A 57671-nucleotide genomic window follows, 5' to 3' on the forward strand; every position below is an offset into this window, starting at 1 on the left:
AACCTTATTTACCGCAAGTACAATTGGTTTTTTAGAACGGTATAAAATTTTAGCAACTTCTTCGTCTGCTGCAGTTACACCATCGCGACCATTCGTCATAAAAATGATAACATCTGCTTCATCAATCGCTACTTCTGCCTGTTGACGAATTTGTGTCAAAAACGGCTCGTCTCCAATATCAATTCCACCTGTATCAATAATGTTAAACTCATGATTTAACCATTCTCCCGCACTATAAATACGGTCTCGCGTTATACCTGGTATATCTTCTACAATTGAAACTCTTTCTCCAACAATTCTATTGAAAATAGTAGATTTCCCTACGTTCGGGCGGCCTACTATTGCTATTACTGGTTTCGGCATATACTTTCATCCTTTCAACTTGCTTCTGTTTATTATGTAAAAAACCCTTCTTTGTGCAAGAAGGGATTTGCATTCCAGAATAATTCTCAACGTATCAAAACACCTCACATTATACCACACGTTGCTAATGTTTCACAATAATATATACATTCTCTTGTAAGCGATGCGCAATACCATCTAAAATGGCTTCTAAATTATTTGCAACAAATTCTAGTTCCTCTGTCGTCTCACAAGTAAACAAAGGAGCACCACCTGCAAATTTCTCCGGTTTCGTTGTAATAACCGCAAGAATAACACTTTCTAACATCATCTCTTATCTCCCCTTCCTTTCGGAGCCTCTGATGACATATGAACCGCGCTTTCTAACGTCGGCACATTCCCTATAACACCTATCGCTTTCTCTGCATCTTGATCTTGTGGCAAGACAAAGATTCCAACCCTGCCATCCTCTAAATCACGCTTTGCTAACGGTACAAGCGCTGGTGTACCCGAATCTCTATATATCCCTAAAGCAACAGAAACATCGTGCAAAATAGCTTGCCTTTGTCCTAAGTTTGCAATTGTAACCATCGCATCAATTGATTTCGGCTTTAAAATAAAACCCATTCCATATTTCATAATTTCTTCTTGCCTTGCTGGCAATCCAATATTCATAATGTAAATATTATCAATATAAAGTCCCGCTCCTTCAAAATGAAGTGGAACATGCTCAATTTCTACAAGATCATGAAGTCTTTTACCTGACATTAATTTTTTCGCAATAAAAAAACTTACCATACCAGTAATTACCCCGGCAATCCATGAATGGAATCCTATATATGCAAACGTCGTTGCAAACGACGTTAACATCGCCAAATAGTTGCGACTTTCAAAAACTAATGCAATCCCTTCAATGTATGTATTCCCACGTGGCACGAGCTCATATCCATCTAATTGTTGAAGTGTATTTCTTTCCATATTACGCACATCACGAAATTGCGTCGCTGCTAACGTAAGAAATGTAATTGCAGAAAAATCTTTTTTCAAAATAGACGGGATAGCAATCGCTCCTAAAGCAGCTGCAATTAACCCCATCGCAACATGGATAATTTTCCCGTGAAGCCTCGTCGGATATTGCCGCGTATCTGTCCGAAGCATTAACACTCTCGTTACTGTCCCCGCTATTACGCCACATAAAATGGCCGGTGTATATTCAGTCATGTATTACCCTCGCCTTTCTTTTACGTGTTTTTTTCTTAACCTGTTCCATGTATACTGATGCTTTTGCAATCCAAAACAAAATTGCCATGAAAAATGTAGAAACGGCGACGATATCAAAAAATGCTAAACTACCGTAATCATAAGGAAAATGTAGTTTCCGAAAAATAAGTGTCACTAGTAATTCACCTTGTAACATTCCAATATAAAGGGAACATAATCTCAATATGCGATCCCCGTTTAATAAAACCGAAGCATATACAAGAACACTACTTAACAAAAACAATCTGTCCACCACAATCCAAATTGGATCATATACTTCTAACAAATAAAAACTTGTATATAACATTGCAATAATAAGTGCCGAAAGTAAGCCATATAATTTTTGCCAAATAGAATATAGCGTGATTCCTATAAAAGAAATAATACAAAGCAAAAGAGCATTTACTGATACAGTGAATGAAACAATCGTCACATGTAACGGAGAGAAAATGATAAAAATCAGTATACAAGCACCTAACTTCCATCGAATAGAATCCTTTTTCATAAAGAAAGTTACGATAATCCACCCTATCCAAGCTACAAAATAAAACGTACTCCCATCCATCATTTCACCTCCTATGTTTTCCATTATGGGAACTTTTTATGAAAGTTAATCCCTTTTTCTTTACGCATAGTTTTTTCATATAACAGCAACACTTTTAATAAGGAGGTGCTATTCACAATGGGTAAAGATCGCCAAGAACGAAAACTGAGAGAATCACGCCGCGTTGAATCTGATCGCGACCAATCACTTCAATATCCTGGTGCAACTAGTCTTGATACACCGGAGCAAGCTCGAAAGCAAAATCAGCACTAAAAATACAAAAGACGGTTTCGATATTGTACGAAACCGTCTTTCACATAAATTATTTTAATAATTTCTACTCATAATATAATTCTTTTGTTTTCGCATTATAAATTCGATCACTTGACGAGGCATCAATCGTAACTACACCTGTTGGTTTTTTTGAATATGTAACAACATAATACGTATGAAGAGAAGGATCTTTACTATTTACTTCTACACGTACATAATTCGTCTCCCCTAATTCTTTTAACTTTCGCTCAACCTCTTTTTTCACATCTGCAGTATCTTCTCGTTCCTCTTTAACTTTTCTACTTCCGATGATGTTTCCTTGATCGGAAAGTAATACTACTTCAGCTGCACTTAAATCCACCTCATTCGGTATATTGAAATAATAATTTATATATGAATCTTCCGATGGATTATTTTTGTCTTCTCCTAATTCCCTTGGCAAAATTAGTGCTTCCATTCCACTTCCTGCATTCACCGTTGGATTCCTATACAATGTATTCCCGACTGCAATTGCAATATTCTCCGTTTTAATTGTCGATTGTGCTGTTGTTGAACTAGAACCCCCTTCTCTCACATTTGAAGTTAGTGAAATTTCAACTTTTTGATTATATCCAGAAAGCGCTGTATCTTCTCTTATATTCCGTGCATGGATATTAACATCATCGCTATTATACGTAATACGTCCTATTGTATTTTTACCATTTGAAGATATATTCTCTCCTTTTTTATTAACCTCCTCATTCACTAAATTATCGTAAGTTTTTTCTTGCTTCTTTTGGCTCTTAAATTGTAATCTATTATCTTGTTTTATCATCAACCATTTAAATTGAAAAGTTTGCACACGTTCTGCTTTCCCATTCGTATAATTCGTTTTATATGTCATTGAATACGTTAATTCATATTGTTTATCTTTCCGCTCTTTAATATCATCTATCTTCACGTCTAGTGCTACCGATTTAAAATCCTTTCTCTCATTACACAACTTTATATAAGCGATTACATCTTTGTAAGCTTCATCTTGATTCGCATCTACAAAATATGCTCTTAATTCCTCGGCAACACTTTTCCTTTCATTTGCACCACTTTCAATAAGTTCAGCATATGCGATTAAATCTTTCTTTACCTCATCCTCAGAGATAGTACTATTTTCATTTTTAATCTCTTCATTTTTTGGTTTTACATCTCTTTTTTCATCAACTGTAACTTTCTTATTAGAATGACCATTATAATACAAATAAGCACCCATGCTCATTGTTCCAATAGTAATGATACTTATAATAGAGATCCACACTTTCTTATTTTTGCCATGTTTCTCCCCACAAACATGGCAAAAATTAGCCCCCTCCAATAATTCAGCAGCACACTTTCTACACTTCTTCATTTTCATAACCCCTTTTTTATTACAACTTCCATAAACGATATTCATATATTTTAATTATAATATATTATCTCTCTTTTTTCCATTTATAGAATTATATAGGGCAGTGCTTCACTTTATAAAAAGAAAAAAACCAACCGAACGGTTGATTTTTTTATCTCCTACTATAATGCGCAGTATCAATACCACGCTGCATTAACCAATGATACGTTTCGCCTTTTAGAACAAGAGGTACCGATTGCAACTCTTCTATCGTCTTTGCCCCAAGAGCTGTCATAATAAATTTTAAATCTGTATGTAATAGATCGATTTCATCCACTAACTTCTCGATACCATCTTGCATTAAAATCCGTAAAAAATATCCAGCAAACGCAGTTGTATTCGCCCCTAATGCAATCGCCTTCGCTACGTCAATCGCTGTTTGTATGCCCCCAGATGCAATAAAAGAGAGGTTATTATTTGTAGAGGTTGCTTCAATAATCGAGGTAGTTGTTTGTATGCCCCAGTTATTAAAATAAGAAAGCATACGCTGTCTTCGTTCATTTTCAACAGCAGCAAAATTCGTACCACCTTGTCCACCAATATCAATTGCCGTTACACCTATACTCGCTAACTGTTGCACTGTTTCCTTACTCATCCCAAATCCTACTTCTTTTACAATAACAGGAACTTTACTCTTTAAAACAATTTGCTCAATCCGCTGAAGTACCCCCGTGAAATCACGATCTCCTTCAGGCATCGTTAACTCTTGTATGACATTTAAATGAATTTGTAATGCATTCGCTTCAATCATAGCAACGGCACGCTCTGCCTGGTCGACAGTTGCCTCACTACCCAAATTAGCAAAGAAAACCCCATTTGGATTTACCTTTCTAACGACTTTATAAGAAGCCGCCTCACTTTCATCTTTTAACGCTGCCATTTGCGAACCTACAGCCATAGCAAGATTATGATGTTTCGCTACATATGCTAATTGCTCATTAATATGTAACGTTTGCTCTCCTCCACCGCCAGTCATCGCATTGATAAAAATCGGCGAACTTAGTGAAAGTTCGCCGATTTTTGTTTCACATGTTATAGTATCATAACTTGAATTTGGCAAGCTTTGATGCACAAATTCAATATCATGAAAGCCATGCGTACGAGACTGACCAGTAGAAAGAGCGTATTCAATATGATCTAATTTACGTTTTGCCCTTACCACTTGTACCCCTCTTTATTTCTTTAATTTTTTCAGTTGTTCACCAATAATATCACTTAATTGGAAAGTAGCAGAATCAGCATTTGGTTCATACTGACTGTAATCTTCAGTTACATTATTTTCCTCAAGCGCTTCTTTTATACTTAAAGAAATACGTTTCTCTGCTATATGAACTTCAAGTACTTTCACTGTTACTTCTTGTCCCATTTCCAATACTTCATTTGGATTTTTCACGTGACGATTTGCAATTTGAGATACGTGCACAAGCCCTTCAACACCAGGTAAAATTTCAACGAATGCACCAAATGTAACAAGGCGTTTTACTACTCCCTCACGAATATCCCCAGCTTTTATTTCACCAGTAACATTTTCCCAAGGTCCCGGCTGAGCTGCTTTAATTGATAAAGAAATACGTTGTGTATCAGCATCAACCGATAGCACCTTTACTTTTACCTTTTGACCTTGCTCTAATACTTCAGAAGGCTGCTCCACACGTTCGTGTGAAATTTGTGAAATATGAACTAATCCGTCCACGCCACCAACGTTAACGAAAGCACCAAAATCCGTTAATCGTTGTACTGTTCCTTCAACAACGTCCCCTTCTTTTAACGAAGAGATTGCTTCTTTTTTCTTAGAATCTAGTTCTAGTTCTACTACAGCTTTATGCGAAAGGATTACACGATTTTTTTCACGGTCTAATTCAACAATTTTCACCGCTAGTGTTTTACCTTTATAGTCAGTAAAGTCTTCTACATAATGTACTTCTACAAGTGAAGCTGGGATAAAACCACGAACACCAAGGTCCACAACTAATCCACCATTCACAATATCTTTTACAGTAACATCAAATACATGACCAGAAGTAAATTTCTCTTGTAATTCTATCCATGCTTTTTCTGCATCAACAGCACGTTTAGATAAGACAAGATCATCTTCTTCTAATTTAATAATTTTTAATTCTAGTGTTTGATTTAATTCTACAACATCGCTTGCTTTTTCAATATGAACGTTAGCTAATTCACTAATTGGAATTACGCCATCTGTTTTGTATCCAACATTTACAAGCACTTGTTTCTCTTCAACTTTCGTTACAGAACCTGTAACAACGTCACCAACTTGTAATTCTTTTGAATCCATAACTTCTTCATTCATTTTCTCTACCATGGAAATACCTCCCTACAGAATTGACAAAGCATTTTTATGTATATACGAAATGAAAACAAAAGTTTTCATTTGCATGTTTAAGAATTTATCATCACATACTCTGTTTCAATACCATTCACAAGAAAATATATTAATCCTATATAAATAGTATACAGCAAAATCATCTTGAAGAAAGTATGTTTTGAAATATAATAGCGAATATATTCTGAAAGTTTTACTCCTCTTTTACTAACTTCTTACAAATCCGATCATTTGTCAAGGAAAGAGACTCACAATTCACGTATCCTTTACATTTCTATACAAACAAAAAAGAAAGAGGTTATCCCCTTTCTTTACTTTGCAAACACCCCTGAAACAATACTCATAATTTTTTGGACAACTTCTTCAATTGATAAAGAAGTTGTATCTAATTCCAATGCATCATCAGCTTTTTTTAGAGGAGAAACTTCTCGTTCTGAATCTAATTTATCACGCTGAGCAATTTCTTCTTTTAACTGCTCTAAATTAGAATCGAAACCTTTATTCATATTTTCTAAATGTCTTCTTTCTGCTCTTTCTTCTACAGAAGCAAGCATAAAGATCTTCACTTCAGCATCTGGTAACACATGTGTACCAATATCACGGCCATCCATGACAACGCCGCCTTTTTCCGCTAATTCTTGTTGACGACGTACCATTTCTTCACGAACAAGGCGATGTTTCGCCACAATGGATACTCGATTCGTCACCTCAGGTGTACGAATGACTTCAGAAACATCTTGTCCATTTAAAAATACAAGTTGTGTATTTTCACCTTGCTGAAATTCAATATTTACATTCTTTACAACTTCCATTAACTTCTCTTCATTTTCAATGTCCACTTTTTGTTCAAGGGCTGCATACGTAAGTGTACGGTACATTGCGCCTGTATCGATGTAAACGTAAGAAAGTTTTTTTGCAACAACTTTTGCAACTGTACTTTTCCCAGCAGCTGCTGGACCATCTATAGCAATTGAAATTCGTTTATCCATTGTAACACCTCATTTTTTCACTTATAAAACAAAACGAAAAGCAGGTATTCATCCCTGCTTCTTCTCATTTGCTTCACGTCATTAAATCCTCAATTATTGTAGCATAATCCTCTATAGAAGAAAATGAAAACTACCTATTCACCGGCAAGATTTCCACTTTATTTTTCGTGACGACACCTTCATAATAAACAATTTTAGATAAATATTTCACCGAAGACTTATGTATAAATAACAATTGTACAACACAAAGACAAATGAATTGTATTACTAAAATACGAATGAAAATTTTCTCTACTTTTTTCAAAGTATCGCTCCTTTCCACCTTCTATTTACACTTTTCATTCTTGATTTTATAAAACATGCAAAGAATCCCTATATTTATTGTCATTTTCTAAGCATGCTTTTATACATTTTCATTGTCGAATTTACTCAAAACATGTTATGTTCTAAATGTATTTTTTAACTTGAAAGGGGTATACGCATTGAAAAGAATCCTAGTTTTACACACTGGCGGAACAATTGCAATGGAGGAAGATAAAGAAACTGGGGTTGTACAACCAGGCGAAAAGAATCCTCTTTTAAAATTCATTCCTGATTTAGAAGGCGATGTTGATTTAATTGTTGAAGATGTGTTCCATCTTCCATCTCCTCATATGACTCCTAGCGAAATGCTACAATTACAAGTCATCATTGACGAAAGAGTAAAACAAGACGATATTCATGGCGTAGTCATTACGCATGGTACCGATACATTAGAAGAGACAGCTTATTTTCTTGATTTAACAGTTCAAGCAACTATCCCAATCGTTGTAACAGGAGCAATGCGTTCTAGTAATGAACTGGGAGCTGATGGCCTATATAACTTCTTATCCGCTGTAAAAGTTGCTAGCAGTAATGAAGCTGCAAAAAAAGGTGTTCTAGTCGTATTAAACGACGAGATTCATTGCGCTACAAATGTAACGAAAACACATACAAGTAATGTCGCGACATTCCAAAGCCCACAATATGGACCCATTGGTATGGTAACAAAACGCGGTGTCGTCTTCCATCATGCTTTAGTACATCACGAAACATATTCAGTAAACAAAGTCTCTAAAAATGTGGTTGTTCTAAAAGCATACGCTGGCATGGATGATACATTGCTAGCAGCAATTGAAAATCTTCCCGTAGACGGGATTGTTATTGAAGCACTTGGACAAGGTAATTTACCTCCAAGAACACTTCCTAGCCTAGAACGATTAATAAATAAAGGGATTCCTGTCGTATTAGTTTCTCGCTGTTTCAACGGTATCGTTCAAGACGTATATTCGTATGAAGGTGGCGGCAAACAATTAAAAGATATGGGCATTGTATTCACATACGGTTTAAATGCTCAAAAAGCGCGTATTAAATTATTAGTCGCATTAGAGAATACAAATTCTCATGAAACAATTCAAAATATGTTTATGCACGAATAAAAAAAGCTGTCGAAGTTTTCTCGACAGCTTTTTTTTATTCTTCTCTTGATGCAATGGTTTGCGCAATCGCATCTCCATGAAATCGACCGTTCTCAATAAATATTTCATTTGCATTGTTTCCAGCAGCAATTACACCTGCAATGAAAATATTTTCAGCGTTCGTTTCCATTCTATCCTCATTATAAATCGGACGTCCTGTTTCTGCATCAATCCGAACACCCATCTTCGTTAAGAAGCTATGATCAGGATGGTAACCAATCATCGCAAATACAAAATCATTTTGGATTGTATATGCCTCGTCATCAACTGTAAACGTTAATGTATGTTCAGTAATTTCTTTCACATGAGCCTGGAAATGCATTTGAATTGTACCATTTCGTACTAATGCCTCAAACTCCGGCAAAATCCACGGCTTTATGCTTGGTGAATACTCACTTCCGCGATATAAAACCGTTACGCGCGCACCTGCTTTAACAAGTTCCAACGCAGCATCTACACTTGAATTTTTCCCACCTATAACTACTACATCTCGATCAAAATAAGGATGTCCTTCTTTAAAATAGTGAGCAACTTTCTTCAGCTCCTCACCTGGAACATTCATATAATTTGGATTGTCATAATATCCAGTTGCTACAACAATGTATTTCGCTATATATATTTCTTTACTTCCGTCACGTTTTGTCGTCTCAACTTTAAATATTTCTCCATCTCTTTGAACTCTCTCCACTCGTTCAAAAGCATTCACTCGTACAGATTTACGCTTTACTACTTCACGATAATACGCAAGTGCTTGATTTCGAACTGGCTTACGATTTTCTGTAATAAAAGCAACTTCACCAATTTCTAATTTTTCACTAGAGGAGAAAAATGTTTGATGAGTTGGATAATTATAAATCGCATTTACGATGTTTCCTTTTTCAATTACTAACGGATTTATCCCTACTTTTTGCAACGAAATTGCTGCCGCTAATCCGCACGGACCGCCTCCAATTATGATAGCTGTTTCTTTCTGCATACTCGGTTCACTCCTAGTCTTCTACCTGTGCACTATTTATATAAACAAGAAAAAACCTACTTACAGCAGTAGGCACCTATCTTTATTGTATTCATTTTTCATATATTTGTCATCTAAACGAAACGTACATCCGATAGACATCTGCTAAAAACTGCTGAAATTTAATACCTTGTTTCCCTAATACATTTTCAGGATCAATCTTTCTAGCTGGGTCAAGTGTTTTATGTGATACGATATCTTTTTTCGGATTCAAGCCGAAATTTTGACATAAATACGCATGATACCACGTAAAACGATTATATGCTTCCCAAAAGTTAACATCACCGCCATAACAGAGTTCCACCCCAATGGCAGCCTTATTCGCATCATAACCATATAAGTCATTATCCGTCGGCACACCATATCGAACATGATAGGCAACTTCATTTATAGGGATGATTTCCAATATTGTTTTATCATCTACAAATGTATGTGCCGAAGCTTTCGGTTGTATTTCATTAAAATAATCCCGATTCCCTATCGCATTGCTACCAGGGTTTCCCGTATCATGACTTACAATAAACCTTACTTTAGAAAGAGGAATTCCCGGTCGTGAACTTCCATATCCAATATAGTTACGCTCTATAGGAAACATCGCCATTATTACCAACTCCCGCTTCAGAAGATTACCTTACTTCCTTATATATGTATTCGGTAGCAATGTCCTTATAGCATATTTCTTACGCGAAGAGAAAATCGAAAATATTTGATGTGAACACCATAAATAACACAATACTTACAGCGACTCCATAAAAACCGTAAAACCAAACACAATCTTCTTTCGTATCTAAACCGAAAAATTTATTTACTGATTGTAATAATGTGCCGCGCTTACTTTTCTTGTTTCGTAATACTTCCACTCGTTCCACAACATCTGCTGGCATCATAAATCTTTGGTCTACTGTCATTTTCATCATTTATCTCTCCTTAAAATCATTTCCGTTTTGTTTATCTAAGGAGAGTATAGCACGTTTGTTCGTGTAGAACAAGCGTTCTTTTTATTTTTTATTTTATTTTTCAGCAAGCCAAGTAAGAATCGAGATTACAAAAGCAATCATTGGTCCTACTATAACCATGCCAAATATTAAAAACAATAATCCTTCTCCGAACACCCGAACAATACTTGTTTTTTGAGCGCTTTTAGCTCTTGCAAGTTCCCTCTCTAACACCTTAACTTTCTCTTCTAATTGTTCTACTCGCTCCATCATTTCATTGCCCATATGCACTACCTCATTTAATACTTCAACAAAAAAACGTGATTCCCTCGAAAGGAAATCACGTTTTCTCAAGATATAATATTTTATACCCAACCTCTGAAGCGACTTGCTTCAGCCATTTTACGAACACCGACCATATACGCCGCTAAGCGCATGTTCACCTTACGAACTTGTGCTGTTTCATAAATAGAATCAAATGATTTTACCATTACTTTTTCTAAGCGCTGTTCTACTTCTTCTTCAGTCCAGTAGAAACCTTGGTTATTTTGTACCCACTCAAAGTATGATACTGTTACACCACCAGCACTTGCTAATACGTCTGGAACAAGTAAAATTCCGCGATCTGTTAAAATTTTAGTTGCTTCTAATGTTGTTGGACCATTTGCAGCTTCAACAACAATTTTCGCTTTAATATTATTAGCATTTTCTTCTGTAATTTGGTTCTCAATTGCAGCTGGAACTAAAATGTCGCAATCAATTTCTAACAATTCTTTGTTTGAAATTGTATTATTAAATAGTTTTGTTACTGTACCGAAGCTATCGCGACGGTCTAATAAATAATCAATATCTAATCCATTTGGATCATGTAATGCACCGTAAGCATCTGAAATTGCAATTACTTTCGCACCTGCATCATGCATAAATTTAGCTAAGAAGCTACCAGCATTACCAAATCCTTGAACAACAACGCGTGCACCTTTAATATCAATGTCGCGTTTTTTTGCAGCTTCGCGAATACAAATTGTTACACCTTTCGCTGTTGCTGTTTCACGTCCATGTGATCCACCTAATACAAGCGGTTTACCTGTAATAAATCCTGGTGAATTAAATTCATCAATACGGCTATACTCATCCATCATCCATGCCATAATTTGAGAGTTTGTGAATACATCTGGAGCTGGAATATCTTTCGTCGGACCTACGATTTGGCTAATTGCTCGTACATAACCACGGCTTAATCTTTCTAACTCACGGAATGACATTTCACGTGGGTCACAGATGATTCCACCTTTACCTCCGCCATATGGTAAATCAACAATACCACATTTTAAACTCATCCAGATTGAAAGTGCTTTCACTTCATTTTCTGTTACATTCGGATGGAAGCGAATTCCACCTTTCGTTGGACCAACAGCATCATTATGTTGCGCACGATATCCTGTAAATATTTTAACAGTCCCGTCATCCATACGAACTGGTATTTTTACTGTCATCATACGAATTGGTTCTTTTAATAATTCATATACTTCGTTTGGATAACCCAATTTTTCTAATGCTTCACTAATAACAATTTGTGTCGAATTCAATAGTTCAAAATGTTGTTCCCTTTGTTCTTGTGTTTTTGTTTGAGTTCCCTTTTCGGCTACCATAGTAAGTAAACCCCCTGTAATTTCACTTGTTTAGTAAACCTTCATTGCCTAGTATACACCCTTAAATTTGGAATGCAATAGAAAACGCTAACAAATATATACAAACTATTTTCTGTTGCAAGCGTTTTCACTATTATTATAGTCCTTTTATTACTTTTAGAAAAGTAAAATACTTAAATATTTAAATGTTTTTTAATGTTATCAAATACAGTATTAAAAAAACGAATATATTCGCCAAAGAAAAACATAACCAAACAGCTACAATCAACTTTATTTCATCGCTCTGTTTTCAAAATTTCAAATTCACTATCCTTGGCCAAATAAAAAGAAAACCTCAAGCTATTCGACATTAGCTGAGGTTTTCTTTCTTCACAAAATAGTTGTGTATTTGTTCGATTGCTTGAGAAGCCATTAATTCCTTACCATACTCCATTATACGATAAATGGTCGCTGTAGACGGATTACCATATTCCGCTAAAATAGCTATAAAATCCGCTTTCAGTAATTGAATTTGCTCCTCTTCTTCCATCCAAAGATAGAAGCGCCCATCCCACGTATACAGCTTTCCGCCAGTTACACCAAGGTTATATAAGCGATTCGACAGGTTAATTATGTCGTCTAGTGCAGCAAACTCATACAGTATATGCTCGCTTTCATCTAGAGTCACTTGCATTTCAATAAACTCGTCACGGAACTCATCATCTGTATCCATTTCTTGATGTTCTTTCGTTACAATTACAACCATGCCTTGTGCTTGTAGAGAAAATACTTCAACTGCAATCGGACCATCTGCTTCAAATCCTAATTCCTTATTTGCTTCTTGCATCATATCACGAAATAATTGCTGTACTTTCGGTGCATTTCTCCACAAATCTTCTTTCGTTAATCCTCGTTCAGATAAATCGTCAAATGTTAGGAAAATTTTTATCTTATTGTAATTTAATCGTTCCAGCCTCATCTCATACCCTCCCTACGTAACCAATGAATCTAATTTTTATTATATGAAATAGAAAATAGATGGTTCTTTTCGAACAACTATTCTGACATTTTTAACCATTCATCCCATTCTTCTTTCTTATCACCGATTAGGATCGTTTGCCTGTTCAACTGATCTCGAGCTCCTATTTCCCCTATAAGTCCAACAGAAAGGTTCTTATTTTTTTCTTGTAACAAATTAACAAAATTCATCGCCTCTTTAAGTTCTCGTCCTTCTTCAAAAGATACAAATAAATATTTGGGGCGTATTTGTTCAAGAGCTACCAGAGTACCATCTTCCTCTAAACTTGTCCTAATATATATTGCCTCATATCCTTTTAAGCGTAAATACGTTGAGAAAACAAACCCTTTCAACATATTATTTTCCAAAACAATAACTTTGTGTAAGGAAGAAAATGATGACGCATTATGGTACACCATTCCTAGACGAGTTTGTAAAAATGATACTACATATTGGAATTGCACCATTGTAATCTCATTATTATGTTTTAACATTAATAATTTGTTAGTAACTTGAAGAATAATACTTGTAACAATCTTTTCTGTTGAATATATACTAAAAGCCTCGTTTAATAATACAGAAGTTGTAATTTCATCAAATTTTAACAAAGCTTGTAGTAAATCGTCCACTAAAACAACTTCTTTATCATAAAGTAATTCTTTTTGAATGTTGTTCTGCGAACGATTCCCTTCCAATAACTGAACTGCTTGTCCAATCATCATACCGGAAGAAACCTTCTCCATTAACCATTCCAAAATTTGAATATGCTCTTCTGTATATAAACGATGCCCCGCTTGATTTCGCTTTGGGGCAATAACTTGATATCGTCTTTCCCATGCCCGAAGCGTACTCGGCTGAATTCCAATTATATTCGAAACAGCTTTTATATTATATTTTCCATTTAGAGTTGGCATCATTTCCCTCCGCATAGTGTAATGATATGTGTTTGAGCAGGTGCTCGAAAGCGAAGTGGAATCAATGTTGTTCCATACCCATTACTAACAAAGAGAGTCATACTTGAATAATTATACACGCCACCCTTTAAATGTTTTTTAGACGGAAATAATCGAATCTGCCCTCCATGTGTATGTCCACTTAACACGAGTGAAATTTGTTCTTTTCCAGACATTTTCTTTACTATATCAGGGTTGTGGCTAATTAAAATGCGAAAACCATATTCTTTACAATCGGCCAACGCTAAATCTAAACGATCACGTTTCAATCCAACATCGTCTACACCAAGTAAGCAAATTTTCTCTCCTAATTCAGATTCAAATACGACTCTTGTATTATCTAAAACTTTCACATTATTTTCTAATAACAAAGCATCTAATTCATGGTATTCAATCTCATAATCATTATTTCCCCATACAAAATATACAGGAGCTATCGCTCTTAACTTTTGTATATTTGCAGAAATTTTCGATAAGGGCACGCCTTTTTCTGCTAAATCACCACCAATAATGACGAGATCTACTTTTCCTTTTACTTGTTCAATTAACGAACTTGAAACAGTCCTTCTATGAATATCAGAAATAAAAAACACATTCACTTTTTGAAAACTTTCCGGAAATTCTTTAAATACTAAAGTATGTTCCAATACAGTATTACGCATCGCTTCTTTATACATTACAAGAAGGAATATAATACCGATGCATATGAGAGTACTCAATAATATTATCCATATCATATATTTTTACTCCCCTCCTCATAAAGACAATCCTCCATTTTTAGAACAAGTTGTGAATCGCTTATTTTACTAACTCTCTTGCTTTGTGGATTTATCTTTTATCGGAATTTTCAATTCTTGACCAACACTCACTTCATCTTCTTGTAAATTATTATACTTTTTAATTACTTCAATCCCATTTTCATCTGAAAAATATTGCTGCGCTATACTTTCTAAAGTTTCTCCCTCTTTCACCGTATGCGTCGCCACTTTCTCAGACTGTTTCTGAGATTCAGATTTAGCTGTATCAAAGAAAATTACTTCAAACGCACTTTTTCCAGCATTATTACTATCACTTTTCACCTGAATATATTTGTCCGTATACCATAAAATACTAATCGGTAGCAATATAAATAAAAATGTTAAAACCCGGACGAAAATGTGATTCATTTTAAACTTTTGTTTTTTCTCTTTATTTCTATGAATTTCACTACGCGGCGGTAAACCTTCATTTTCTTCCACTCGCTCAACTTCTAATTCCTCTTCAAAATCAGGAATTCGTTTCCTCATGTTGTTCACCACCACCTTCCATTTATTTTCTTAATTGGAGTCCCATTATAAAATCAACAAGAAAGTGTGCAAAGATTGTTATAAACAAATTTCCTGTCCATTCAAATACATAACCAAAGACAAAACTAATGAAACAGACGAAACAAAACAAAAATGGCTTTGTGATATACCGAATATGTAACACTGCAAATACTAAACTCGCTATTACAATTCCGAAGTGAGTCTGCACGACACCTCTAAATAAAAATTCTTCTGCAAAGCCGATAATGAATGTAATAACGAGTAAATGCATTACCGACATTCCTTGAAACATCTTATCGTTAATACCACCATCATCAAACCAAGACTCTGGAAATACTCGCATCGCAACATAATCTAATAACACAATACCAATCGCTAACAAGCCACCTATTATAAGGATGGACACAGGTTCCCATTTCCACAGACTATACACTGCTTTTGTATCTTGAAATAATATATACGCTAGTAAACAGCCAATACCAATAATAATCAACTGTGTTATATATAGATTCAGCCTTATTTCCTTCGGGCTCATATCTTCAATATTATGCCTTTGAATGTTCATCATTCCTCCATCTTTTCTAGGCCAAAAAGCTTTTGTAACTCTGTTTCCCAATTATAGTCGAAATCCGATTGTTGCGCTTGTCTTTTTTTATAATCTGTTTTTGTAATACTACAATAGTCGCAGCAATTTTTTAACTCGTTCTCTTTTCTATAACCGAACTGTTGCAGCAAAAATTCACGTCTACATCCTTTAACCTGTATCCATGACTTCATATTTTCTAGTTCACTATATTTATTACGTAGCCTTATTTCTACTTCGGCTATTAATCTGTTCATTATTTCATCTGACAAGCTCTCTAATATTAATTTTTGCTGTTGTATGATTCCAAACTGTTCGAGATGATAGCGGATGAAACGCCAATATTGTTCATTAAATCTTGCTGCATTATAACAAATTTCCTCTACATCTTCTATTCGTAATTCTTTCGTTTGAAACATTCTTTCTTGTAGTAACGAAAATAAAAATTGTATTTGTGACTTACTTGGCAATTCATCCTCAATTATTAAAATTGGCAAATCGTGATCTAGCGGACTACATAGTAAAATGGCTATACTTGATTCACCATCTCTTCCTGCTCTTCCGATTTCTTGTAAATAGGAGGCTATATTAGTCGGGTAATGGAAATGAATAATATATCTCGTATTCGACTTATTTACCCCCATACCGAAAGCACTTGTACATATTACAAGCTGCAACTGATTATTCATAAACTGCTGTTGAATTAACATACGCTCTTCATGTTCCATGCCACCATGATAAAAAGCTACACCAGTAACACCTTTTCCTCGTAAGTATTCCGTTAAACGTTCTGTCCACGCTCTACTTGAACAATATACAATCCCTGGTCCTTGTAAATACATTACCTGGTCCAAAAGCGCCTCTTTCTTCTCTTCTATCGTCTCTACAAATTGCACTTCCATTGCAATATTTGGACGATCAATAGAGTACACATGCTGCTCGACGTTCTTTAAATTTAAACTCTCTGCTATATCTCTCAGTACATCTTTTGTCGCTGTGGCCGTTAATGCTAGTACCGTAGGAGATCCTATGCTGTCAATTACTTGATCTAACTTTTTATAATCCGGACGAAAATCATAGCCCCATTGCGAAATACAATGAGCTTCATCAACAACAAATAATGAAATATGAACTTTCTTCAATTCTCTTATTAATAATTCCGATTGCAACATTTCTGGTGAAACGAAAATAAATTTATAAGAAGCTAATTTTTTCATTGCTTCTCTTTTTTCATTTAATGTCCGAAAACTATTAAATGCAATTACTCGGTTTTTCACAACATACTTTAATTGTGTAACCTGATCTTCCATCAAAGATAGTAATGGTGATACAACAAGTACTGTTCCTTCTTGTATTAAGCCCGGAAGTTGATAGCACATAGATTTTCCTCTTCCAGTCGGAAGCATTGCTATCACATCTTTTCCTTCCAATATGTCTGTAATAACCCCTTTTTGTCCTGGACGAAATTCAGAATATCCAAACCACTTATATAAATATTCCTCAAGTTTCATTTATACCCTCCATCCGCGCCAATACAAGACGGACTTCAAAATAAGAGATATCTTCTCCGACCGCTTGTTTCAATACACGCAACTTACGTGTTTGTAATGTCTCAATTACTTTTTTCACTTTATCTATTTTGTATTTTTCCATAAACATCTCAATGGAAAATTCATTTTCCCGCAAAGCAATTTCAACAAAATGATCTTCTATAGTTGCAACCTTTAAATTTCTAATTGTCGCTATTTCTTCTAAAGAACGCCCTTGTCTCCAGAAATTATATGTTTTTTTCGTTGATAAACTAAATAATTCAGCTCTTTCATTTGGATAAGATATAATTTCAGCTAATAGTGGAAATTCATTTTCTTTATCGCGAACTACTTGTATAAAGAAGTGAATTGTCCCCCAAAATAAAAAATACACCCTAAATATATCTTGTTTCGTAATTTCCGCTAATTGTTGCAATGTACAGCCGATGCGTTCATATCCTGTTAGTCGATATGTTACAATCGTCGCTTCTACCACACTACTTCTTTCTAGAATAGTATATATTTCTTTCCATAACCTTTTCGCCAATTCATTTCTCTTATATGGTGTTCCCGTTAGAAAATACTTCACCCATACCATTATTTCTGTGTCTTGTTGAATCGGGATAAATTTCGTATTATTCTGTTGTAAATTTGATATAGTTTGAATAATTAGTGACAATCTTTTCCAAAACGTTTCACCTAATTCACCATAATCCAAACCATGTAAATGAGTTGGAAACGCATAAGCATCTTCCCATTTATGTAACTGCGCTTTACCTGTAGCCGTTAACACATATGTATTTTCATGTACTTCTTGAATAAAATTTGCTTGCAACAACTTTGCAACTTCCTGATCATAGCTAGATCTATTTAAAGATTTGTATATCCCAAACAAAAAAGATATCCGGAACATATTTCCATCTTGTAACGTTTGCGAAGAACGTTTTCCTTTTAACAAATAATAAATAGAAGAAACGGTTCTTTCACCATTCAATTGTTTTAAACAATACAATAAAGTATATTGTAGTTGCATTACCGCTTCCACCTTCCTATCTAAACTAATTCTTTTTTACTATGATTGGCACCGTCTACTGTTACTCATTAAACTTATCATATTGGCACCATATACTTGTATATATTCTATTGTATCAAACGAAATAACATTTACGTATTTTGAAAATCTTATGACATAATTCAAAAACAAGTTGACACCCCAATTGATAAGCATTATCATTATAATTTTATGTTGAAAAGTTTTAAAAACCGTTTTACAATAAGATTATAATTTTTATGGCGAGCTTTTCACATACATATTATCAGGAGGGAAAAAAGATGGCAAAATATACAATCGTTGATAAAGATACTTGTATTGCATGTGGTGCTTGTGGCGCTGCTGCACCAGACATTTATGACTATGATGATGAAGGTATTGCATTTGTAACTTTAGACGATAACCAAGGTATCGTTGAAATTCCAGATGTATTAATTGAAGATATGATGGATGCATTCGAAGGTTGTCCAACTGACTCAATTAAAGTTGCTGACGAATCATTTGACGGCGACTCTTTAAAATTCGAATAGTCTTTTATTAACTTCAAAAAATACCCCTCATATTGATGAGGGGTATTTTTTGTTTTCTGTTTTTATTCTACTTAATAAAAAACCATTAGTAGTTCCATACTACTAATGGTTTTATTTTATATTTTATGCATTTTTCATTTTTGCAAACACCCATACTTTCAGGCGTGGGAATAACGCTACAAATACAATTGTCACAACAATACCTTTAATCAAATTGAACGGTAAGATTGCCGTTACAACTGTTGTTCTTATTGCCTCACTAGACATAGCTGGTGAATTTAAAAACCAAGTGTAAGCTGGGAATATGATGATGTAATTCAATACACTCATAATTAGTGCCATCGTAATTGTCCCTAGCATTAATCCTGTCGTTAAACTTTTGACAGTACGATACTTTCTAAATAAGAAAGCTGCTGGTCCAATAAATAAACATCCTGCAATAAAGTTAGCAATTTCTCCAACTGGCACTCCCGTTAAACTTCCTTGAATCCCGTAATGTAAAATATTCTTTATCGCCTCTACAATTACCCCCGCAATTGGTCCGAAGATAATTGCTGCAATTAGAGCTGGTACATCACTAAAATCAATTTTTAAAAATGGCGGAAGCCCTGGAAACGGGAAATCCAACATCATCAGTAAATATGCAATACTACTTAGCATCGCTACACTCACCATCTGTACTACACTGTTTTTTTGTTTCATCTTTCTCTCTCCTTTTCCATCGATCATCTCATGGAAAGTGGAAAGGTTCTGCTATGCCTATTTTTTCATAAAATGAAAAAACCCTTTGTGTTTTACACAAAGGGAGAATTTAAGGCACATCAAACAGACGTTCAAATACATATCTTTTTTGAACGCTTGAACCTCCATCTTCTCCCATCCAGACTATACTGTCGGCTTTGGAATCACACCAAATCCTGCCTTAACGGCTCGCGGGCTTAGAACGAAATTATAACTAGTTCATCACCGCCGGTCGGGATTTTCACCCTGCCCCGAAGATAGACCGATATTCTATTTTCCATTTCATTATACAACAACCTCATAACATTGTGAACTAAAAAATAAATAACTTATTTAAAATTAGTTATTTATTTTTTACAATCAAAAAACGCAAAATATTTTACAATACAATCCATATTTTTTATTATTCGGTATTTCTCTTATGAATCCCCTAGTCATATATAATGAAAAGTGATAAGATGTTGAATTGTTAAGATAAGAACATTTTCTGAATTATGGAGGAAATGTCATGAAGAAAGAAAAGAGACATTCTATTCGAGAAGCAATGAAAAAAAACTTAAGAAAAGAATACTTTTACTTAAAAAAAGAATTACTTTTCTACTGTCCAATTGATTTAGGCACATTCTCAAACGGGACATACTATGCTACTTTCGATGAAGATGGCATCAGTATTTATCAGTATGATAAAAAAACAGAAAGTAAATTAAAATTGTGTGAGCGTCATCCATGGAAGAGTTGGAATAAAGTGAAGGTTGATCACTATTTGACAACTTCTCAATTTATTTTTCAAGGCGAGCGAAACTGGATTTTATCCCTTTTCCAAAAAGGAAAAGAAGCTCAAAAAATTATCGAAAAGCATACATCTTTACAAACAGAAGTTGTTTCCCGCTCTTTCTTAAAAAAACTTCCTGGTTTTCGTTCTAATACACCATTGAATAAATACATCGGCAGCATTTGCTACACTGCACTTATTGCATTTTTATTAAAATGGATGATTCCATTTCAAGCACCTCAAATCGCCCTGTACTCTATTTCAATCGGTTGTATGCTTCTTGGCCTACTTTGTCTGACAATCGGTTTAATTGAACCGACGATTGTACTGTTCCGGACAAAAGAGAAAACAAGAACAAAAGTCTTTTACTTATATAGCTACTTAGCTATTTCTGGATTTATATGTGTCTTTATTTTTTGGTAAAAGAAACCGTCCCAAAATATCTTTTGGGACGGTTTTCTATTTGGAATAGGTTACTCTTACTGTATATTTTGTTGTTACATCGATATAATTTCATTTACTATTGTAATCTTGCCAAAAAAGAAAATAAATCAATTCAAAAGTTATACTGTTTTGACGGTTCCTCCTTTACTTCACGTATAATTGTTGATTTGGATAAATTCGCTCTTGCTGCAATCCATTTTTTTCTTTAATTTCCTTAACCGTCATACTAAATTTCCGTGCAATACCGACTAAAGTATCTCCTTTTTGCACGACATATAATAATGAAGAGACAACTTCATTCCTTTGTTCATTTAAAACAAGCAATGGATTCATTGCATTCTTTTTCGCCATCGTCCATCTTCCTTGATGAACTTCTAAATGTAAGTGCGCACCTCGTGATTCTCCTGTATTTCCTACTTCTCCGATTATTTCTCCTTTTGAAATATAATCGCCGTGACCTACATATCTCTTATTTAAATGTGCATACACAGCCTCATATTCTCCATGTTTAATAAATACAACGTTTCCATAACTACTTGAATAATAAGACTTTGTCACCCTACCATCTTGAATAGCTGTCACAGGTGCTCCGATCGGTGCTGCTATATCAATACCATAGTGTTTCCCATGCCTTGTCCCAAAATAATCACTTATCTGACCTTCAACAGGCCATGTCCATCGATTTCCTTCTGCGTAAACATGTAATTGAGATAAATACAATACAACCAATAACATGACGCCATATTTTAACACTTTCATATACATCCTCCGTTTTCTAATTACCGCCATACCTTCTCTATTTTGGTATATTACAGAAAAAAGTATACGAAAAAAGAAAGTGAATCACTCCACTTCCTTCTCTTTTCTATCACGAAAAACTAATGCACTGCGGTTATACTCCACATCTTTTACTTGTAATCGAGCATTTATCACTCTAGCTATCGCAAACAAATAATCAGATAATCTATTTACATACTTTAGGACGACTTCATTTATTCTCCCTTCTTTTTGCAACGATACTATAGAGCGCTCTGCTCTTCTTATAACAGTACGCGCAATATGAATAGCAGCTGCCGCCCCGCTACCACCGGGCAAAATAAAGCGCTCTAATGGTGGTGCTTCTTCTATATACAAATCAATCCTTCTTTCTAGGCTTTCAACCATTTCGATTGTCACTTTATAAGGAATTTTTTGTTCTACTATCGCCAAGTCTCCTCCGCAATCAAATAGTTCATGTTGAATATTTTCAAGTTCTTTGTAAATATCTCCAAAAGATTGATCTTGGAGCATAGTCATTGCATATCCAATATGAGAATTCGCCTCGTCTATTGTGCCATATGCTTCTACACGAATATCATCTTTATCCACCCTACCACCTATTACACTTGTTGTTCCTTTATCTCCTGTCTTTGTGTATAATTTCATTTCTTCACAGCACCTCTCTTATTATTCTTATTTCGACTAAGATAGAAAAAAAGTCCTACTATTATTTATTTAATTGAGTTTACAAAAAAATAAACAACAGTAGAACTTTATTCATTATCAACTTTAAAAACACATATCTAAATTATACGATTCGGTAAATATACAGAGAATGTAGTTCCCTCTCCAACAACACTTGTGACAGAAATTTTCCCATCATGACCTTGAACAATATTTTTAGCAATCGCAAGTCCGAGTCCCGTTCCACCTTTTTTCCCTCGTGTTCTTGCTTTATCAGCTTTGTAAAAACGATCAAATAAAAATGGAATATCTTCTTCTGGAATGCCTGCGCCTGAATCTTGCACTTCGAAAGTAAGGCCATTACTTTTCGTATCAATTACAAGTGTCACATGCCCACCTGCATTCGTATGACGGATTGCATTATCAATTAAATTCGTCAACACTTGTTCCATACGGTCTGCATCAAACGGATATTGTTCAATTGGACTTTGGAAATCAACTGTTAGTTCAACTTCTTTATCCTTTGCAATCCCTTGGAATTTACGACCAATTTTTTCGACAAATGGATGAATATCTACTTCACCTATATGTAACTCTACATTACCACTTTCCATACGTGCTAAATCTAATAACTCATTTACAAGTTTACCTAAACGAACAGATTCATCATAAATGATTTGAACAAATTCATTAATTTCTTCTTTCGTTTGCACAATATCATCTAAAATCGCTTCACTATACCCTTGAAGCATTACCATCGGTGTACGAAGTTCATGTGATACATTCGCAATAAAGTCTTGACGCATCTTCTCAAGACGACGTTCTTCCGTCATATCACGCAACACTGCTACAGCCCCACGAATTTTCGTTTGATTGTAAAGCGGCGTCATAAGAACTACGTAGTTCCCTTTTTGCAAATTAATTTCAACAACTTGTTGTTGCTCACTTTCTACAACAAGATGGAATAGTTCAACAAGTTCAGAAGGTAGTTTTTTACTTAGCTCTATCTCTTTCTCTTCTTGCCAAACTTGTAAGAAATGTTCAGCCGGTGGATTAATAACAACGACTTCACCTTCTTGATTTAACGTAATAACTCCATCTGCCATACTACTCAAAATGCTAGCTAACTGCTCTTTTTCTTGCTGCAAAGCATTCATATTAAACTTCAACTGCTTACCCATTTGATTTAAGGCCGTTGCAAGCTCACCAATTTCGTCCTGAGATACCATAGGAGCTTTCGCATCAAACTTTCCACGCGCCACTTCAAAAGCAACCTCACGCATCTTTCGGAGTGGTGCTGTAATTCGCGTAGATAAGAAGAATGCGAAGAACGTTGTTAAAATAATCGCAATACCTGCTGATAAGAAAATGAAGTCAGTCGTTCTCTCCATACCTTGTATCGGAACTTGTAAAGATTCATATACGAACACAGCACTTTGATTTTTTGACTGCACCGGTTTCCCGACGATCATAATGTCATTTTCAGTATTTTTAATCTTTCTACTATTAGAGGCTTTTCTAATGTTATTCTTAATTTCTTTTTTGTCTGTAAAAACAGCCGCTAATTCTTTATCTTCTTTCAAATCATCCATTGTAAGAGTGACTAACCCTTCTTGTTTCGGCGAAGAAGATATTTCCTTACCATCTTCTACAATAATGATCCTTGAAAGTGGATCAGAGAATTTGTACGCGATATTTTCAATCGTTTTTACATCGGCACCTTCTTCAATTAACTCTGAAACACTTGTCGCGACTTTCTGAAGTCTAGCTTCGCTCATATCAACATAATACGTTCTAAAAAACTGTGAAAGTAAAATCGCAACAAATCCAAGAACAAACGAAACGAGAAGTAATATGGTCATCCATAACTTCCCTACTACACTTCTCCAAAGCATCAGTCGTTCACAACCTCAAACTTGTAACCTACGCCCCAAACGGTAACAATCATCTTCGCTGCATCTGGTGATTTTTTGCTTAACTTCTCACGTAAACGCTTTACATGCGTATCAACTGTACGTAAATCTCCGAAGAATTCATATTGCCATACTTCTTTTAACAATTGCTCACGATCAAATACCTTATCAGGAGCTTTCGCTAAGAATAACAGTAATTCATATTCTTTTGGCGTTAAGTTCACTTCATTTCCATCTGCTGTTACACGGTGTGCATCATTATCAATTGTTAAATGAGGGAAAACAGTAACATCTTTTGTCGTTGTATCTTGTGTAAAGAATGTTGTCGGTACAGAACGGCGTAAGACCGCTTTCACTCGAAGCACTACTTCACGTGGGCTAAATGGTTTCACAATATAATCATCAGTTCCTACCTCAAACCCTTGTACTCGATTTACTTCTTCACCCTTTGCTGTCAACATAATAATTGGCGTCGCTTTCTTCTCACGAACCCCTTTACACACTTCAATACCATCTTTACCAGGCATCATAAGATCTAATAGGATTAAATCATAATCATTTTGTAACGCCATTTCTAAAGCTGTATCACCATTATCTGCCTCTTCAATTGTGTATTGTTCTCTTTCTAAATACATTTTTAATAAACGGCGGATACGATCCTCATCATCTACAATTAAAATTCTTGATTCATTTTCCATTTCTACCCGCTGCGTATTTTTACAACAACGGTTCACACCTACCCTTCTACACTATTATGTTGCGCTATTCTCGTTTATTTAAGCAATCTTCTAAATGTTTCACTTCCCATACTATGCTTCACAAGAATAATAAATTTTGTTCAATTTTTTTCCAAAACTATGTATTTTTTTTGAACAGTATATAATGTCCTCGACATCATTTTACAAAATCAACCGCTACTTTGTCATGTTTTTCTCAAAAAAGAAGAAAAGTTGACAAAAATAAAATAGGAAAGTGACATACACTCTCCTATTTTATTTCTCTATGCATATGAATGTAAACCGGCAATAATTAAGTTTACTACAATAAAGTTAAACATAATAATTGCAAAACCAATTACTGCTAACCACGCTGATTTCTCTCCATGCCATCCTTTTGATAAGCGTAAATGTAGTACCGCAGCATAAAAGAGCCAAGTAATAAGCGCCCAAACCTCTTTTGGATCCCAGCCCCAAAAACGTGTCCAAGCGATTTGAGCCCAAATCATCGCAAAGATTAACGCCCCTAATGTAAATATCGGGAATCCAATTGCTATAGAACGATATCCAATTTCATCTAATAAATCACTATTTGTATTTTTTACTAACGGCTGAAGTGCCGCTGATACTCGTTTGCGTAAAACAAGTCTTAATACAATATAAAGTAATGTTCCAACTATCACTGACCAAATAACAGTATTTAATTTTTTTGCATTTACAATCGCCGGAACTTCAACTGTCGGCTCTAATTTATTTTCTGTCAATAGCTTTCCTTCATGCGGTCCAACTAAAGCCGGAAGATTATACTTCATTTCAACTTGTTGTTCATTTTTATCAACCCATTGAAAATTAGCTTCATATTTCATACTAGAGAATACCGTTGTTACCGCAATAAATCCTACTGTACAAACAAGTGTAAATACTACCGTTTCTAGCCAAAATGTACGCTTACTTTTCGTTGATTGATCTACATTTTTCAATAAATACATCACGCCCGTAATAAAACTAATTGCTAAAATCGCTTGTCCTGCTGCTGCAGTCGTCACGTGAATATGTAACCAATTACTTTTTAAAGATGGAATAAGCGGAGATATTTCCCTTGGGAACATACTTGCATAGGCAATTAATAAAAGCGCAACTGGTAATGCAAATAATCCAATTATACTTACGCGGTACATAAAATACATCACAATAAATGCCCCAACAAGCATCATGCCAAAAAACGTACCAAATTCAAAAAAGTTACTAACTGGCGCATGCCCTGATGCAATCCATCTTGTAACAAAATATACTGTTTGTGCAACAAACCCTAAAATTGTTATCGTTATTCCTATATTTGCCCATTTATGACCCTTTTCTTTAATTGCTCCCCCAAAAAATAGAGTTGCAATTAAATATAAAATAAATGCGGTAAAGAGAAAGTTACTACTTATTTGCACCATATCGTTTCCCCACCTTAACTAATTTTTTTATCAATTACTTTATCATTTGGTTGCGGAATTGCTGTACCTTCTAGTACTCTTTCAATATCTTTCTTTAAACCGAACCAATTTTTATTCGTATGCCCTGCAACCCACCATTCATCATTAACACGTTGTATCCAAATACGTCGATGATTCCAATACATACCTTGAATTACACCAACCATAAATATAAATCCTCCAATACCGAGAATCCAAAGCGTTAAGTCTTTCCTTACAGTAAGTGCTGTTGCATTTTGCATTTCCACACCTGCGAATGACATTTTATATTTATTGTTCCCATCAGGTTCTATATTTTGCTGAATACCAACAAAACTCACTTCACCATCTGGCGTCTCAGGCGTAAACATTTTAAATACGAATGCAGGATTGTTTGGTAATTTCGTTTTTGTATTAGGTTTTCCATTCTCATCAAAATAAAAATCTGGGAAATAACTTAATAGTTCTAGAGAATAACCATTTCCTAAATCGTATTTTTCTGTTGGATTCGCTAAATTTACTTTAATCGGTCCCCACTTTTGATTAGTTTCTTTATTTTGTAAATTAAAAGACATGCTTTTAAATTCACTTTCTTTATAATCCACTTGATAAACAGCAAATCGATCAAATTTCAGTGGCTCATTCACTCGAATTTCCGCGTCTTTTACTTTTTCCAGTTTCGGTTTTTCTCCTGCTATATTTTCTCCTACCGCTTTATATAATACAGCATTCGTTTGGAAGTTTTTCGCAATCACTTTATCACCAACACGATCAATTGCCTCATCATAAACTTCTTTATCCTTACTCTTATCATAAACTTCCTTTATAAATTTTTCGTTTTTCAAATAGTATTGTCCATCAGTTCCTGGTATTTCTTTCGTTTCACCATCACGTAACCAAAGTGCTTCGTCTACGTACATACTCGGTAAAAAACGTAGCATTGCACCGAATAAAAAAATAATAAGACCGATATGATTTACATATGGACCCCAGCGTGAAAAACGTCCTTTTTCCGCTAAAACGTTTCCGTCTTCCACTTTTACATTATAGTTTCTTTTCTTTAAATTCATTTGTAATCTTTCCAAGTCACCATCTTGCGGAGTGCCAGTCCCGTATAATCTTTGTCTCTGTAAAAAGCTTGGGTGTCTTTTTACACCTTGCTTTTTTAAAGCTTTATAAAGCGGAATGACACGATCTAAACTACAAATCACTAGTGAAATCCCTATAGAAGCAATTAACATCATGTACCACCATGAACCGTATAAATTATTAAATCCTAATTGATAGTATAATTGCCCCAAAAATCCGTATTCCTGTTTATAATATTCAGCTGGTGCAATCCCTGGAGTTATGTACATTTCTTGCGGAAAAATAGTTCCTATCGCTGAAGCAGCTAAAGTGATTACGATTAGCCATACGCCCACTTTTACAGAAGAGAAAAAGCTCCAAATTTTATCGACTATCGTTTTTGTTTGCGTGAGAGATCTCCGAGCACTCCCCTCATAGCGCATATCCAATAGTTTTACATTTTCATTGCTTTCAAATGGTTTCCCACAAGCTTCACAAAAAACGGTTCCTATCGGATTAACATGTCCACATTCACACTTAATTTCTTTCAACACTCTCACCGCCCCTGTATCTATATGTACTATTGTATATTCTAACCTCAAGTTACCACAATACTCAGAATTTTTAAACCAGAGGCGCTATAGGTATGCACCTCGTATGTAAAGGCTTTCTTTCTTACGGAGTAATTTTCTTTAAATATCCTTCTAACTGTTCTTTCGTTTGTTCACCTATAATTTGCTCTACTACTTTTCCATCTTTATCAATCAAAAAGCTTGTCGGTAATGGACCCACTCCATATGCCCCTATAATCTTTTGTCCTTTATCAATTGCAACTGGGAATTTCAATCCATATTGGTTCACAAAATTCTTTACTGCAATATCTGTTTCATCTGCATCTAACGCAATAATTTCAACGCCTTTTTCTTTATACTTTGGATATAATTCATTCATATAAGGCATTTCTTTTTCACAAGGTTTACACCAAGTTCCCCAAAAGTTTAAAAATACCCCTTTTCCCTTTAAGTCCTTTAACTCAATTTTCTTTCCTTCTAAATCCGTCACAACAAAATTTGGTGCTTCTTTTCCGATTTTCATTTTCTCTTTATCAGCGAAAAATCCTTGATAGAGTGTAAATCCTACAGCACCACATAAAATGAGCATAATGATTACACGAAATAATAAGCGATTTTTTTTCATATTGCCTCTCCTTTCTTCGACAAATGTATGTATTATTTTCTGTAAATGTTGTATTGAATAAATCACCAGCAGAGCACTCCACTGGTGAAATTTTAACTCTATAGCTTATCTTGGCTTTGTAGAAGCAAGCGCACGTAATTGTTTCACCTCATGTGGTGTCAATTCTCTTGCATCACCAGGTCGCAGGCTCCCTACTTCTAAGAAAGCATAACGTTCACGTTTTAATTTCACTACTTTACAATCTAACGCTTCAAACATACGACGTACTTGACGATTACGTCCTTCATGAATCGTTAATTGTACAATTGCCATCTCTTTACGCTTGTCCCAAGAAATAATTTTCACATTTGCTGGTGCTGTTTTTCCATCTTCTAATGCAACACCTCGTTCTAACATGCGAATTTTTTCACCTGTTAATGGCCCTTTAATTTTCGCAACATATGTTTTTTCAACTTTATATCTCGGATGCATTAATACATTCGCGAAATCTCCATCGTTTGTCATCAATAATACGCCAGACGTATCATAATCTAAACGTCCGATTGGGAATAAACGTTGTCTAATTTCAGGGAAAAAGTCTGTTACAACATTTCTTCCTTTATCATCTGATACACTTGAAATTACGCCAGTTGGTTTATATAGTAAAAAATAAACAGGTTCTTCTTTTTCAAGAGGGATGCTATTTACTTCTACTTTATCTTGAGGAGTTACTTTTGTTCCTAACTCTTTCACTATTTTCCCATTAACTTTCACTTTTCCTTGCTGAATTAATTCCTCAGCCTTTCTTCTCGATGCAATACCTGCTTGTGCAATCACTTTTTGTAATCGTTCCATTTCTTTTTTTCACCTCGAATTTATCTTACCTTACATTAGAAAGACTTGGCAACCGCATACGCTTTGCGGCTATTCACTCCATCTCACTTAAACAACATAGCGATGATAATAAACATATAAAGGTCACATCATGTTTTTATCCTTTATTATTGTCCACATTTTTCATATTTCTCACAATAAAAGTTCATCATTTTGTCAAAAATACCACATAAAAAAACCACTATTAAACTACACGTTAATAGTGGTCGTATACGTATTATAAGCGAAATAGCACAAAAAATGAATAGTATTACCGAAACAATAGAGAAACAAACACAATCGAGCAAATAATTCCGATTAAATCTGCAAACAATCCTACTTTTAATGCATCTCCCATTTTCCTAATCCCAACAGCTCCAAAGTATACTGTTAAAATATAAAAAGTCGTATCTGTGCTCCCTTGCATCGTGGAAGCCAATCTCCCAATAAACGAATCTGGCCCATATGTCGCAATTAAATCAGTCGTAATACTTAAACCAGCAGATCCCGAAATTGGACGTATAAGTGCTAGTGGAACAATTTCCGCTGGGACGTGAATTAAGTCTAACATCGGCTTCATTACAGATATCATCGCATCTAACGCTCCAGACGCTCGAAAAATCGAAATGGATACAAGCATTCCAACCATAAACGGTAAAATTGAAACTGCAATTTGAATCCCTTCTTTTCCTCCCTCAACGAACGATTCATACGTCGGAACTTTTTTTATCGTGCCATATAAAAGGATAAAACCGATTACACAAGGGATTACCCATAATGAAATTGTATTTACAATACTCATTTTTTCCGCCCCTTTCTACTCCTTCTTCGGTAAAAATAGCGGTCAATCCAAATTGCTCCAATCATAGAGAGTACTTGTGCAATGAATGTTACCCCAACAATTTCAGTAGGATTCGCTGATTCATAAGTCATTCGAATCGAAATGACGGTAGTAGGAATTAATGTAATAGCAGATGTATTTAGTGCTAGAAACGTCACCATAGAACGGCTCGCTGAATCCTTTCCTCCATTTAATTCTTTCAGTTGTTCCATCGCTTTAATACCAAGGGGGGTTGCTGCATTACCTAGTCCAAAAAAGTTCGCCATCATATTGGATAAAATAAATCCCATTGACGGATGATCCTTTGGTATTTCTGGAAACAATCTTTTTACTATCGGCATAAAAAGTGTAACTAACTTCTTTAACAACCCTGCTTCCTCTGCAATTTTCATTAAACCGAGCCAAAATACTAAAACACTAATCAGCCCTATACAAATTGTTACCGCATCTTTTGCCCCGTCAAATACAGCTTTCGTTACTTCTTCCATCGTTCCGTTTATCATGGCATATACAATCCCTATGACCGCCATCGCTGCCCATACGAGATTAACCATCGATACCAACACCTATCATATAAGAAAAAATTTCTTTCACGTTACTCCAGTACATGCCCGTTGTAGCTACTAACTTCCGTTTACTATAAAATAAATTCCGTTCTCCAACTTTCTCATTACCAACATAAACATCTGTCTTTCCAACCTTTACTCCGTCCATAAGTTTTACACTTTTATCCAGTTCAACTTTTAATACCACGCTCTTTTTTTCCTCTTCTGTTAAAGGTACAGAAAAACTATTTTTCGTATAAACATGATTGGCATATTTCTTTTCATTTATTTCAGCGAGTGCTCCTTGTCCTAAAACTTTTGTTTGCTTGAAACGTTCAAACCCTTTGTCAAATAAATTCATATGATCATCCCAATCACTAGAAGCACTCAAAGTTACGACTATTAAATCTAGTCCATCTTTTGATGCCGTTGTAACAAGCGTTCTTCCCGCTTTCTTCGTAAAGCCCGTTTTTCCTCCTGTTGCAAATTCATAATAAGACGTCACCAGCTTATGTTTATTCTTCCATGGATAATCCCAAGAATCTGATTTATACGTTTTTGTCCCAAAAATTTTCTTAAATGTCTCGTTCCCCATTGCGTATTTCGTTAAAAGTGCCATATCATAAGCCGACGAATAATGTGATCCATCTCCATCCAGGCCATGAGGGTTTGAAAAGTGAGTATCTTTCATTCCAATTTCTTTTGCCTTTTCATTCATTAAATATACGAACCCGTCTATACTTCCACCCACATTTTCAGCAATTACTTGCGCTGCGTCATTACCAGACCTAAGCATAAGTCCGTAGACTAAATCTTCTAACTTCACTTTTTGTCCAGGTTTCAAATAAATTGCCGATCCTTCTACTCGTACTGCTTCATTACTAACCGATACTAGTTCTTTCATCTTTCCTGATTCAGCAGCTAACAATGCTGTCATAATTTTTGTTATACTAGCAATTTTTTGTGGTTCATGCTCTGCTTTTCCGTATAATACACGACCAGAATGTTGTTCCATTAATACTGCATTTCGAGCACTCACATTGCTATTCATCTTTGCATATGTAGGAATCGGCATAACGCTTGCGTACATAATAAAAAGCGTGATTATTACACAAATTCGTCTCATATTTCCCCCCACGTCCTTTTGGCACTTTTTGTACAAGTGTATGCTTGGCCTTTTAAAATATGAACGAAATCTTCCTTCTCCTTCTAATAAAAAAGACGCATAAAATATGCGTCTAATACGGTGTCCATTCAATTTGTTTCGCACTTTCAAATCTTTTTTCTACGTCAGGCCAATTTATAACATTCCACCAGTTTTTAATATATTCATCTTTTCGGTTTTGGTATTGTAAATAATACGCATGTTCCCATACATCTAGTACAAGGAGTGGTATCGTATCCCATTGTGTAAATAATTGATGAAGTGTACTCTGCAAAATTTCTAACCTTCCAGATCGGGGTACCCAAACGAGAATCGCCCAGCCTGAACCTTCTACTTTTGAGGCTGCTTCTGTAAAATGTTTTTGAAAACGTAAAAAACTCCCAAAATCTTGTTCGATTTGTTGTGAAAAAGCACCTCTTGGACTTCCGCCACCATCTTTTTTCATATTACCCCAAAATATTGTGTGTAAATAATGACCTGATCCATGAAAAGCAGCTTCTCTTTCCCAATGCTTAATCAAATCAAATTGATTGGTTTTTCTCGCTTCTTCCATCATTTTCTCTGCCTTATTTAATCCTTCCACGTAACTGCGATGGTGTTTATCATGGTGTAACATCATAATCTCTCTAGAAATATACGGTTCTAACGCATTATACGGATAAGGTAATGGGGGAAGTGTATGTCCTCCAATCGGAACAGCCCGTTCACTATCCCCTCTTTCATGCAGTTCATATTCGCCCTCGTCCTGCATAAATACTTCCTGCAGGTGATGCTGAATATGTTCTACATCATCACTTATTTCATACATAAACTCCGCATCTGTATCGTATTCATGCTCTTTCATGCGCTCTAATAACGTTTGAATTTTATAAGCAAGCATATGGACATCATACACTTCCATTGCACGGCTATCTAATACGTGAAGAACACTTTCACACCAGCTTTCTACTTCATGAAAGTAATCTGTAAATACACCTTGCTGACTCATGTTACACCTCCTTAATGCTATCCACTTAAATATATTCAAAGAAAATCCCTTATATAACTGTACAAAAAGAAAAGAAACTAAGTACTCTTAGCTTCTTTTCCTTAATTAGTATTTGTGTAACATCTTTGTTTGGTAATCCGTCTCATAATATTCTAGTTCTTCACGCATCAATTGAAATTTACCTTCTAAACTCTTCATCACTTGCCCTATAGATGCAGGTGGTGTTTGTTGAAAAACGATAGAGTTTTTCCCTGTATATGCAGAACGACTATTTTCATACCAGTGATCGCTCTTTGGTGAAAAAAACTCTGCAATTACTTGATGATAAATCTTATACAAAGTTTTTTCAGCTGCTGTTTTTCGAAATGGCTGGCTATTCAATAAAACAAAACACGCATCATGTCCCTCTTCACAAAAAACGAGAAGACGTCTTATTGATGCTAATAACCCTTTATAATATTGCTCGTTCCCTGCTGGTGTCTCTTCTAATAAAGAAGGCAACGTATGATAATTTACATAATTGGTTATTAAAGTAATAACATCTTCTAAAAACATAGAAACTTGTTCTGTTTGATTTTCAACCATCAAATTAGACATTTCTTCTCTCTCCTTTGCCATTTCACGCAATTTCTACTCTTTTATTTTTATGTAATTCAGCCAATATTTCTTGTACTTTCACCACTGTACCGGCATCAAAATATTGTTGGAATTCTTCTATATTATTGAGATACAAACGTTTTTGTGTACGAAGCTCCTTATCTTTTACTAAACAAGATATCGCTACAATATCCCGCAAATATATGTCTTGTTCTTCTACTTTACATACTGGATTTCCTTCAAAAGGCGTAATTTCTTGTAAAACTTCTTCAAAATACCGAACGTATAAAACTGAAAAAGTTTTCTCCTTACCATTTAATATATATGTCACTTCAGACCTATTAAAAAAATCTTCTGATGTATTAGGTTTTGCTTTCTCTAATTCATACCCTGCATAACCTATTATTATCATCTGTTTCCCCTCTCTTCCTTCTTTCACTTTATTTTAACCTAATTTTCTGACAAACGAAATATTCTTTTAAATATACCTATATAAAAAATAGCTTCCCTATACAGGAATTTACCTTTTTATTTTTATTGAAGTTTGTCATAATAATATTATTGTCTCAGTTTTCTTATACAAGGAGAGTTGTATTTATGTCGTTTTCATGGAAACGTTTCTTACAAATCGGGAAAATAATCTTCCCATTTGTTGTATTAACAATTGTATTTTTTCAAGCAAAAAAAGAATTAGCAGGCATTTCTTTCTTAGAAGCGATTGATTCCATTAAAAACATTCCAACTGGAGGGGTCTTTTTAGCAATTACACTTGGTGCATTTGCTGTATCAACAATGTTCTTTTATGACTATGTGATGCTTCGTTACTTAAAGGCTGATATACCCGTCCAAAAGATTTTCCGTATCTCATGGATTGCTAATACTTTAAATGGATTTATCGGATTTGGCGGTCTCGTTGGAGCTGGTGTGCGCACAATGCTGTACCGTCCATACATAAAGGAAAATGGCAAACTTATTAAAAGTATCGCCTGGATGACAACTGCTTTTATTAACGGGTTGGCCATTCTTTCATTCCTCGGCCTTATCGGAATATTAGATACAAGTTTTATTTTGCATGAAAAGCCATGGCTATGGCCTGTTCTTATTTTCTTTGCTCTTTTCGTCCCTATATACATTGGCTTTTCTAAACTTAAAAATAGAAAAACAAAGCAAACCGAAGGACTAGAAGAAGAAGAAGAAGAGAAAAATCCAACTGTTTTATACTCATTAGTTTCATTAGTCGAATGGGTATCTGCTGGTATTGTTATGTACGTGATTTTAATATTATTTGGAATTGATATCGAATTTCAAAAGTTTTTAGGTGTGTATGTCATCGCTGCTTTAGCTGGTGTCGTAAGTCTTGTTCCTGGTGGTCTTGGATCATTTGACCTTGTCTTCATAACTGGACTAGGACAATACGGCATTGATACAGGTGTATTACTGCCTGCTATGTTATTATATCGCCTTGTCTATTACATCTTACCTTTCTGCCTCGGTCTCATTTTTGCAGCTTTTGAAATGACTGGAGCAGCCATTAAAAAGTTTGAAGATAAGCCTTTTATTGCGCCTGCATTAGAAACAACTGGTGTTATATGGACTTTGCAGCGTGACTTTTTAGGAAAACTAGGTTCATGGGCATCTGCTGCTTTAACAGTATTTGCTGGCTTAATGGTTATTTTGTCGACCATTCTACCAACAAGTATAAACAGGGCGCACGCCTTACATATTCTAGCTCCAAAATATCTCATTCAATTTTCTTTTAGCTTATCGCTAACATTCGGTATTCTCCTCCTAATCCTTTCACGTGGGATATATTACGGAACAAAACGTTCTTATTACATGACGATTGTTTCTTTAATCGGAGCGGCTATCTTTAATACACTAAAAGGAATTGATATTGAAGAAACATTTATTTTATTAATCGTACTCGCTGTATTATATATGCTTCGAAAAAGGTTTGTACGCGAGAAAATAGAAGTCTCCCTTTCTGATATCGTAAAAGTTTTTATATTCTTACTTGTAACGTTATATTTATATAAAAACTTAGGTATTTTATTTGCAGGTGCAAAAGAAGCTTTTAAACCTGATTTTGTCGTTCGTAATATTACACAAGTGAAACGAAGCGCATTAGCCGCTGCCTTTTTCGTTCCTACTTTTTTACTGATTGGCTCACTCATTGCCAATCGTTATCGAACTGAATTTCCCGGGCAACCAGCTAACGATAAAAGATTGCAAAACTTTTTAGATGAACATGGCGGAAATGTACTTAGTCATTTAGGCTTCTTAGGAGATAAACAATGCTTCTTCAGTAGTGATGGGAAAGCACTCCTTCTCTTCTCCATAACTGGGAAACGTCTTGTTGTACTAGGTGATCCAATTGGTGATTCATCATCCTACCGTACTGTGTTGCAAGAGTTTTTAGCTGAGGCTGATCGATTTGGATACATTTGCGTATTCTATCAAATCGAAAGTAAATGGATGAGTTTATACCATGATTTTGGTTATAACTTCTTTAAGCTTGGTGAAGAAGCTGTCGTTGATTTAAATACATTTACAATAACAGGAAAGAAACGCGCTGGTATGCGGGCTACTTTCAATCGTTTTGAAAGAGAAGGCTATACATTCGCTATTCATGAGCCGCCATTCTCAGACGAATTATATGAAGAGTTAAGGAAAGTTTCAGATGCATGGCTTGGTGGAAAAAAAGAGAAAGGTTTTTCACTCGGATACTTCGATCGTGAATATATTAGCCGTGCTCCTATCGCTACATTATCTGATGCAGATGGCAAAATTATCGCATTCACAACCTTTATGCCCGTATATCAAAACGGATTATTGTCTGTTGATTTAATGCGTTATTATCCAGATGCGCCTAGCGGAATTATGGATGCAATTTTCATCCACTTATTCCACTGGGCAAAAGAAAATAACTACCACTCCTTTAATATTGGTATGGCACCACTTTCAAATGTTGGTTTATCAACACAATCTTTTTGGTCTGAACGAGTTGCAGCTGCAATCTTTAATAATGTTCGTTATACGTATAGTTTTAGCGGACTACGACATTTTAAAGAAAAATACAAACCCGCATGGAGCGGTAAATATTTAGCATTTAGGAAGAATCATTCTTTACCACTTACAATGCTCTCTGTAACAAAATTAATAGGAAAAAGAAAAAACAGCTAAACATTTAGCTGTTTTTTCTTTTTTGAACTTGTACAATAAACTCCTTTTCATATTTCTTACCATTTATATAAAAAGTTCCCCACATTTTATACGTGCCCTGGGCAGGAAATGTAATACGATATTGTAATTGCTCATCCGTATCAACAGGCATGGCGTATAAAAAGTTTTCCCTCGCTTCATCCACGATATAGAGGGTCTCCACTTCTCCTCTCTCTGAATGTAATTTCAATTTTTCACCCTTTTTCGCTTGAAACTGAAATGTTAACGTCGCAGGCTCATTTGGATGCAATGCACCAAATAAAAGAGAAACTTCATACTCTCCTATTTTTTTTGTAAGTACACTATCGATTGGAAATTTCGCTTTTTTCTTATTTCCCCCCTCCCTTTCTTCCCCGAAATCTTTCTTAGCAAATGATTTCACTGACTTATTTTTGTCTTCATATAAAAATATTGTATACCCTTCATCTTTTGCTATTTTGGAAGATAACTTATATGATCCATTCCCAGCAAATGTAGGTTTCATTTGTTGCACCTGTTTTAATTGTCCATCTACAATAACTGCCCGAATCTCATCATTCACACCGCGAACTTCACTATTCTTTTTATTTAGTAATTGAAACAGAATATCTACTTTCTCATTTCCCTTTGTCAGATCCCATTTCACTTCCTCAACATCTCCTACCGTCTCTACGGTTTCTTGATATTTTTTTATGTAAAATCCTCCTGCTACAATAAGTAACAACGCAACAAGTCCAATGACAAGGTTTTTCAAAACATCACCTACCATTTTTATTGTCTCTATTTATACAAAACTTCTTACATATATATTCTAGATTATGATTTATGAAATCCTCCTATTTTGAACATATTACAAATAATTAAAAAGATTTTAATTGAAAGGATTGATAGTGTATAATGCAAATGATATTGATTTCTATCAATACATTATAAGGAGGACTTTTCATGAGTGTACATATTGAAGCAAAACAAGGTGAAATCGCTGAATCTATTCTATTACCTGGTGATCCATTACGTGCAAAATATATCGCTGAAACATTTCTAGAGGACGTTACTTGCTATAATAACGTGCGTGGTATGTTAGGGTTCACTGGAACTTATAAAGGAAAACGTGTATCTGTTCAAGGTACAGGTATGGGTGTTCCTTCTATTTCTATTTATGTAAACGAATTAATCCAAAGCTACGGAGTTAAAAATTTAATTCGCGTTGGAACTTGCGGCGCAATTCAAAAAGACGTAAAAGTACGTGACGTTATTATTGCAATGACAGCTTGTACTGATTCTAATATGAACCGTTTAACATTCCCAGGTTTTGATTTTGCACCAGCTGCAAACTTTGACCTTTTAAAGAAAGCTTACGATGCAGGAACTGAAAAAGGATTACACGTTCGTGTTGGTAATGTTTTAACTGCAGATGTATTTTACCGCGAAAGCATGGACATGGTTAAAAAACTTGGGGATTACGGTGTATTAGCAGTAGAGATGGAAACAACTGCTCTTTACACATTAGCAGCGAAATATGGTGTCAATGCATTATCTGTATTAACAGTAAGCGATCATATCTTCACTGGCGAAGAAACAACATCTGAAGAGCGTCAAACTACATTTAACGAAATGATTGAAATCGCTTTAGATGCAGCAATTCAACAGTAACACACTAAAGAACTTGTCATACGTCTGGCGAGTTCTTTTTATATGACTTTATATAAAAAACTACTTTCAGAAGAGACAGATTTTCTCCTCTACTTTCTTGTAACGTTTGTTATAATAAAGTAATCATTTACAGTATTTCTCATAAGAGGTGACGCAGTGAAAAACAGAAGTATCGTCTTTAAACTATTCTTATTAACGTCAACATTATTCACAATCATATTCCTCCTATTTTTCCTAGGACAATCTCTATTTTTAGAGAAATTTTATATTAATAAAAAAGTAAAAACCGTTCAAACTGCTTTTGAAAAATTCGTAGATAATTATGAAAAAAGTGGTAAAACTTATGAAGAGATTAGAAAACTAAAACAAGAATTTCATGATAAAACAAATGCTGAAATGCAATTTTTAAATTCTAACGGCATTATTAAAAGTGACAACAATTTCTATATTGATGTTATTAATCCTAAAAATAATAAAACATATTCCATTCCACTCAATAATCTTTTAACACCAGAAGAATATAATAAATTCGAAAACTTAGGATTGAAAAAAGATGGAGTGATAAACGTCGTCGGTTTTGTACAAGATAATATAATAACGCCACTAGAATTGACAACGAATTATAATCGATGGCAAAACGAAAATGTCAACTCAGATTTTCAATCCATTAATGGCAACCCTTCTAAAAATAGACTTACAAACCGATACAAAACTCCAACTCAAATTGAGTTTACTGGTATTGTATCTAAGTTACAGCTTCCAACTAAAGCAGATGTTCGTCTTGCAAATGATCTTGAAACATTACAAGCCGTTCAATATTTTGCAGAGATTATTAGAGATGGAACTGCTAACTCACAGGAATTAAACACTTATATACTAGATGGCGGAGAGAATATAAAAAATAGTATCTTTGTAAAACCTATTATGGAAAACGGAAAAATTACAGAATACGCTTTTGCGATAGCATCTTTACAACCTGTCAATGAAGCTATGCTCGTCTTAAAAGATTATTATGTCTATGCCTTAATCATTGTATTTCTCGTGATTATTTTGTTATCCTTCTACTATTCAAAAATCATTGTAAAGCCATTACTTAAGATTAATCGCGTTACAAAAAAAATGGCTAATTTTGATTTTAGCGAGAAATTACCTGTTACAGCAGATGATGAAATTGGCGGGCTTTCCGGCAGTATTAATACATTATCAGTAAACTTAAAAGACCGAATCGATCGATTAAATGTCGCCAATACAAAATTACAACAAGATATTGAACGTGAACGTCAATTGGAAAAGACGCGAAAAGAATTCATTTCTGGTGTATCACACGAATTAAAAACACCACTCAGTGTAATTAGAAGTTTCGCAGAAGGAATTAAAGATGGCGTTAGTAAAGATACGACTTATTATACCGATGTTATTTTAGAAGAAACAGAAAATATGAACAGACTAATTGTTGAAATGTTAGAATTAGCAAAATTAGAATCTGGTACGTATAAACTAGAAATGACAACATTCTCAATCGGTGAATTAATTCAACAAGTCTATACAAAGTTATTATTTAGCATGGAGGAAAAGCATTTACAAGTGAACATCGATGTAGACTCTTCTATATTTGTTATAGCGAACCGTAGTCGCACTGAGCAAGTAGTTGTGAACTTACTAAGCAATGCCATTCGCTATACGCCAGATCGAGAAAAAATTCAAGTCTCTGTTAGGGAAATGGCAGATACAGTACAAGTCGAAATCGAAAATACAGGAAACCCTATCCCAGAAGAAAGTCTGGAAAAAATTTGGGATCGCTTCTATCGTTTAGACGCTTCTCGTAGCCGTCATACTGGAGGTACTGGCCTTGGATTATCTATTGTGAAAAACATTTTAGATCTCCATCACGCCGAATACGGTGTATATAATACGACTAATAGCGTTGTATTTTATTTTAATTTACAAAAAGTAAAAGAAGTCAAATAATTTGTCTTAATTTCACTAGGAGTTCACATGAAATTCACACTCTCCCTTTATAGTAAGAAACAAGTTAATCCTTTCCTTTACACATATAAAAGAGGAGAGTGCGTGAAATGAAACAAGCAGGACAACCTATTCAAAATGAAAAACAATTAGAAACTATCAAAAATATACTTTTACAATCTTCGAAACGTGATGGCTTATTATTCGTATTAGCTGTAAATTCTGGTTTAAAGGTAAGTGAAATCTTACAGTTAAAAGTTAGTGATGTAATTGATGAAAATGAAAATGTTCGCCATTCCATTTTATTTTACAATGAAAAAGTAAAGAAACATAAATGGTTTGCTGTAAATGAAGACTTACAGCACGCAATCGAAGACTACATGAAAGAACGTAAAACTTGGAAACGTAATGAGCCATTATTAAAGTCTCAAAAAGGAACAAAATCTATTACGAGACAGCATGCATGGTACATTTTAAACAAAGCTGCAAAAGAAGTTGGATTAGAAGGGATTAGCTCACATACACTTCGAAAAACTTGGGGCTATTGTGCATACAAATCAGGTGTTGACATTGCATTTTTACAACACTTCTTTGATCATAGTACTCCATCAAAAACTTTAAAGTATATCGGTATCGCTTAATACCTCTTATACATAAAAAAGGTTACCATTTGAAGATTTGGTAACCTTTTTTATGCTCTCTTTTCTTGTCTCTCTTATATTGTAGTGGTACTCTAATAATAAGGGGGAGAAATTATGAACACACTTACAATTGAATTACCACAAGAAACGGCTGAAAAACTCGATTTATTAAAACAAGCTTACGAAAAGAAAACAGGTGCCAGCATTTCTGAGAGCACTCTTGTTCAAACACTTATCTCAAAAGAATTTATCCAAGCGATAACTCCTTTTGATTTACAACAATTCATCAACGAAAAAGAACAGCATTAATCGCTGTTCTTTTTTATTTCTATTCAAAATATAAAAAGTTTTTTACTTATTTTCCGAAAAACTATTGACAATGATAATGATAACCATTATCATTTATTACGAAGCCAACAATTGATGAATCAACCAAACGCTCAGTAACATTGTTACCCCTCTTTTTCATATAGGAAGGCATTGTACATTCCCCCTGTTTGTACAGTGCCTTTCTTGTTTTATCATTCAAACAAATTTAATTGCTCAGGTTTCGGCTCACCATATGTAATGTTCATCATTTTCATAAGCTGTTTCGCGTTATCTGCTGCATCCCCCCCTGAATTATTGTTAAATAGTACGTATATGTCTTTTGTCTTCTTTTTTAATTGCTCTAGTCGTTCTACCCATTCTTCCAATTCTTTATTGTTGTAGCGATATAAACAGCGAACCGCTCTCCAATTTTCCCCTTTATCAAGCCATCCATGAACATTTCTTCCATGAAAACGTATTAAAGCCATATCCGAATTCGTTACTTCTAACACGAGTGGTACCGAACCTATTCCCGCCTGTGGCTCATCACAAATTGTATGAATCCATTTCTCCTGTTCTAAAAACTGTACCGTTTTATCTCTCATTTCTGGATAAAACCATGTTTGATTTCGAAATTCTATTGCGCACGGGAAACCTTCCATTTTTTCTTTTGTATATCGAAGGAAATCTACATTTTTCTTTTTGCAATCAAACCATGGTGGATATTGAAATAAAATGGTTTTTAATTTATTCGCTTCTATTAAAGGAAGAATAGATTGTTTATACACATCAAACATCTCATCGAACGTAGAAAAAGGAATCTCACCTTTCATATGTCCTGTCATTCCCTGATATGCTTTTACAATAAAAGAAAAATCGTTTGGTGTTTCCATCGCCCATTTTGTATAATTTCGTGCAGGTTGCATCGCATAAAATGAACTATCTACTTCCACAATGGGAAAATTCTCGCTATATGTTCGTAATTTATTTTTATTTTCATAGGGATTTATATATAAAGAATCATGATCTCCCCACCCTGTCACTCCAATGAAAAGCAAACATATTCCTCCCTTTCTACCTTCATCTTGCATTCACTCTACCTACCCCCCAATCACTTCGGCTAATCAGTTTTGTTAAGTAGCTCTTTCTTTAAGAGTATCCGTATAAAAATATGATATACTAGATGGAAGAATTTTTAAATTGAGGAGTTACTTATTTATGCTTCCAAACGATGCTATTTTATCTCATGAAAAACGAATTGAAGAACTAGAAAATAAAGTACGTTTTTATGAAGAACTTGTGAATCAATTGCCACATCATTTCACATATAAAAGTCCACATATTGGTTTACAAATAAAAAAAACAAAAACAACCCATTCCATTCAAAACATACGAAAAGAGAATAAAGAGGCTGATTTTCAACTTACTTGCGATTCATTATTTTTATTTGAACAACTTGAAGAACACTTTCTTCATATTTTTGATGCTTTTTCACATCATGTGACCTTTATTGATAGTAAAGGGAATATCACTTTATGTAATCAAGCTGCTGCAGATGATTTTGGCGTAATACGAAATGAAATCATTGGAAAGCCAATTCAACAATTGCTAAACTTGCCTGAAGAAAAAATTAAAGCTATTGAAACATTAAAAACAGGAACTGAAATATATAATGAAGAGGTTTTAGACAAAAACTACGGTATTGTAAATAACCGAATTATTCGTGATTATAACGGAGAGATTTTTAGAGTTATTAGCGTCTTCCATTATTTGAACACAGAACGTGATGCAGAAAAATTTTCATTAGCAGGGCGAATTGCAGCTGGGATTGCACATGAAGTACGTAACCCACTTACAACAGTACGGGGATACTTACAATTTTTACAAGATAGTGTTTCTTCATCTAATAAAGACTTATTTAAAAATTTACTTATTCCTGAATTAGATCGTGCAAATAGTATTATTACAAAATTTTTAGCTATTTCAAAAACACGCGAATGTACAAGGGAATCATTTCCCATTAATACATTTTTACGCGAGTATATTCAACAGTTACTGGCTAGTGAAGTCTTTTTGCATAATATTTCAATTGATTATAAGTTTTCTAATGACTTAGATCATATTTTAGTCAATATTGATCGTCATGAACTCGTACAAGTTTTTTTAAACCTATTTCAAAACGCTGTCGATGCTCAAAGTGAAAAACCTCTTTCTATTCAAATCACTAGTTATCGCCTAGATAACTTCGTCCGGATTACATTTACAGATAACGGAACTGGTATTCCTCCAGCTATTCAAGAATATATCTTTGATCCATTCTTCTCAACAAAAGATTCAGGAACAGGATTGGGCTTATCAGTAACGAAGAAAATTATTCAAAATCATAACGGTACATTAAAAATGACTAGTAATCAAAACGGTACAACTTTCACTATTTCTATTCCAATTTTCCCTAACACAAATCATGAAAGAATAAATCAATACACATAATAGACTGTTCCACGAACTACACGCCAATTGTTAGATACAACTTAACAATTGGCGTGTAGTTTTTTATTCTATCCTATTCTTCTTTGTATTATATAAATCTTTCTCTATCTCTTAATTATTCTTGCTGAAATAGAAAGGAGCACTTATTTTGGAGGATAAGTACTCCTTCTTTACGTTTCTTTACCTCAAATTTACTCTATCTTAATCCTCATTTTGTATGATAAATAGTGAAGTCAAAGATATGAAAGAGGGATGAAAATGAGAGTTATATCACTAATACGCATTTGGATTGGTCTTATGGTATGCATTATTTTATGTGTAGGATTTTTTTTAACTCTAAAATATTCCACTATATCAAAAGCAGAGAGAAAAACAGTTCCATACGAACTTCTGTATACAAAGCAAAGTAGCGTCCCTTATTCTTCTGATACTCATAACGAAAAGAAGGTTATAAAAGGAATGGTTATTACAAAAGCTTCTAGTTACGAAAACCTACTTCAAATTGCTGAAACAATTAAAGATCAATATAAAAATAAAGACATTGATGAAATAACACTTACTATCCATAATGAAAATAATGGTCATTTCGAAGAAGAATTGCCTTATGAACCTATTAGTAGGGGGAAAATAATCGTCACATACGATTCTCAATATTTTGGTAATGCAAATGTTACATTAAACGAGTAATATCATCTATCCCGATTGGTGTGGACTAATAATCAGTGGAGATGGCCCAAATCCCACTAATCAAATTTCCACTTTATTTTCCACAAAAAAAAGAGGCGAATCTCGTTATTCGCCTCTTTCTTTTACCATAATGATGGAATCCACTCCTTCACTTTATCAAACCATTCTTGTTGCTCTTGTTTTCTTTGTTGTTCCTCTTCTTTTCTTCGCTTCTCTGCTTCTTTTCTTCGTTTTTCCTCTTCAATTGTTTGCAATTGTTTTTTGTAGTCAGCCTCAGGTATTAGCGATAACTGGAATGCTTTTTGAGTTGGGTTTGCATTCGCCTTTTTCATAATATCCCGAAACATCGTCGTCGTAATTTGACTCCCTCCCGGGACATAATGCTCGCTATCTGTTTTATCATACCCTACCCAAATCGCACCTACTAAATCCGGTGTATATCCAACAAACCACGAATCCTTCGCACCAGTGCTTGGTCCATTTACAAGCTGGGTAGTCCCTGTCTTGCCTGCGGTATCAATATTATTAACTTTCGCTTTTTCACCCGTTCCTTTTTCGACAACACCTTTTAATAAGTATGTCATCTTTTGAGCAATTTTCTCACTCGTTACACGTGTCTCTTTCTTATACCATTTTCCAATTGTTTCCCCTTCAGCATTTTGTATTTCTCTAATGGCATGAGCTTCCACTTGAACACCATCATTTGCCAACGCACTGTATGCTTGAGCCATTACAAATGGAGAAGTCCCTACATGCATCCCCCCTAAAGCAATCGGATACGTACGATCTTCAGGCTCTAATGGGATACCAAATCGCTCTAAAGAATTCAATCCTTTATCTAATCCTATTTGCTCTAATAGCCAAACAGCTGAAACATTGTACGACTTTGCCACAGCTTCATACATAGTCACATTACCATGAAACGTATGATCACTATTTTGTGGTGCATATTCTTTAATATTAAACGGTTCATCTTTTAATACATCGTATACTTCATATCCTTCCTCTAACGCTGGCACATACACAGCAAGAGGCTTTAATGTTGAACCTGGCTGCCTTTTTAATTGTGTTGCATGATTAAACTGTAAAAATTGATACGGACCTCGGCCCCCAACTAAAGCCGGAACACCACCAGTTTTCGGATTCATAAGAACCACTCCAGTTTGCATGAGCTGATCTGAACCACTATCTTTAAAATAATTATCATTATTCACAACATCTTCTACAGCTTGTTGTTTTTTCGGATCAAGTTCCGTATAAATGCGATAACCACCTGCTAAAATTTCATTTTGTGTTAATTCATACTTGTCCATTGCTTCTCTAACAATATAATCTACATATTGAGAGTATTTCCCCTTATATTTGTCATCAACACCACGTCTTAATACAAGCCCTGTCTCTTTTTCTTTATTGTACTGTTCTTCAGAAATATATCCTTGTTCTTTCATTAAACTTAATACGACATTACGTCGTTCAATTGATTTATTAAAGTTTTTATAGGGCGAATACGTAGATGGAGCTTTAATCAATCCCGCAATCGTTGCAGCTTCTGAAATTGTTAAATCCTTTACATCCTTATCAAAATAAGATTTAGCCGCTCTCTTTATCCCCCAAGCACCTTCGCCAAAATAAATTTGATTCATATACATTTCAATAATTTCATCTTTTGTATAAGTACGTTCTATTTTTTTTGTTAGAAAATATTCCTTTATTTTACGTGAGTATGTGCGGTCTTGTGTCAAAAATACATTTTTCGCAAGTTGTTGTGTAATGGTACTCCCCCCTGCTACAACTTCTCCTGCGGTGAGATTTTTAAAAACGGCACTTATAATTCCACTATAGTCAATACCGCGATGGTTAAAAAACTCCTTATCCTCTACAGCAACAATTGCCTGCACCATAACATCTGGAATATCTTTCCTTTTAACGCCTTCTGTTTTAGAAGAAGCTAATTTGGTCGCAACTTCATTATTTGCATCGTAAATTAAAGTCGGTTGCGGAACAGCTTGTTTTAATTCAGATATATCTTGAATGGAAATTATTATATTTATAACAATAAATATAGTAGCGAACAAACTTCCTAATACAATTAATGCATTACGAAGTTTCTTCCTCTTGTTGAACCACTCAAGCATTTTTTTAAAGTGAGTGTTCTTCAATTTCATTTGTTCACTTCCTTCGTTTGTTTACACTCTTCTTTTTAAAAGGAAGAATATACCTCCTTTTAAATTTATTATAATAACGTAGTGGTTACTATAGTGTAAAGCTTTTCTTTCACATTCATACTTTTTACAAGAAAAGGACATTCTACAAGTAAGATATTCACCATTAAGTATTAATATTATTAATGCAACAATGTGAGTAATGTTAAGTTTTTGTAAATTTTTCGATAAAATGTTTTAAAAAACGACAGTTTTTTGTTAGAATTGACTAGCCAATATATTTTACATATATTACTTTTGTGGGGGTAACAATAATGGTCTTTAAATCAAAAAAAGATAAATTTTCTGAAATGCTAATGAACGTTTCCGAAAATTTAAAAGAAGGCGCGCAGTTTTTCGTGGAGTATAAAATTAAAAATGCTAGCGATTTAAAAGAATTTTCTATGCGCATGAAAGAATATGAGTCAAAAGGTGACTCATTTATTCACGAAATCATTATGGAGCTAAACAAAGCGTTTATTACTCCTATTGAACGTGAGGACATCCTGCAACTTGCAATGAGTATGGATGATGTATTAGACGGATTAGATCACAGTGCTGGTCTATTCGAAATGTATTCTATTACAGAAGCTGATGAATACATGATTAAATTCGTTGAAGCAATTAATCAATGTGCAATTGAGATTGCAAACTCTGTTGAATTAATGTCTAACAAAAAATTAGTCGACATTCGTACAAATGCGATTAAGATTAAGGATTACGAGTCACAATGTGATGATATTCGCCGTCATGCGATTAAGAACTTATTCTCTCGTGAAAAAGATCCGATTAAGATTATTCAATATAAAGAGATTTACGAAGAGCTTGAAGAAGTAGCAGATAGCTGCCAAAGCGTTGCAAACGTATTAGAAACAATTATTATGAAGAACGCGTAAGGAGTTTGATCATGGATACACTCTTGATACTGACCATTTTAGTAGTCATTTGCGCTTTAGCTTTTGACTTTATCAATGGATTTCACGATACAGCAAACGCTATTGCAACTGCTGTTTCAACAAAAGCTCTAAAGCCTAGACATGCAATTATTATGGCAGCTATTATGAATTTTTTAGGTGCGATGACATTTACAGGTGTAGCAAAAACTATTACAAAAGATATCGTTGACCCATTTGCTTTACCTAATGGTTCTCTTGTAATTTTAGCTGCTTTGCTTGCGGCAATAGCATGGAATTTAATCACTTGGTACTATGGTATTCCAAGTAGTTCTTCGCATGCAATCATTGGCTCAATCGCAGGCGCAGCAATCGCTGCTGCTGGTTTTAGTTCATTAAACTTTAAAGGGTTCACAAAAATTCTTGAAGCTTTAATCATTTCACCGATTATCGCTTTTGTTATTGGTTATATCGTATATAGTATTTTTAAAGTCGTCTTTAAAAACTTTAACTTAACGAAAACGAATAAAAACTTCCGTATATTCCAGATTTTCACTGCAGCATTACAAGCCTTTACACACGGTACGAATGATGCACAAAAAGCAATGGGAATCATTACGATGGCTCTTATGGCCAATAACTATCATACTTCTGACGAGATCCCTTTCTGGGTACAATTAGCCTGTGCAACTGCAATGGGTCTTGGTACTTCTGTCGGTGGATGGAAAATTATTAAAACTGTCGGTGGACAAATTATGAAAATTCGTCCTGTAAATGGTGTAGCTGCTGATTTATCATCATCACTTGTTATTTTCGGTGCAACATTCATTCACTTACCGGTTAGTACAACACACGTTATCTCTTCTTCTATTTTAGGGGTTGGTGCTTCTCACCGTGTGAAAGGTGTAAAATGGGGAACTGCTAAACGCATGTTGATTACATGGGTAATTACACTTCCTATTTCAGCTTCTATAGCTGCTTTATTGTACTATTTATTATACTTAATCTTTTAATTAAAAGTCGTCTTCCTTATTTTTTCCAGGAAGACGACTTTTTTGTGAACAACCCTATTTCTTATTGAAAAGCGTGTATAATAATTGGTGGATAAGTTATTTAGAGGAGTTGGCAATTTTGGAATACATCATGTTACTTTTCATCGGACTAATCGCCGGGACAGTCGGGAGCCTAGTTGGACTCGGAGGCGGAATTATTATTGTTCCGTTATTAATTGGATTACACAGTTTATCCCCACAGCTCGCAGTAGGAACTTCTATGGTAACAGTCGTTTTTACAGGACTGTCTTCCACCCTTACTTATATGAAGCATAAACGAGTAGATTACAAAAGTGGACTTATTTTATTTATCGGGAGTGGCCCTGGTGGTATTATCGGATCATGGGCAAACAAATTTTTAAACCAAGATACATTTTCTTTATATTTTGGGGTTTTCCTTATTTTCGTCTCCATTCTTCTTATGTTACGAGACAAATTAAAACCTCTTTCCTTATCAAATATGACTGTAATTAAGCGTTCTTTTACAGATAACGAAGGAAATACTGTAAACTATCAATTTCCACCGCTTCTCGCTATCTTTATCGCCTTTATAGTCGGATTTATATCTGGTTTATTTGGAATTGGTGGCGGTGCCTTACTTGTTCCAGCAATGATGCTTCTTTTTGCATTCCCAGCACACATTGCAGTAGCAACTTCGATGTTTATCGTATTTTTATCAGCAATTGTAAGTTCTGCAACTCACATCTCCCTTGGAAATGTTAGCTGGACCTATGCATTAATTCTTATTCCTGGTGCATGGATTGGCGGAAAAATCGGGGCTTATATTAACACAAAATTAAGCGGTAATGCCGTAATTAATTTATTACGTATCACATTAATTATTCTTGGGACTAGATTAATCATTACTTCATTTTTATAACGCGTTCTTTCTAGAATGCGTTTTTTCTTATACACATGAATATAAAAACGTTACTAAGAGAACAAATAAGATGAGACAAACACCTAATAGCATAAAATTTGAAATATGTACATTCCTCAAGTTGACCACTCCTATAACTACGACTATTATCTTAATGATAGCGAAAAAATGGTTCGCCTGCAGTTACAAAGTGTTAACAATGCAAAATCATTTATTACAAATCTTATCCATATATTTCATTTCGTTGTATAATCTATCGATTCAATAAAAAAAGATGTCATATTGACATCTTTTTAGTGAAGAAGTGACCATCCCATAAAGTCTTCATGTACTTGGCACGCCCTCTTATCGTTTCGATCATATAATTCAGCATAACTATCTGTTTCTTCATCATAGGCCATTGTATAAATAATTTGGCCGTCTATTTCAACGGATAGAACAACTCCACCTTTCATCTCTTCTATATGAACGGTAGCATTCGCCGGAATTCTCATATCCGTCATATTCATCGCATCTAACAATATACTAACCCCCCTACAGCGTATTCATTGCTAGTACTATTACACACTAAATAGTATACTACTGTAATAGCATACATTTCGTCAATGAAATTGCTATTTAAATAGCATATTGTCTTTATACATATAAGCTACAATAGTAGAAATAGAAATGTTTAAATGGGGGGCTAACATTGATTCTACACAAGGGAGATGTACTATTCCGTCAAGGTGAAGACGGTCCTTTATATTTTATTAAAACAGGTTTATTAAAAGTGGTGAGGCTACAAGAAGATGGAACACCATTTTTATTTAACATTATCGTTCCAGGCGAAACGATACCTCACCATTCTTTAATTTCACCGAAAGAATATCACGGTACAGCTATCGCTTTAATAAAAACAGAAGTAGAGCCTATTATGAGTAGCGAATGGTACGATAAACTTCAAGCAAATCCTGAAGCATATGCCAACATCGCTATGCAATTGCAATCAAAATTAAGAATGATGCAACAACGTATTGATCAATTAACAACCGTATCTCCGAAAGAGCGTCTTCATCGTTTACAAGAGTGGTTCACCTTATATTTAGGTGATATCCCTATTTATGAAATATTAACGCAAAGCGAAATTGGTCAACTGATAGGTGTACGCCGTGAAACAGTAAATCGATTATTAAGAGAACAAGTAAAAAACGAGGTAAAATAATACCTCGTTTTTTGCTCGTTCAACGTTAATCTATTGTAAGCTTGTTGCTGGACCGAAAAATTCATAATGAATGTGCTCTTGTTTCACACCTAAATCAGTTAATACAGCATTTATATGCTTCATAAATGGCACCGGACCACAGAAATAGAATTCTGCTTCAGTTGTCGGAATAATAGATTGTAACCATTCGCCTTCAATAAATCCTTCTTTATCAAAATTCTTCATTTCTAAATCTTTTTCAGTCGGTGAAGAGTAGCAAGTATATGCTTTTACTTGTGCGTATTCATTGTCTACTGCCTTAACGTGTTCTTTCATCGCATGTGTATTACTATTTATCGCCGCATGTACAAAACATACATTACGTTTTGAGTCTTGTTCAATTAACGTATTTAGCATGCTCATCATCGGTGTAATACCTACTCCACCACTAATTAGTACAACAGGTAATGTCGAATCCATATTTAATACGAAATCTCCCGCTGGTGCACTTACTGGTAAGACATCTCCTTCCTCTACATGCTCATGTAAATAATTAGATACTTTACCATCTGGTGTATCTACGCCTTTTTCTTTCTTTACACTAATACGATAATATTCTTTTCCTGGAGCGTCAGATAAGCTATATTGACGATTATGTGTATATGTTTCACCTTCAATATTTATTTGAATCGTTACATATTGTCCTGGGATGAATGAAGAAACTTTCCCGCCATCTTCAGGTTTTAAATAAAATGATGTAATAACGTCGCTTTCCTTCACCTTTTTAACAATCACAAAGTTGCGGAAATCTTTCCATCCACCTTCTTTATGTGCAGCTTCTTCATACATATCCGCTTCAATGCTAATGAATGCATCAGCGATAACACCATATGCTTCTCCCCATGCATTTAAAACTTCGTCTGGTGCGCCTGCGACCTCTTTAATCGCTCGTAGTAAGCATGTACCTACTATTGGATAATGCTCTGCTTTAATACCTAGACTTCTATGCTTATGACCGATTTGTTTTACAACTGGAATAATAGCTTCTAAATTATCAATGTACATCGCAGCTGCATAAACAGCATTTGCTAACGCTTGTTGTTGTCTTCCTTTTTTCTGATTCGTATGGTTGAAAATATTCAATAACTCCGGATGTTCTGAAAATAAAATTTGATAAAATCTTGTTGTAATTTCAACGCCTTTTTCTTGTAATAACGGTACTGTTGACTTTACGATTTCAATTGTTTTTGCACTTAACATTGTATCCCACTCCTCTGTTTCTTTAACTGTTTTTAGTTTAACTGAATTGTATAATACATATTGTGATTTTAATCACTATTAACATGGTGTTTTTGTGAAAAATATATGAACAATACACTTACAAAAAACAATAAGCTAACTAGAATTCTAGTTAGCTTATTGTTTTTCTTTTATAGCTTGTTCAATTACTTTTATATCTTTCCCATCCCCAAACTCTGTATACCCCCATATGTTCGTCTCGCCTCTATATTTATTTACGATAATATCCAAGTCATGATATACACGATGAGCATACACTACATACTCAACATTTTGAAGTTCCACACCTTTTTTTACAATTTCATAACTTCTATTTACATCACGTTTTATTTTTTCATTCTTTATTTCTGTATGTATATTTTTTAAAGATGATTCTTGTTGTTGAAACCATTGCTTAAATTGATTCCAGTCCCCGTCTGTATAATTCTCTGCTTTACCATAATTTAAAAAATTATTATAACTTTCATGTGTCATACGAATAAAATCAAGTACTTTTGTCTCTTCTTGCACATCTTCTGTTTGAGCTATTGTACTTACCCCAGCGGGTTTATTTGCATAATGTAACAATACTTTCATAAGACTATAACTCGCAATTATCATCACGATAATAATACCAAACACATTTAGCAATTTCTTCATATACAGAACTCCTTTTCTACTATGAATATTACAATGTACTGTTATACTTGTAACATTCTCTCGTAGAAATGTAATTCCTGTTTAAATCTTTCTTGTCATTTCGACACTATTTTTCTACAAACTTCTCCGTGGTAAATGTTCTTGTAAAACAATATACCCTTCATAAGCTGTATAACCCAGTATAGCCATTAATCCGATATAACAAGCAAATACTGTCCACTTCGTTTTCGTATCAACTTTATAATAGTTTTCTTGTTGTCTCTTTTCTGTATCCCATTCATTTAATTTTCTTTCTGACATTTCAAACGCTTCTCGTACATGAATTGTATGCGTTTCTTTTTCATCTTCATACGGGACGTAATCAAGCGGTTCAAACTTTGGTAAAAGATACTCTAACACTTCGATTTTTTGAAGTTCTCCTGTTTTTAATTCTTTCTCACGCTCTCTTTGTCTCAATACATTCATCTCGTGATGCATCATATATATAGTTCGATGCACCGCACCGGTTTCTTTTAATTCCCATTCAAGCTTAGCAACATATTCTTTCATTTCATCAACTCTATATCCTAATTCCTTAATCGGTTCATCTCTCTTTATTACTCTATATAGTTCCATACAGCCGATAATAACAATAAATCCTCCCAAAATACTTTTAAAGTAAATTGAATAACCGAGCAGTATAACAAGACCTGCTCCCCAAATTTTAGTACTTACAACTGAAATAATTCGGCCACCGTCTAACGGCGAAACTGGAATTAAGTTAAAGAAATTGATCATACTTCCAAGCAAAATAATAAGCGCCCAAAATGGCTCTTTCGTTATTATATATAATGGAATAGCCGGTAAAAATGAAAGCAAACCGAAAAGAGGCCCCATAAAGGCAATGTAAGCTTCATCTTTTGCATTTTTCGGCATTTCTTTCATGCCAATAAGAGCTCCCATAAATGGAATAAAGATCGCTGGCGATGTTGGTATCCCTTTTCTTTTCGCAGCCCATAAATGACCCATTTCATGAACAAATAACAAATAAACGAGCGCTACCCCAAATTTCCATCCATATATAACCGCGTATGCCCCAAGCGATAAGAACATACTAAATACTGTTGAGAATTTTGCTAATTTAAAAATTGCAAATACCCACTTTAACTTAGACAGTAAAAATAACCCTATTGCAACAATAATTCCCCATAATCCTTTGTTATTATTTTTCATAGCCCTCTCCTTTACCTCTCTTTAACGAGACATATTCACTCATCAAAGCTTATTCTTTTCTCTATTATGACATGTTTTTTTCTTTTCTTAGAAATAATGTTTATTTCATCCATTTTTAGCCAAAAATACAAATGAAAGGAGGTATACACAAATGAAATTACAATCTCTTATGATAGGCGCTCTATCGTTTTTAGCTTCAACTCTTATTTTTTATACAGTTAGCTACGTATTATTATTAGATTGGTTGCCAAATCACTTATTTATTGCTCTTATCATTCTTTCCGCTCTTATGATTTCATTTCTTATTACACGAAAATCCATGAATGAGCCATCTGCAAAAGTAAAATAATAGAGAGGGTATTCTTTCCCTCTCTATTATCATTTCCTAGGAAAGGCCATATAGACATTACGATTCACATTTATCCCGCTAATTGGTGAGGGCTAATAATCAATAGGGAGATGAACACCCACTCATTAAAGTTTGACTTTACCTTTGTAAATTCATTTTTTCACCGTATTCTTTAACAATTTGAATTACATTTTGAAAAACACCTATTTTTTCTTTTTTACTATTTAATATTTTCAAATCGTAATTTTCATAATATGTTTCTAATGCTTTTAATTGTGACAATGAAGCATCTTTTATCGGTACAGTAACATTCAATTCGTACTGCTTATACCCTTCCTTAACTTTTTCAGCTGAAATGATTTCACTCTCTTTTGCTCCAATTATTTTTTGAACTTTTTCCGGGAAAATGAGTTGCAAATAATATTCTTGTTCCTTCACTAATTTGTTGTATAGTGATTGTGAAATCGTATAACGTACCGTATAATTCACTTTTTGATCGCCTGCTTTAATATGAAACGCAGTAATCTGCAAATCTTTTTTTGTTACTTCCGTTAAAGGACCTACCTGCACCTCATCTTCTTTTTGTTCTGGATTTTTTGGGAACATCTCTAGAAGTTTTTCCGTATCTTTTTCATTCAGCATATACATGTCATCCTTATATTGCACCCATCCTCGTCGATCTTCCCCTCTTAACCATGCATAATATGTTTCTTTTTTCCCATCTCTACTAATTTGTATTTCATATTCCGGTTCACCAAAACTACCTGTTACTTCTTGTTTTTCTGCTTTATTTATAATATCTATTACTAGCTTAGCTTCTGAGTCTTTTAACTGTTTCTCTTTATGTTTTTTTTGTATAACGGTTATCTCTACAGTTTCTTTCACTTCATTCACCGTCTCCTCTACTTGTTTTGTTTCTTTTTTGGGTTCTTTCTTTGGTTCAGCTTGGCCACACGCCGCGAGTAAAACCACCAATAAAAACATGACGTATTTTCCTTTCAACTCAATTCTCCTTTTCCAATAAGAATTTCTTATAATACTCATACAGAAAACAAAAACGTTGCATGATAAATAATACGCTATACTATTCACTGAAGGGAGGATTTTACAATGTCTATTAATTTTCATGATGCAAATAATAAGTATACGTATGCAACTCGTAATGCACATATTTCATGGAACAAAATGATAAACAACATTGTAGATATACAAAACAAGCAAATAATTGATATAGGCTGTGGCGGGGGAATTTATACGAAAGAACTTGCTCTTATGGGAGCCAAAAGTGTTATTGGGCTTGACTTTTCAAAAGAAATATTACAAGCTGCAAAAGAAAATTGTAGCGGCTTTCCAAATATTTCATTCATTCACGGTGATGCGCACAATATCCCATATCCTAATGAAACATTTGACCTTGTTATTTCGCGCGCAGTTATTCATCATTTACAAGACATTCCTACATTTCTACGTGAAGCTTCTCGCATATTAAAGAAAAACGGTGTACTTATTTTACAAGATCGAACCATTGAAGATTGTACAATTCCAGGAAGTCCTGAACACATTCGTGGATATTTTTTCTCGTCATTTCCAAAACTTATTGAAACCGAATCAAAAAGAAGACCAAAAACTGCTACTATACAGCAAGAATTACAAGACCATTCCCTTCACGTGTTCCCTACTCAAACACAATGGGAAGTACGGAAAATACATGATTCTGTAGAAGACTTGCTACAAGACTTATCTCCTCGAACCGGAAGATCCATTCTATACGAGTTAACAGATCATGAACTTTCTCAACTTCTCCAGCATATTCAAACAGCATTACAAAACACCTCTCCTATTATCGAAAGAGATCGTTGGACAATTTGGAGTGCTATGAAATTGTAAGGAAGGAAGCCTCACAAAATAATGTGAGGCTTCCTTCTTTCATAATCTAGTTTTGCAACACTCTTGATATCCTCCACTTCTGGCCTGTGCACTTCCACACTTCGGACATACTAAATATCTAGACTGATTTGTCAACAAACTACCTTTTTGAAAGAGTAAAACTTCTGCTTGTTTAAACGAACGCGAATAATATAACCACATAAAACCAATTATAGCAATAATGCCAAATAATACTCCCATCGCAAGCATTTCAGTCACCTCTTTTGGTTTGTTCTTTCCAGCAAGTGGATTGTTGTATTATTCTCTATAAATTCAATCAATACCTTCTTCACTCCTATAATTATCAACTTTCTCCACATTTTTTAAAATCCCCTACAATTTTTCACTTCATTTTCACAAAAAAATATTGAAAATCTATTCCCTTTAAAAGGTTTATATTACCGACTATATTTCAATATTCAATTGTTCTATTCAAAAAATATATTGAATTTCAAAAAAAATCATGCAACAATATTGTCAGAATACTTTAACAAAAATTCACTGACGAGAACGAGTACGTTATAGAACTGTTTCCCAGAGAGTTGGCGATTTGCTGAAAGCCGACGTTCAGTGCATAACCGAAAATCATCTCCGAGAAGTAGAACCGAATGTTACAGTAAGTTCTTACCGGCTGGCCTCCGTTACAAGGACCACGTATCATGTTGTACGTTGCAAAGCCGTATACATATAGATTTATTTCTACATGTATAAATTAGGGTGGTATCGCGGGTAAATATAACTCGTCCCTTTCTTTAGGGGCGAGTTTTTTGTGTTCTTACAAATGAATTTAAAAAAGGAGGAAAAAACAATGAACACTGTATCAAAAAAACATATTTTTTCCACAGGTCTTATGCTATTTTCTTTATTTTTTGGGGCAGGTAATTTAATTTTCCCTCCCATGCTTGGACAAAATGCAGGTGAAAACTTTTGGCCGGCAATGATTGGATTTTTACTAACAGGAGTCGGCTTACCATTATTAACTGTTATTGCTATTTCTTTATCAGGGAATGGTATGCAACAACTCGCAAGTCATGTTCACCCATTATTCGGAATCTTCTTTACTGTAGTTGTATACATTGCAATCGGTCCATCTATGGGCATTCCGCGCGTCGCTAACGTCGCTTATGAA

General features: G+C 34.6%; 63 protein-coding genes, 1 riboswitch and 1 other annotated feature (2 of these 65 cut by a window edge). Of the genes, 18 read left to right on the top strand and 45 right to left on the bottom strand.

Going from position 1 to position 57671, the window contains the following annotated elements; translation table 11 throughout:
* From der to COC96_RS08585, 4 genes are all read right to left on the bottom strand, one after another.
* Nucleotides 1–363 carry the 5' end (the start) of a ribosome biogenesis GTPase Der gene (der, locus tag COC96_RS08570; RefSeq protein ID WP_097902318.1) on the bottom strand. 948 nt of this gene lie to the left of the window's left edge, so 363 of the gene's 1311 nt are visible here — the first part of the coding sequence; the start codon lies at nucleotides 361–363; its stop codon lies beyond the left edge, outside the window.
* Nucleotides 364–487: 124 nt separating this feature from the next.
* Entirely contained in the window at nucleotides 488–673 is a 186-nt protein-coding gene (locus COC96_RS08575) for a capping complex subunit for YIEGIA (protein WP_097902319.1), read from the bottom strand.
* Nucleotides 670–1563 carry a YIEGIA family protein gene (locus COC96_RS08580; protein WP_097902320.1) on the bottom strand — a complete coding sequence of 298 codons (894 nt, stop codon included), beginning with the start codon at nucleotides 1561–1563 and terminating at the stop codon, nucleotides 670–672. The genes COC96_RS08575 and COC96_RS08580 overlap by 4 nt, the downstream gene beginning before the upstream one ends.
* On the bottom strand, nucleotides 1556–2167 hold the full coding sequence (locus COC96_RS08585) for a YphA family membrane protein (RefSeq protein WP_142339975.1): 612 nt from the start codon (nucleotides 2165–2167) through the stop codon (nucleotides 1556–1558). Before COC96_RS08585 ends, COC96_RS08580 begins: the two co-directional genes overlap by 8 nt.
* Before the next feature lie 117 nt (nucleotides 2168–2284).
* Between COC96_RS08585 and COC96_RS08590 the strand changes: the two genes are divergently transcribed.
* Nucleotides 2285–2419, top strand: coding sequence for a YpzI family protein (locus COC96_RS08590; RefSeq protein ID WP_000513901.1), 135 nt, complete (start codon nucleotides 2285–2287; stop codon nucleotides 2417–2419).
* A 64-nt stretch (nucleotides 2420–2483) separates the two neighbouring features.
* On the opposite strand, the gene COC96_RS28495 is transcribed toward COC96_RS08590, so the two are convergent.
* From COC96_RS28495 to COC96_RS27495, 5 genes are all read right to left on the bottom strand, one after another.
* Complete coding sequence (locus COC96_RS28495; protein ID WP_373604884.1) at nucleotides 2484–3800, bottom strand: hypothetical protein; 1317 nt, start codon at nucleotides 3798–3800, stop codon at nucleotides 2484–2486.
* A 151-nt stretch (nucleotides 3801–3951) separates the two neighbouring features.
* Nucleotides 3952–5001, bottom strand: coding sequence for a type 2 isopentenyl-diphosphate Delta-isomerase (locus tag COC96_RS08600; RefSeq protein WP_098267221.1), 1050 nt, complete (start codon nucleotides 4999–5001; stop codon nucleotides 3952–3954).
* Nucleotides 5002–5013: 12 nt separating this feature from the next.
* Nucleotides 5014–6162: a 30S ribosomal protein S1 gene (gene rpsA, locus COC96_RS08605; RefSeq protein ID WP_098267220.1), complete on the bottom strand. Its 1149-nt coding sequence runs from the start codon at nucleotides 6160–6162 to the stop codon at nucleotides 5014–5016.
* A gap of 332 nt (nucleotides 6163–6494) precedes the next feature.
* Nucleotides 6495–7172: a (d)CMP kinase gene (cmk, locus tag COC96_RS08610; protein WP_088231592.1), complete on the bottom strand. Its 678-nt coding sequence runs from the start codon at nucleotides 7170–7172 to the stop codon at nucleotides 6495–6497.
* A 130-nt stretch (nucleotides 7173–7302) separates the two neighbouring features.
* Complete coding sequence (locus tag COC96_RS27495) at nucleotides 7303–7476, bottom strand: YpfB family protein (protein ID WP_088231593.1); 174 nt, start codon at nucleotides 7474–7476, stop codon at nucleotides 7303–7305.
* Nucleotides 7477–7654: 178 nt separating this feature from the next.
* Here COC96_RS27495 and ansA point away from each other — a divergent pair, with 178 nt between their 5' ends.
* Nucleotides 7655–8629, top strand: a complete 975-nt coding sequence (gene ansA / locus COC96_RS08620; protein WP_098267219.1) for an asparaginase — start codon at nucleotides 7655–7657, stop codon at nucleotides 8627–8629.
* A 34-nt stretch (nucleotides 8630–8663) separates the two neighbouring features.
* On the opposite strand, the gene COC96_RS08625 is transcribed toward ansA, so the two are convergent.
* The 12 genes from COC96_RS08625 to COC96_RS08680 form a co-directional block, all read right to left on the bottom strand.
* Nucleotides 8664–9644 carry a YpdA family putative bacillithiol disulfide reductase gene (locus COC96_RS08625; RefSeq protein WP_098267218.1) on the bottom strand — a complete coding sequence of 327 codons (981 nt, stop codon included), beginning with the start codon at nucleotides 9642–9644 and terminating at the stop codon, nucleotides 8664–8666.
* A gap of 109 nt (nucleotides 9645–9753) precedes the next feature.
* Nucleotides 9754–10284: a peptidoglycan recognition protein family protein gene (locus COC96_RS08630; protein ID WP_098267217.1), complete on the bottom strand. Its 531-nt coding sequence runs from the start codon at nucleotides 10282–10284 to the stop codon at nucleotides 9754–9756.
* A 79-nt stretch (nucleotides 10285–10363) separates the two neighbouring features.
* Nucleotides 10364–10600, bottom strand: a complete 237-nt coding sequence (locus COC96_RS08635; RefSeq protein ID WP_097902329.1) for a DUF3961 domain-containing protein — start codon at nucleotides 10598–10600, stop codon at nucleotides 10364–10366.
* 93 nt (nucleotides 10601–10693) lie between these two features.
* Nucleotides 10694–10903, bottom strand: coding sequence for a hypothetical protein (locus COC96_RS08640; protein WP_098267216.1), 210 nt, complete (start codon nucleotides 10901–10903; stop codon nucleotides 10694–10696).
* Nucleotides 10904–10983: 80 nt separating this feature from the next.
* Complete coding sequence (gene gudB, locus COC96_RS08645) at nucleotides 10984–12270, bottom strand: NAD-specific glutamate dehydrogenase (protein WP_097902331.1); 1287 nt, start codon at nucleotides 12268–12270, stop codon at nucleotides 10984–10986.
* 349 nt (nucleotides 12271–12619) lie between these two features.
* Nucleotides 12620–13228, bottom strand: coding sequence for a genetic competence negative regulator (locus COC96_RS08650; protein WP_097902332.1), 609 nt, complete (start codon nucleotides 13226–13228; stop codon nucleotides 12620–12622).
* Nucleotides 13229–13305: 77 nt separating this feature from the next.
* Entirely contained in the window at nucleotides 13306–14181 is an 876-nt protein-coding gene (locus tag COC96_RS08655) for a MerR family transcriptional regulator (RefSeq protein WP_142339976.1), read from the bottom strand.
* Nucleotides 14181–14957 (bottom strand): metallophosphoesterase, encoded by a 777-nt coding sequence (locus tag COC96_RS08660; RefSeq protein ID WP_098768653.1) that lies wholly within the window; start codon nucleotides 14955–14957, stop codon nucleotides 14181–14183. The genes COC96_RS08655 and COC96_RS08660 overlap by 1 nt, the downstream gene beginning before the upstream one ends.
* Nucleotides 14958–15026: 69 nt before the next feature.
* Nucleotides 15027–15506 carry a LysM peptidoglycan-binding domain-containing protein gene (locus COC96_RS08665; protein ID WP_097902335.1) on the bottom strand — a complete coding sequence of 160 codons (480 nt, stop codon included), beginning with the start codon at nucleotides 15504–15506 and terminating at the stop codon, nucleotides 15027–15029.
* 22 nt (nucleotides 15507–15528) lie between these two features.
* On the bottom strand, nucleotides 15529–16092 hold the full coding sequence (locus COC96_RS08670; protein WP_098267213.1) for a CPBP family intramembrane glutamic endopeptidase: 564 nt from the start codon (nucleotides 16090–16092) through the stop codon (nucleotides 15529–15531).
* Entirely contained in the window at nucleotides 16092–17621 is a 1530-nt protein-coding gene (locus tag COC96_RS08675) for a RecQ family ATP-dependent DNA helicase (RefSeq protein ID WP_098267212.1), read from the bottom strand. Before COC96_RS08675 ends, COC96_RS08670 begins: the two co-directional genes overlap by 1 nt.
* Entirely contained in the window at nucleotides 17611–18672 is a 1062-nt protein-coding gene (locus COC96_RS08680) for a helix-turn-helix domain-containing protein (protein WP_098267211.1), read from the bottom strand. The genes COC96_RS08675 and COC96_RS08680 overlap by 11 nt, the downstream gene beginning before the upstream one ends.
* A gap of 299 nt (nucleotides 18673–18971) precedes the next feature.
* On the opposite strand from COC96_RS08680, the gene COC96_RS08685 reads away from it, so the two are divergent.
* On the top strand, nucleotides 18972–19220 hold the full coding sequence (locus tag COC96_RS08685) for a ferredoxin (RefSeq protein ID WP_001151994.1): 249 nt from the start codon (nucleotides 18972–18974) through the stop codon (nucleotides 19218–19220).
* Nucleotides 19221–19343: 123 nt separating this feature from the next.
* Here the strand turns inward: COC96_RS08685 and COC96_RS08690 are convergent, their stop codons facing one another.
* Nucleotides 19344–19922: an ECF transporter S component gene (locus COC96_RS08690; protein WP_098267210.1), complete on the bottom strand. Its 579-nt coding sequence runs from the start codon at nucleotides 19920–19922 to the stop codon at nucleotides 19344–19346.
* Nucleotides 19923–20084: 162 nt separating this feature from the next.
* A riboswitch (FMN riboswitch) is annotated at nucleotides 20085–20224 on the bottom strand.
* A gap of 245 nt (nucleotides 20225–20469) precedes the next feature.
* Here COC96_RS08690 and COC96_RS08695 point away from each other — a divergent pair.
* Entirely contained in the window at nucleotides 20470–21156 is a 687-nt protein-coding gene (locus COC96_RS08695) for a hypothetical protein (protein WP_098267209.1), read from the top strand.
* Between the two features lie 165 nt (nucleotides 21157–21321).
* On the opposite strand, the gene COC96_RS08700 is transcribed toward COC96_RS08695, so the two are convergent.
* The 14 genes from COC96_RS08700 to COC96_RS08765 form a co-directional block, all read right to left on the bottom strand.
* Nucleotides 21322–21936 carry a peptidoglycan DD-metalloendopeptidase family protein gene (locus COC96_RS08700; protein ID WP_098267208.1) on the bottom strand — a complete coding sequence of 205 codons (615 nt, stop codon included), beginning with the start codon at nucleotides 21934–21936 and terminating at the stop codon, nucleotides 21322–21324.
* An 84-nt stretch (nucleotides 21937–22020) separates the two neighbouring features.
* A complete protein-coding gene (locus COC96_RS08705; protein ID WP_098267207.1) occupies nucleotides 22021–22602 on the bottom strand; it encodes a cob(I)yrinic acid a,c-diamide adenosyltransferase in 582 nt (193 codons plus the stop codon).
* 137 nt (nucleotides 22603–22739) lie between these two features.
* Nucleotides 22740–24515, bottom strand: a complete 1776-nt coding sequence (resE, locus tag COC96_RS08710; protein ID WP_098768654.1) for a sensor histidine kinase ResE — start codon at nucleotides 24513–24515, stop codon at nucleotides 22740–22742.
* Nucleotides 24515–25231 (bottom strand): DNA-binding response regulator ResD, encoded by a 717-nt coding sequence (gene resD, locus COC96_RS08715; RefSeq protein ID WP_000426862.1) that lies wholly within the window; start codon nucleotides 25229–25231, stop codon nucleotides 24515–24517. Before resD ends, resE begins: the two co-directional genes overlap by 1 nt.
* Before the next feature lie 302 nt (nucleotides 25232–25533).
* Nucleotides 25534–26691, bottom strand: a complete 1158-nt coding sequence (gene resC, locus COC96_RS08720; RefSeq protein ID WP_097902344.1) for a cytochrome c biogenesis protein ResC — start codon at nucleotides 26689–26691, stop codon at nucleotides 25534–25536.
* 14 nt (nucleotides 26692–26705) lie between these two features.
* The gene (gene resB, locus COC96_RS08725; protein ID WP_098267205.1) at nucleotides 26706–28331 is read right to left on the bottom strand and encodes a cytochrome c biogenesis protein ResB; all 1626 of its coding nucleotides are present in this window, start codon (nucleotides 28329–28331) and stop codon (nucleotides 26706–26708) included.
* Between the two features lie 121 nt (nucleotides 28332–28452).
* Complete coding sequence (resA, locus tag COC96_RS08730) at nucleotides 28453–28974, bottom strand: thiol-disulfide oxidoreductase ResA (protein WP_098267204.1); 522 nt, start codon at nucleotides 28972–28974, stop codon at nucleotides 28453–28455.
* Between the two features lie 105 nt (nucleotides 28975–29079).
* Nucleotides 29080–29808, bottom strand: coding sequence for a 23S rRNA pseudouridine(2605) synthase RluB (rluB, locus tag COC96_RS08735; protein WP_098267203.1), 729 nt, complete (start codon nucleotides 29806–29808; stop codon nucleotides 29080–29082).
* A gap of 289 nt (nucleotides 29809–30097) precedes the next feature.
* Nucleotides 30098–30628 (bottom strand): spore maturation protein SpmB, encoded by a 531-nt coding sequence (gene spmB / locus COC96_RS08740; protein ID WP_002201161.1) that lies wholly within the window; start codon nucleotides 30626–30628, stop codon nucleotides 30098–30100.
* A complete protein-coding gene (spmA, locus tag COC96_RS08745) occupies nucleotides 30625–31221 on the bottom strand; it encodes a spore maturation protein SpmA (protein ID WP_098267202.1) in 597 nt (198 codons plus the stop codon). Before spmA ends, spmB begins: the two co-directional genes overlap by 4 nt.
* Nucleotides 31214–32338: a D-alanyl-D-alanine carboxypeptidase DacB gene (gene dacB, locus COC96_RS08750; protein WP_098267201.1), complete on the bottom strand. Its 1125-nt coding sequence runs from the start codon at nucleotides 32336–32338 to the stop codon at nucleotides 31214–31216. Before dacB ends, spmA begins: the two co-directional genes overlap by 8 nt.
* Before the next feature lie 112 nt (nucleotides 32339–32450).
* Nucleotides 32451–33365, bottom strand: a complete 915-nt coding sequence (locus COC96_RS08755) for a superoxide dismutase (protein WP_098267200.1) — start codon at nucleotides 33363–33365, stop codon at nucleotides 32451–32453.
* Nucleotides 33366–33470: 105 nt separating this feature from the next.
* Nucleotides 33471–33962, bottom strand: coding sequence for a YpuI family protein (locus tag COC96_RS08760; RefSeq protein WP_098267199.1), 492 nt, complete (start codon nucleotides 33960–33962; stop codon nucleotides 33471–33473).
* A 22-nt stretch (nucleotides 33963–33984) separates the two neighbouring features.
* Nucleotides 33985–34374 carry a hypothetical protein gene (locus tag COC96_RS08765; RefSeq protein WP_097902351.1) on the bottom strand — a complete coding sequence of 130 codons (390 nt, stop codon included), beginning with the start codon at nucleotides 34372–34374 and terminating at the stop codon, nucleotides 33985–33987.
* 185 nt (nucleotides 34375–34559) lie between these two features.
* Here COC96_RS08765 and mprF point away from each other — a divergent pair, with 185 nt between their 5' ends.
* Complete coding sequence (gene mprF / locus COC96_RS08770; RefSeq protein WP_098768655.1) at nucleotides 34560–37145, top strand: bifunctional lysylphosphatidylglycerol flippase/synthetase MprF; 2586 nt, start codon at nucleotides 34560–34562, stop codon at nucleotides 37143–37145.
* A gap of 4 nt (nucleotides 37146–37149) precedes the next feature.
* On the opposite strand, the gene COC96_RS08775 is transcribed toward mprF, so the two are convergent.
* The gene (locus COC96_RS08775; protein ID WP_142339977.1) at nucleotides 37150–37932 is read right to left on the bottom strand and encodes a hypothetical protein; all 783 of its coding nucleotides are present in this window, start codon (nucleotides 37930–37932) and stop codon (nucleotides 37150–37152) included.
* 176 nt (nucleotides 37933–38108) lie between these two features.
* Here COC96_RS08775 and deoD point away from each other — a divergent pair, with 176 nt between their 5' ends.
* The 4 genes from deoD (at nucleotide 38109) to COC96_RS08795 (ending at nucleotide 41731) form a co-directional block, all read left to right on the top strand.
* Nucleotides 38109–38816 carry a purine-nucleoside phosphorylase gene (deoD, locus tag COC96_RS08780; RefSeq protein ID WP_000110707.1) on the top strand — a complete coding sequence of 236 codons (708 nt, stop codon included), beginning with the start codon at nucleotides 38109–38111 and terminating at the stop codon, nucleotides 38814–38816.
* Between the two features lie 156 nt (nucleotides 38817–38972).
* The gene (locus COC96_RS08785) at nucleotides 38973–40784 is read left to right on the top strand and encodes a sensor histidine kinase (protein ID WP_098768656.1); all 1812 of its coding nucleotides are present in this window, start codon (nucleotides 38973–38975) and stop codon (nucleotides 40782–40784) included.
* A gap of 107 nt (nucleotides 40785–40891) precedes the next feature.
* Nucleotides 40892–41422 (top strand): tyrosine-type recombinase/integrase, encoded by a 531-nt coding sequence (locus COC96_RS08790; protein ID WP_000806236.1) that lies wholly within the window; start codon nucleotides 40892–40894, stop codon nucleotides 41420–41422.
* 114 nt (nucleotides 41423–41536) lie between these two features.
* Nucleotides 41537–41731, top strand: coding sequence for a DUF3924 family protein (locus COC96_RS08795; RefSeq protein ID WP_001094862.1), 195 nt, complete (start codon nucleotides 41537–41539; stop codon nucleotides 41729–41731).
* A 212-nt stretch (nucleotides 41732–41943) separates the two neighbouring features.
* Here COC96_RS08795 and COC96_RS08800 read toward each other — a convergent pair whose 3' ends face one another.
* A complete protein-coding gene (locus tag COC96_RS08800) occupies nucleotides 41944–42789 on the bottom strand; it encodes a DUF72 domain-containing protein (protein ID WP_098267452.1) in 846 nt (281 codons plus the stop codon).
* Between the two features lie 160 nt (nucleotides 42790–42949).
* On the opposite strand from COC96_RS08800, the gene COC96_RS08805 reads away from it, so the two are divergent.
* Nucleotides 42950–44221, top strand: coding sequence for an ATP-binding protein (locus COC96_RS08805; protein WP_098267196.1), 1272 nt, complete (start codon nucleotides 42950–42952; stop codon nucleotides 44219–44221).
* A gap of 258 nt (nucleotides 44222–44479) precedes the next feature.
* Nucleotides 44480–44908, top strand: a complete 429-nt coding sequence (locus tag COC96_RS08810) for a hypothetical protein (RefSeq protein ID WP_098267195.1) — start codon at nucleotides 44480–44482, stop codon at nucleotides 44906–44908.
* A 122-nt stretch (nucleotides 44909–45030) separates the two neighbouring features.
* Here COC96_RS08810 and COC96_RS08815 read toward each other — a convergent pair whose 3' ends face one another.
* Nucleotides 45031–47073, bottom strand: coding sequence for a transglycosylase domain-containing protein (locus COC96_RS08815; RefSeq protein ID WP_098267194.1), 2043 nt, complete (start codon nucleotides 47071–47073; stop codon nucleotides 45031–45033).
* A 311-nt stretch (nucleotides 47074–47384) separates the two neighbouring features.
* Here COC96_RS08815 and COC96_RS08820 point away from each other — a divergent pair, with 311 nt between their 5' ends.
* The 3 genes from COC96_RS08820 to COC96_RS08830 all read left to right on the top strand — a co-directional run bounded on the left by COC96_RS08820 (nucleotide 47385) and on the right by COC96_RS08830 (nucleotide 49934).
* Nucleotides 47385–48005: a DUF47 domain-containing protein gene (locus COC96_RS08820; RefSeq protein WP_000231450.1), complete on the top strand. Its 621-nt coding sequence runs from the start codon at nucleotides 47385–47387 to the stop codon at nucleotides 48003–48005.
* 11 nt (nucleotides 48006–48016) lie between these two features.
* The gene (locus COC96_RS08825; protein ID WP_097902358.1) at nucleotides 48017–49015 is read left to right on the top strand and encodes an inorganic phosphate transporter; all 999 of its coding nucleotides are present in this window, start codon (nucleotides 48017–48019) and stop codon (nucleotides 49013–49015) included.
* Between the two features lie 118 nt (nucleotides 49016–49133).
* Nucleotides 49134–49934: a sulfite exporter TauE/SafE family protein gene (locus COC96_RS08830; protein WP_097902359.1), complete on the top strand. Its 801-nt coding sequence runs from the start codon at nucleotides 49134–49136 to the stop codon at nucleotides 49932–49934.
* A gap of 293 nt (nucleotides 49935–50227) precedes the next feature.
* Here COC96_RS08830 and COC96_RS08840 read toward each other — a convergent pair whose 3' ends face one another.
* Nucleotides 50228–50455, bottom strand: a complete 228-nt coding sequence (locus COC96_RS08840) for a hypothetical protein (RefSeq protein ID WP_097902360.1) — start codon at nucleotides 50453–50455, stop codon at nucleotides 50228–50230.
* A gap of 170 nt (nucleotides 50456–50625) precedes the next feature.
* On the opposite strand from COC96_RS08840, the gene COC96_RS08845 reads away from it, so the two are divergent.
* Nucleotides 50626–51138 carry a Crp/Fnr family transcriptional regulator gene (locus COC96_RS08845; RefSeq protein ID WP_098267192.1) on the top strand — a complete coding sequence of 171 codons (513 nt, stop codon included), beginning with the start codon at nucleotides 50626–50628 and terminating at the stop codon, nucleotides 51136–51138.
* A gap of 30 nt (nucleotides 51139–51168) precedes the next feature.
* Here COC96_RS08845 and hmpA read toward each other — a convergent pair whose 3' ends face one another.
* The 3 genes from hmpA to COC96_RS08860 all read right to left on the bottom strand — a co-directional run bounded on the left by hmpA (nucleotide 51169) and on the right by COC96_RS08860 (nucleotide 54267).
* Complete coding sequence (gene hmpA, locus COC96_RS08850) at nucleotides 51169–52377, bottom strand: NO-inducible flavohemoprotein (RefSeq protein ID WP_098267191.1); 1209 nt, start codon at nucleotides 52375–52377, stop codon at nucleotides 51169–51171.
* Between the two features lie 156 nt (nucleotides 52378–52533).
* Nucleotides 52534–53055, bottom strand: coding sequence for a hypothetical protein (locus COC96_RS08855; RefSeq protein WP_098267190.1), 522 nt, complete (start codon nucleotides 53053–53055; stop codon nucleotides 52534–52536).
* Nucleotides 53056–53169: 114 nt separating this feature from the next.
* The gene (locus COC96_RS08860) at nucleotides 53170–54267 is read right to left on the bottom strand and encodes a site-2 protease family protein (protein ID WP_098267189.1); all 1098 of its coding nucleotides are present in this window, start codon (nucleotides 54265–54267) and stop codon (nucleotides 53170–53172) included.
* A 151-nt stretch (nucleotides 54268–54418) separates the two neighbouring features.
* Between COC96_RS08860 and COC96_RS08865 the strand changes: the two genes are divergently transcribed.
* Nucleotides 54419–54616 (top strand): hypothetical protein, encoded by a 198-nt coding sequence (locus COC96_RS08865; RefSeq protein WP_097902365.1) that lies wholly within the window; start codon nucleotides 54419–54421, stop codon nucleotides 54614–54616.
* Between the two features lie 138 nt (nucleotides 54617–54754).
* Here COC96_RS08865 and COC96_RS08870 read toward each other — a convergent pair whose 3' ends face one another.
* Nucleotides 54755–55618 (bottom strand): hypothetical protein, encoded by an 864-nt coding sequence (locus COC96_RS08870; RefSeq protein WP_098267188.1) that lies wholly within the window; start codon nucleotides 55616–55618, stop codon nucleotides 54755–54757.
* A 108-nt stretch (nucleotides 55619–55726) separates the two neighbouring features.
* On the opposite strand from COC96_RS08870, the gene COC96_RS08875 reads away from it, so the two are divergent.
* Nucleotides 55727–56503 carry a class I SAM-dependent methyltransferase gene (locus COC96_RS08875; protein WP_098267187.1) on the top strand — a complete coding sequence of 259 codons (777 nt, stop codon included), beginning with the start codon at nucleotides 55727–55729 and terminating at the stop codon, nucleotides 56501–56503.
* Between the two features lie 39 nt (nucleotides 56504–56542).
* Here COC96_RS08875 and COC96_RS08880 read toward each other — a convergent pair whose 3' ends face one another.
* Nucleotides 56543–56752: a hypothetical protein gene (locus tag COC96_RS08880; protein ID WP_000880631.1), complete on the bottom strand. Its 210-nt coding sequence runs from the start codon at nucleotides 56750–56752 to the stop codon at nucleotides 56543–56545.
* Between the two features lie 282 nt (nucleotides 56753–57034).
* Nucleotides 57035–57293, top strand: a binding site (T-box leader).
* A gap of 57 nt (nucleotides 57294–57350) precedes the next feature.
* Between COC96_RS08880 and brnQ3 the strand changes: the two genes are divergently transcribed.
* Nucleotides 57351–57671 carry the 5' end (the start) of a branched-chain amino acid transport system II carrier protein BrnQ3 gene (gene brnQ3 / locus COC96_RS08885; protein ID WP_395940807.1) on the top strand. Its footprint extends 1035 nt past the window's final position, so the window shows 321 of its 1356 coding nt (coding positions 1–321); it begins with the start codon at nucleotides 57351–57353; its stop codon lies beyond the right edge, outside the window.

The sequence above is a fragment of the Bacillus cereus genome (genome assembly GCF_002577405.1).
Classification (GTDB): domain Bacteria; phylum Bacillota; class Bacilli; order Bacillales; family Bacillaceae_G; genus Bacillus_A; species Bacillus_A cereus_AU.

Excerpts from the sequence above, each read along its gene's own strand:
- COC96_RS08575 (WP_097902319.1), bottom strand. The coding sequence starts at position 673 with ATGATGTTAGAAAGTGTTATTCTTGCGGTTATTACAACGAAACCGGAG.
- COC96_RS08580 (WP_097902320.1), bottom strand. The coding sequence starts at position 1,563 with ATGACTGAATATACACCGGCCATTTTATGTGGCGTAATAGCGGGGACA.
- COC96_RS08585 (WP_142339975.1), bottom strand. The coding sequence starts at position 2,167 with ATGGATGGGAGTACGTTTTATTTTGTAGCTTGGATAGGGTGGATTATC.
- COC96_RS08590 (WP_000513901.1), top strand. The coding sequence starts at position 2,285 with ATGGGTAAAGATCGCCAAGAACGAAAACTGAGAGAATCACGCCGCGTT.
- COC96_RS28495 (WP_373604884.1), bottom strand. The coding sequence starts at position 3,800 with ATGAAGAAGTGTAGAAAGTGTGCTGCTGAATTATTGGAGGGGGCTAAT.
- rpsA (WP_098267220.1), bottom strand. The coding sequence starts at position 6,162 with ATGGTAGAGAAAATGAATGAAGAAGTTATGGATTCAAAAGAATTACAA.
- cmk (WP_088231592.1), bottom strand. The coding sequence starts at position 7,172 with ATGGATAAACGAATTTCAATTGCTATAGATGGTCCAGCAGCTGCTGGG.
- COC96_RS08625 (WP_098267218.1), bottom strand. The coding sequence starts at position 9,644 with ATGCAGAAAGAAACAGCTATCATAATTGGAGGCGGTCCGTGCGGATTA.
- COC96_RS08630 (WP_098267217.1), bottom strand. The coding sequence starts at position 10,284 with ATGGCGATGTTTCCTATAGAGCGTAACTATATTGGATATGGAAGTTCA.
- COC96_RS08635 (WP_097902329.1), bottom strand. The coding sequence starts at position 10,600 with ATGATGAAAATGACAGTAGACCAAAGATTTATGATGCCAGCAGATGTT.
- COC96_RS08640 (WP_098267216.1), bottom strand. The coding sequence starts at position 10,903 with ATGGGCAATGAAATGATGGAGCGAGTAGAACAATTAGAAGAGAAAGTT.
- gudB (WP_097902331.1), bottom strand. The coding sequence starts at position 12,270 with ATGGTAGCCGAAAAGGGAACTCAAACAAAAACACAAGAACAAAGGGAA.
- COC96_RS08650 (WP_097902332.1), bottom strand. The coding sequence starts at position 13,228 with ATGAGGCTGGAACGATTAAATTACAATAAGATAAAAATTTTCCTAACA.
- COC96_RS08655 (WP_142339976.1), bottom strand. The coding sequence starts at position 14,181 with ATGCCAACTCTAAATGGAAAATATAATATAAAAGCTGTTTCGAATATA.
- COC96_RS08660 (WP_098768653.1), bottom strand. The coding sequence starts at position 14,957 with ATGATATGGATAATATTATTGAGTACTCTCATATGCATCGGTATTATA.
- COC96_RS08665 (WP_097902335.1), bottom strand. The coding sequence starts at position 15,506 with ATGAGGAAACGAATTCCTGATTTTGAAGAGGAATTAGAAGTTGAGCGA.
- COC96_RS08670 (WP_098267213.1), bottom strand. The coding sequence starts at position 16,092 with ATGAACATTCAAAGGCATAATATTGAAGATATGAGCCCGAAGGAAATA.
- COC96_RS08675 (WP_098267212.1), bottom strand. The coding sequence starts at position 17,621 with ATGAAACTTGAGGAATATTTATATAAGTGGTTTGGATATTCTGAATTT.
- COC96_RS08680 (WP_098267211.1), bottom strand. The coding sequence starts at position 18,672 with ATGCAACTACAATATACTTTATTGTATTGTTTAAAACAATTGAATGGT.
- COC96_RS08685 (WP_001151994.1), top strand. The coding sequence starts at position 18,972 with ATGGCAAAATATACAATCGTTGATAAAGATACTTGTATTGCATGTGGT.
- COC96_RS08690 (WP_098267210.1), bottom strand. The coding sequence starts at position 19,922 with ATGAAACAAAAAAACAGTGTAGTACAGATGGTGAGTGTAGCGATGCTA.
- COC96_RS08695 (WP_098267209.1), top strand. The coding sequence starts at position 20,470 with ATGAAGAAAGAAAAGAGACATTCTATTCGAGAAGCAATGAAAAAAAAC.
- COC96_RS08700 (WP_098267208.1), bottom strand. The coding sequence starts at position 21,936 with ATGAAAGTGTTAAAATATGGCGTCATGTTATTGGTTGTATTGTATTTA.
- COC96_RS08705 (WP_098267207.1), bottom strand. The coding sequence starts at position 22,602 with ATGAAATTATACACAAAGACAGGAGATAAAGGAACAACAAGTGTAATA.
- resE (WP_098768654.1), bottom strand. The coding sequence starts at position 24,515 with ATGCTTTGGAGAAGTGTAGTAGGGAAGTTATGGATGACCATATTACTT.
- resD (WP_000426862.1), bottom strand. The coding sequence starts at position 25,231 with ATGGAAAATGAATCAAGAATTTTAATTGTAGATGATGAGGATCGTATC.
- resC (WP_097902344.1), bottom strand. The coding sequence starts at position 26,691 with ATGGTGCAAATAAGTAGTAACTTTCTCTTTACCGCATTTATTTTATAT.
- resA (WP_098267204.1), bottom strand. The coding sequence starts at position 28,974 with ATGAAAAAAAATCGCTTATTATTTCGTGTAATCATTATGCTCATTTTA.
- rluB (WP_098267203.1), bottom strand. The coding sequence starts at position 29,808 with ATGGAACGATTACAAAAAGTGATTGCACAAGCAGGTATTGCATCGAGA.
- spmB (WP_002201161.1), bottom strand. The coding sequence starts at position 30,628 with ATGAGTATTGTAAATACAATTTCATTATGGGTAATCCCTTGTGTAATC.
- spmA (WP_098267202.1), bottom strand. The coding sequence starts at position 31,221 with ATGGTTAATCTCGTATGGGCAGCGATGGCGGTCATAGGGATTGTATAT.
- dacB (WP_098267201.1), bottom strand. The coding sequence starts at position 32,338 with ATGAGACGAATTTGTGTAATAATCACGCTTTTTATTATGTACGCAAGC.
- COC96_RS08755 (WP_098267200.1), bottom strand. The coding sequence starts at position 33,365 with ATGAGTCAGCAAGGTGTATTTACAGATTACTTTCATGAAGTAGAAAGC.
- COC96_RS08760 (WP_098267199.1), bottom strand. The coding sequence starts at position 33,962 with ATGTCTAATTTGATGGTTGAAAATCAAACAGAACAAGTTTCTATGTTT.
- COC96_RS08765 (WP_097902351.1), bottom strand. The coding sequence starts at position 34,374 with ATGATAATAATAGGTTATGCAGGGTATGAATTAGAGAAAGCAAAACCT.
- mprF (WP_098768655.1), top strand. The coding sequence starts at position 34,560 with ATGTCGTTTTCATGGAAACGTTTCTTACAAATCGGGAAAATAATCTTC.
- COC96_RS08775 (WP_142339977.1), bottom strand. The coding sequence starts at position 37,932 with ATGGTAGGTGATGTTTTGAAAAACCTTGTCATTGGACTTGTTGCGTTG.
- deoD (WP_000110707.1), top strand. The coding sequence starts at position 38,109 with ATGAGTGTACATATTGAAGCAAAACAAGGTGAAATCGCTGAATCTATT.
- COC96_RS08790 (WP_000806236.1), top strand. The coding sequence starts at position 40,892 with ATGAAACAAGCAGGACAACCTATTCAAAATGAAAAACAATTAGAAACT.
- COC96_RS08795 (WP_001094862.1), top strand. The coding sequence starts at position 41,537 with ATGAACACACTTACAATTGAATTACCACAAGAAACGGCTGAAAAACTC.
- COC96_RS08805 (WP_098267196.1), top strand. The coding sequence starts at position 42,950 with ATGCTTCCAAACGATGCTATTTTATCTCATGAAAAACGAATTGAAGAA.
- COC96_RS08810 (WP_098267195.1), top strand. The coding sequence starts at position 44,480 with ATGAGAGTTATATCACTAATACGCATTTGGATTGGTCTTATGGTATGC.
- COC96_RS08815 (WP_098267194.1), bottom strand. The coding sequence starts at position 47,073 with ATGAAATTGAAGAACACTCACTTTAAAAAAATGCTTGAGTGGTTCAAC.
- COC96_RS08820 (WP_000231450.1), top strand. The coding sequence starts at position 47,385 with ATGGTCTTTAAATCAAAAAAAGATAAATTTTCTGAAATGCTAATGAAC.
- COC96_RS08825 (WP_097902358.1), top strand. The coding sequence starts at position 48,017 with ATGGATACACTCTTGATACTGACCATTTTAGTAGTCATTTGCGCTTTA.
- hmpA (WP_098267191.1), bottom strand. The coding sequence starts at position 52,377 with ATGTTAAGTGCAAAAACAATTGAAATCGTAAAGTCAACAGTACCGTTA.
- COC96_RS08855 (WP_098267190.1), bottom strand. The coding sequence starts at position 53,055 with ATGAAGAAATTGCTAAATGTGTTTGGTATTATTATCGTGATGATAATT.
- COC96_RS08860 (WP_098267189.1), bottom strand. The coding sequence starts at position 54,267 with ATGAAAAATAATAACAAAGGATTATGGGGAATTATTGTTGCAATAGGG.
- COC96_RS08865 (WP_097902365.1), top strand. The coding sequence starts at position 54,419 with ATGAAATTACAATCTCTTATGATAGGCGCTCTATCGTTTTTAGCTTCA.
- COC96_RS08875 (WP_098267187.1), top strand. The coding sequence starts at position 55,727 with ATGTCTATTAATTTTCATGATGCAAATAATAAGTATACGTATGCAACT.
- COC96_RS08880 (WP_000880631.1), bottom strand. The coding sequence starts at position 56,752 with ATGCTTGCGATGGGAGTATTATTTGGCATTATTGCTATAATTGGTTTT.